This window comes from Thermodesulfomicrobium thermophilum DSM 16697, from assembly GCF_059568695.1.
On the sequence record NZ_JCANTW010000011.1, the window covers coordinates 223,375 to 281,045 of the forward strand.

The following is a 57,671-nucleotide window of genomic DNA, read 5'->3' on the forward strand; positions in this document are numbered from 1 at the left end:
CACCCTCTTGCCACTACGGCCAATCTTGTGTTCCGCCGCGGCCGCACCCACAGCGACGGCACCGCTCCCCAGGGCCTGGCCCTGGATGCGTGCACGCGCTGCGGCCAGTGCAGCCTGCATTGCAGTGTCGCCCCCAGTTTCCGAGTGTTGGGAAACCGCGACATCCTGCCCATGGAGAAACTCGCGGACTTGCGTGCCTGGCTGGCCCAAACGGACCGTACGACGCCTCCGGCGCTTTTGGTGGAAGGCAGCCACATCTGCACCGAATGTCTGCGCTGCACGGAAATCTGCCCTGCGGGCATCGATCTCCAGGATTTGTGGATGCGCTCCAAAGGGGCCCTGGCCGATGCTGGTCGCGCCGGCGTGGACGGCGAGATACGCAAGCGCTCCGCCGCCCAATGGGCCCAAGAACTGGCCAGGCGCCACGTGGACGCGTTCGGCCCCAGCGGATCAGGCTTGGCGGACCGGGCGGAGTCCTTTTGGGGATGCGTGCAGTGCACCACCTGCACCAGCGTATGCCCCGTGGTGGCGGTGAGTCCGGACCCCGCCCGGGACCTCGACCTCACCCCACAGCAGATCATGAATTACCTGCGCATGGGGCTCAAGGCGCAGACCCTGGGAGCGCGCATGGTGTGGAGCTGCACCACCTGCTACAAATGCCAGGAATACTGCCCCCAAGGCGTGCCCGTGGCCGACATTCTCTACGAACTGCGCAACCTGGGCGCGGAAGTCCTTCGCCGCAAGGAGGATGGGGCATGAGACGCTACGCCTACTTTCCCGGCTGCAAGATCGCCCATCACCTGCCGGAGCACGGACACAGCGTCCGCGCCGTGTGCGCGGCCCTGGATATCGAGCTGGTGAGCACAGAATTTTCCTGCTGCGGCTATCCCGTGCGTCATGAAAGCCAGGACGCCGCGGTCTTCTCCGCCCTTTTCAGCCTCGCCAAGGCCCAGGCGTTGGGTCTGGACCTCATGACCCCGTGCAAGTGCTGCTTTGGCAATTTCCAGCATGCCCGGCATCAAGCGAGCATGGATGAAAACCTCAAGCATCGCATGAAGAAACTTCTGCGGGAAACCGGACTCGACTTTCCAGACCGGGTCCGGGTCTTCCATTTGCTGCAGATCCTTGACCAGAACCGCGACGCCCTTCTTCAAGCGGTGCGCACCCCCTGGCGCGGCCTCAAAGTCGCCTGCCATTACGGCTGCCACGCCCTACGACCGAGCCAAATCACCCATTTCGACGACCCATTGGCCCCCACCATCTTCGAGCGGCTCGTGACCGCCATCGGAGCGGAACCTGTCTTGTGGGACCTGCGGCTGGAGTGCTGCGGCCATCCCTTACGAGGACGCGACGATGCCATCGCCGGTCTTCTGAGGGAGAAAAAACTCCGTGGAGCTGCGGCCTCTGGCGCCGATGTCCTGGCCACGGCCTGCACCTACTGCCAAATGCAATTCGGACACCAGGCGTCTCGGTCTGATATCCCCGCCGTGCTCTACCCGCAGCTTTTAGGGGTCGCCCTGGGCATTTCGCCGGAACACTTGAGGCTTTCCGGAATTTTCTGGTCTGCGCAAGCAGGATACACGCGCTGACCACCCATCACGTATATCGCATTTGGAGGAAAACATGGCGCGCTACATTGGAGCAGTGGATCAAGGAACCACGAGCACCCGGTTCATCATCTTCGATACCCATGGCCGTATCGTGGCCATGGATCAAAAGGAGCATCGGCAAATCTATCCCCAACCGGGTTGGGTAGAGCATGATCCCATGGAAATCTGGCAAAACACTCAAGACGTCATCCGCGGGGCGCTCGCCAAATCCGGTATCAAAGGCGCCGAGCTCTCGGCCATCGGCATCACCAATCAGCGGGAAACCACCGTGGTCTGGGACCGATTCACCGGCAAACCTTACTACAACGCCATCGTATGGCAGTGCACGCGCACCCATGAAATCTGCAAACGGCTCATGGCCGACGGCGGACAAGACCGCTTTCGCGACGCCACCGGACTTCCCATCGCCACCTACTTTTCCGGTCCCAAGATCCGCTGGATCCTCGAAAACGTCCCCGAGGCCCGCGCTGCCGCCGACAAGGGAGACGCCCTGTTCGGCACCATCGAGAGCTGGATCATCTGGTGGCTCACCGGCGGCCCCAAAGGCGGCGCCCATGTAACCGACGTGACCAACGCCAGCCGTACCATGCTCATGAATCTCAAGACACTGGCTTGGGACGAAGAAATCTTGAAGATCATGGGGATACCTGCGCAGGGGCTCCCGCGCATCGTGCCCTCTTCGGACAGTGCCACTTGGGGGCCCACCAGCGAAGACGGGCCGTTGGGCGCACGTATTCCCGTATGCGGCGCCGTGGGTGACCAGCAAGCCGCCCTGGTGGGCCAGACCTGCTTCACTCCGGGCGAGGCCAAAAATACGTACGGCACCGGCTGTTTTCTCCTCATGCACACCGGCCACGAGCCCATCCCATCGCGCCACGGCCTCATCACCACCCTGGCCTATCAATTCAGCGGGCGCAAACCCTCGTATTGTCTGGAAGGGTCCATCGCCATCGCCGGAGCCTTGGTGCAGTGGTTACGGGACAACCTGCAGATGTTTTCTTCCGCCCCGGAAGTGGAGACCTTGGCCCGCCAGGTGGAAGACACCGGAGGCATGTACATCGTGCCGGCTTTTTCCGGACTGTACGCCCCATACTGGCGGCCTGATGCGCGCGGGGTTATGGTGGGATTGACCCGGTACATCAACCGCAACCATATCGCCCGTGCCGTGCTCGAGGCCACGGCCTACCAGACCAAAGACATCGTGGAGGCCATGAACAAGGACTCCGGCGTGGAGCTGCGCGTGCTCAAGGCTGACGGCGGCATGGTCGCCAATGAACTGCTCATGCAGTTCCAAGCGGACATTCTCGATGTGCCCGTCATCCGCCCCAAGGTGGCGGAGACCACGTGCCTGGGTGCGGCCTACGCGGCCGGCATTGCCACAGGCTTCTGGTCCGGCCGCGAAGAACTCGCCAACAACTGGGAAGAAGATAAACGCTGGAATCCCAACATGGCGGAAGAAAAGCGCCGCGCCCTGTACGCCGGATGGCAAAAGGCCGTGACGCGGACCTTCGACTGGGTGGAATAGGAGGCCCCCTGCCTGCGGCCCGGAAAAAGGCTTATGGTTTCTTCGGGCCGCAGGCGCCATGCTCTCGATGCGCCATGCCATTGAGCCCTGCTTCAAGCAGGGGCGCGCAGCTGCGTCTCCAGAGCCAAGGCCCGCTGGGCGTCGCCCGTGCGCACGCGCGGGAAAGAAATCCGCCCACTGGTTGCGCAGGGCAGGGTCCCAGGTGCTGCTGAGTCCCAATTTGGCGTCCGGGCCTGGTGCGCGGGACAAGAAATCCGCATCGCGCACGGCGTGGGACCAATGGATGACGTACCAATAGTGCAAAAGAAACCGGTCAAGCAGGATGCCCCCATTGGGGCGCACGCAGCGGACCGACCTGGACTGTGCGCCGGCCAATGCCCAGCCCCATGCCCCGGATTTGCGCCGTCCGACTCTCCCTTTGGCGAAGCGCCCCTCTCCTGGCGAAAAGACGTACTTGCCTTGATTTCTGCCTTTGGCTAGCGGCACTTTTTTGCTGATGCCAAGGGGAGGTGAAGGGCATGCCGAGCGCTGTGCTCTTGTGTTTGCTGCTTCTGTGCAGCGTCGCGCCCGCCGAGGGCTACGACTATCCGTTTTCCGATCCATATGCCGCCACGGTCCTGGGCACCCCGCCTGAGGACCAGTTCGACATCGACTCCATCCGCCCGAACACGCTGTGGGACGTCATTCCGGTGCACAAACTCCACGCCCCGCACACCGAAGAGTTGCTCCTCCACGAACGGCCTATCCCTGAAATCCTCTGGTACGACGATGCGATGCAGTACTCCATTGCCTTGGTCCCGGGCAAAGCGCCGCTGCTTTTCTTCGTCGCTGGCACAGGGGCGTCCCATCAATCGTCCACCTGCCGCTTTTTCCAGGAGGTCTTCCAACGCGCCGGGTTCCACGTCGTGACCCTATCCTCGCCCACACACCCCAACTTTGTGGTGAGCGCGTCCACAACCCAAGTTCCCGGCTACATCCCCCATGACGTGAACGACCTGTATCGCAGCATGGAGGCCATTGTGGAGCGTATCGGCCGGGAGCGGATTTCCGCGTACCACCTGGCAGGCTATAGCCTCGGGGGCACTCAAGCCGCTTTCTTGGCGGAACTTGACGCCCGCATGGGGCACTTCGGCTTCCAACGTGTCCTGCTCCTCAACCCTGCGGTGAGCTTGATGACATCGGCCCTGCGCTTGGACCAACTCCTTTCCCGCAACGTCGCCAGCCGCGCCGAGGCCGCACACGTGGTGGCACAAATCATCAGCGATCTGTCTGCCGCCTACCGCGCCAGCGATCAGGTCCGCTTTGGCGACGAGCTGCTCTTCGACCTCAACCGGAAGCGGCCGCTCACTGCAAAGGAGTTCCAGGTGCTCATTGGTGTGGCCTTTCGGTTGTCCCTGGCCTCCATGGTCTTTGCCAGCGATGTGTGCACCGGCGCGGGCTACCTCGTTCCCCGGGGGCACGTGATCTCCACGAGCGAGCCCTTGGAGCCCTACCTCCAGGCCGCGGTGGGAATCCGCTTCGAGGACTACATTTCCGAGTATCTGCTGCCGTTCCTCCAATTCCAGGACCCGACGCTCACGCGGGAGCAGGCCATTGCGGCGTGCAGCCTCGAAGCCATTGCGCCGTTTTTGCGCCGCGCCACCCACGTGGCGGTCATGACCAACGCCGACGATCCCATCTTGAGTCCCGAAAATCTGGAGTTCCTCAAACAGACCTTCACCAACCGCCTGATCCTCTACCCTGTTGGCGGACATTGCGGGAACCTCCGTTACCGCGACAACGTTGCGGCCATACTCCACTTCTTCACCCGATGAGATCCCCCATGCGCCTTGCTCTGCTCCTGATGCTCCTGACTGCGATAAGCGGCTGCGCCGGAACGCCTCCCCACCAGCCTGGCCCGTTTTGCGCCCCGGTGCACCGCGGTCCGGCCCAAGACAGCGGCTTCGAACACCCATTTCTGATCAATGATCCATGGGAAGGCTTCAACCGGCGCATGTACCGCTTCAACGCCCAATTGGACCGCTACGTCTACCTACCGGTGGTCCGAGCCTATGAGACCGCGGTGCCCGAGAGCGTACAGCACGGCATCTCGAACGTTTTCAATAACTTCAAAGAAATACCCATATTTTTCAACGCAGTGCTCCAGGGTAAGGGCAAAAAGGCCTCGGTCAGCCTGGGACGCTTTCTCTTCAACACCAGCATTGGACTTGGGGGACTGGTAGATGTGCTAGGTGCCGGCGGCATCCCCCAGGAAAACGAAGACTTCGGACAAACTCTCGGCTATTGGGGCGTGCCAGCCGGGCCGTATCTCGTGCTTCCCGTGCTCGGGCCCTCCGGCCTGCGTGATGCCGGTGGCACCGCCGTAGACGCCCTGCTCACCCTCAATCCTGCGGACTTCGCCTTCGACAGCATGGGCTGGGCCGCCCGCAGTGCAGCCGCCACAGGCGTATACACCCTCAAAGCCGTAGACGCCCGCCACCAGGTCAAGTTCCGCTACTACGAAACCGGCTCTCCCTTCGAGTACCAATTGGTACGTTTCCTGTATACCAAGAAACGCGAACTCGATATCGCGTGCTAGCTCAAGCCGTTGCCACTCGTCTCCTCATGATCCCAGAGAGCGTGCCCCTGGGGGCGTCACCTCCCTCGCAACCCGGGACAAAAGCTTGCGGCCACAAGCGGGTGGGTCTAGGCATAACGTCACCTTGTTGGACATTCCCGCCTCTCAAGGAGGAGACTGCCATGACTCGAGTTGCCGAACGCGACGCCTGCGCCCTTGCCTCAAAATACGAATTGTATTTAAAATAATACACATAGCGCTCCTGTGCCATGCGCCTGCCACAATTGAACCGAACTATACAAAGACGCATATTGACACTGCCGCTTTAATAGTTTAAATTTTTTACAAATTATTACCATGTAACCGAATCAACCACGCCGAAGCTGCCTATGAAACTCTCTGCCCGATCCCGCTACGCAACCCGTATTCTTATTGATATTGCTCTCCACGATCATGAAGCCCCTGTAAACACCACAAGCATCTCTGAACGCACGGGGATCAGTGTGCAATTCATCGAGCAGATCCTCAAATCCCTCAAAGCCGCCTCTCTGGTCATCAGCAAACGAGGCGCCGCAGGGGGGTATCAATTGAATCGCCCGGCCGACACCATCACCCTGGGAGATATCATCCGTATCATGGAGGGGCCCATCGCTCTGACTGACTGCTGCTCCAATGCTCAAGTTTGCACACGATCCGACTTTTGCATGACCCGAGATGCGTGGGTCCATGTCAGCGAGGTTGTGGCCAATGCCCTTGATTCTCTGAAGCTCACGGACCTGATCCAAGGCATTCATCCCGCCTGCCCGGACGAACCGGATTCCTCTGACCCCTCTCCTTCCATATGCTCCTAACACATTAAAATTATTTTTAATTCTTCCACCCCAAATAGCCAAACATCATTTGCGGTGGTCATTGGTTTTCACCAGGATCACGCTTGAATAATTTCTGCCAGGCTTAGAGCGCAAACCACCCTCTCGCCCCCGCATACAATTGCCCTGAGGCCCCCATCCACCTGTCTTGACAAAGAAAAAGCTCTTAAGCTAATCCTTACTAAATTAATCTAAATTGCTTGTTTCTAAATAAAAGCGACTGGTTTTCATTCCCGAGGAGCATCCCATGCGTATTTCGACGACAACCCATTACGCGTCTCGCCTACTCGTAGAGCTCGCCCTCCACTCCCAAGAGAAACCGATATCAGCCTCGAAACTGGCAGCAAAAACAGGTATTCCTTTAAAATTTCTAGAAAAAATAGTCCGCAACCTCAAGTCGGCCGGCCTTGTCAAAAGCGTTCGAGGCGCATTCGGCGGGCATTATCTTGGCTGTCGGCCAGACGATATCACCCTGGGAGCCCTCGTTCGCCTCATGGAAGGTGGCATCCGTTTGGCCCAATGCGCCCCAGGAGAAGAGCGCTGCGCAACGTGCCATGGCTGTCGAGCCCAAACGGTATGGCATTCCATTACTCAAAGCCTAGAGCGGGAACTCGATTCCGTTACTTTGGCAGACATGTTGGAAGGCTATCCCCCCGAGTGTTGGCAACGTCCAGAATATGCCCACAAGCAAATACCCCACTCATAGCCCCTATTCTACGTATTGACAGGGGGCAGGGATATTCTTTAATTCTGACCCACCTTGTCTAAATTAGTTCAATCAAATATGCATAAATCGGAATAACCTGGCGCACTGCCTGCCTGCTTCCTCCGATGCGTTTTTGATTGGGACAAGCGTTTTGGCCAAATTTCATTGCGGAAAGGAGAATCGACACCATGAAGAAACTACTCATTCTCGGCTCTGGCTCCGGGGGAACCATGGTGGCCACGAAACTGCGCCACAAGCTTCCGGAAAATGAATGGGAAATCACGGTAATCGACCGTGATTGGCAGCATCACTATCAGGCTGGCTGGCTCTTTGTTCCTTTCGGGGTCTACACGCTTGATGACTGCATCAAACCCAAGGCCGATTTTATCCCCAAAGGGGTAAAACTTGTCATGGACACCATTGAGAACATCGACCCTCACCAGCGGGTGGTGACCTGTAAAAACGGCAAGCATTCCTACGACTGGCTGGTCATTGCTACCGGATGCCGCATTTGCCCAGAAGAAGTAGACGGCATGATGGATGACTGGGGCGGAGACATTCAAAACTTCTATACGCCCAATGGAGCGGCTGCTCTCTTCAAAAAGTGGAAAAATTTCAAAAAAGGGCGCATAGTACACCATATTGCAGAGATGCCCATCAAGTGTCCGGTGGCTCCTCTTGAATTTGTATATCTTGCCGATTGGTTCTTTACTATCAAAGGAGTCAGACAGGATATCGAAATTGAACTCGTGACACCGCTGACAGGGGCCTTCACCAAACCTGTGGCGGCACAAATTCTTGGCAAGGTGTGCGAAGACAAAAATATTAAAATTACCCCCAATTTTGTGATCGACAACGTCAACGTCGGTAAAAAGACTCTCGAGTCTGTCAACGGAGACGAGGTTTCCTACGACCTTCTCGTTTCCATCCCGCCGAATTTTGGCCAGCAATGCATCATCGACTCTGGCATTGGCGATGCCATGGGCTACGTGGATACGGACAAGCATACCCTCAAGGCGAAACAATTCGAGCGGGTGTACGTCATCGGAGATGCAACCAACGTCCCCACATCCAAAGCCGGCAGCGTTGCTCACTACGAGTCCGATATCGTTGTCGATAACATTATCCGCGAAATGGAGGGAGAAGCTCCGGAACCCGCTTTTGACGGACACTCTACTTGCTTTATCGTGTCAGGGTACGAAAAGGCCTATCTTATCGACTTCAATTACGAAGTGGAGCCCCTCCCAGGCAAATATCCGTTCCCTGGCCTTGGACCGTTCTCCCTGCTGGGTGAATCCCACATGAATTATTGGGGCAAAATGATGTTCAAGTGGGTGTACTTCGATCTCATGCTCAAGGGCAGCGAGCTGCCTTTGGAACCCCAGATGTTCATGGCTGGCAAAATGCGCCATTTGGCCAAGGCCTAAGGAGAGGCATCCATGAACACGTCCAAGGAAGACCTGATCTTACAGCGCCTTGAAGAAATCGAGGCAAAATTGGCACTGGTCCACGATCGGGCCGAACGCAGTCAAAATTTCTGGCACGAGATGCAGCCGGTCATCAATGACGCGTTCAAAGTCATGCTGCATGAGCTCGGCGACGTGGAGACGGGTTTCCAGCTGGAAGATCTCTTCGACCTCCTCAAGACCTTTTTGCGGAGCGTCAAGAACCTTACATACACTCTGGAAAAGCTGGAAACCATTATCAACTTCTGGAATACTGCCGAGCCCCTCATGAAAGGCACCGTACCCAAGGCCATTGCCTATCTGGATAGCCTTGAACAGCGCGGAGTGTTCCGCACGTATGAAGCCATGCTCAATGTCCGCGCCAAAGTTGCGCAGACATACGGGCCTGAAGAGATTGAGCGCATGGCCGATTCCTTCGTATTCCTCATCGGTCTGCTCAAAAAGCTGGCGGATCCCAAAGTGCAAAACATGATCGACAAGGGCGTAGAGGCCTTTGCGCATGTGGAAATGGACAAAGCTTCGCCTTGCGGCCCCATAGGCCTTATGCGCGCTCTGGGCAGCCCCGAAGCCAAACAAGGCCTCGGAGTCATGGTGGAGCTTACCAAGACCTTGGGCAAACTTCGCTAATCCCATGCCGCCTGCTCCAACAGCGCAGGCGGCTTTTGCATAAGGTGATCCTATGGCGAAAACCATCCTCATCATCGACGACGATCCGGAGGTACTCGTATACCTCCAAGAGTTCCTCCAGGATCACGGGTATGCCACCATCACGGCAGCCGACGGGGCACAAGGTCTGGAAAAGGCGCACGCCCACAAGCCGGATCTCATTACCTTAGATATCGATATGCCCCATAAAAGCGGCACGCTCTTCTACGCATCCATGCGTCAAGACTCACAACTACGGGACATCCCAGTCATCGTGATCAGCGGTGTCGGGCCTCGCCCGCCAGCACTCAAGAAAGGAGTGCCGGTCCTTACCAAACCCATCGACAACGAGGCTTTGCTCCAAGCAATCCACGACGCTTTACCCTAAACCATGCGCCTCCCCTTTCCCCAAAGGGGAGGCGTTTCCTCCTATGCGCCAGCTCCCAGAATCTCTCCCCCCTCTTTCCGTACTTATCGTTGACGACGAACCCCATATCCGAGAACTCCTGGCTCTGCTTTTAGAGGATCTGGGATTTATTGCGCGCACGGCACAAAATGGGGATCACGCCCTGCAGGTTTTTCACGAGAAACCGTCTTCTATTGTGCTGACGGACATCAAGATGCCGGGCAAAGACGGCATCGCCCTTTTGCGAGAAATCAAAGCACACTCCCCAGAGACCGAAGTGATCATGATCTCCGGCCATGGGGATATGGACCTCGCTATCCAAAGCCTCAAGTTCGAAGCTGCGGATTTCATCACCAAGCCTATCGACGAGGACTTGCTCACGATCGCCCTACGCAAAGTGACGGAACGCATTCGTTTACGCGCTCAAGTACGGGCGTATACCCAAGATTTGGAACGATTGGTCGAAGAAAAGTCCGCCGCTTTGCTTGCCATGGAACGTCGTCTCGCCGCCAGCCAAGTCATGGAAGGCATGGCTCAGGCGCTCTTCGCCTTATGTGAAGCGGGTCCAAGTCCAGGCATCCTCCCCCCGCTTCCCCTCGCGGTAACGCTTCACGACGCTTCCGGTACGGTCCTCCACGCGAGTCCGGCCGCCCAGCACATGCTCGGATCTCGCCAAGGGGATCCCAGTACGGCCATCTACGTGCATGCACAGGATGCCGACTGGGTCGATCCTTTTCAAGAAGCCCAAAAGAGCCGCCATCCTGTCCGACGCCAAGAATTGCTTCGAACGGCCGGTGGCCGGGTTTTCCCCGCGGAAGTCTGGATTTCTCCAGTCCAGGGGAGCAGCTCCTGCGAAGAGCTCTTTCTCGAATTGATTCTTGACCGTTCGGAAGTAGAACGGCTTCACGAAGCGCTTCGCGCCAGCCAGCATAAATTTCAATTGCTCTTCGACGCAGTCCCTTGCGCCATCACGGTCCAGGACCGACAGCTCCATATCGTGGAAGCCAACGCCGCCTTCCGCCGCGATTTCGGCGCCCCCCAAGGGGCACCCTGCTATACGCTTTTCAAACGCCGCAACGAACCCTGCCCGGATTGCCCAGTGCTGGCCACCTTTGCCGATGGGCAGCCGCACCAACATGAAACCGTGGTCACCACCCTCCAAGGAGAACAGCGAAACATCCTCATTTGGACTGCACCAATATCATTCGAAGACAATACAGCGACACATGTTCTTGAAGTAGCGACAGATATAACTCTCATTCGATCTTTACAAGACCATCTTACATCTCTCGGAATGATGCTCGGATCCATGTCTCATGGCCTCAAAGGATTACTCATGGCATTAGATGGAGGCGCATATCGTGTAGAGAAAGGAATCCAAACAGGCGATATGAACCGTGTGAAATCTGGATGGGAAACAGTCCGTCATCGTATCCAACAAATACGAAAAACAGCATTAGATATTCTCTATTATTCTAAAAACAGGACGCATCAATTTCAGCCTCAATCCCTTGAGAAGGTTGCTAACGATCTCAAAGAAATGATATCATCTCGTGCAGAAACACATCACATCGCATTCTCCGCAGACATCATCTCTCCTCAAGGGAGCCTTGCTCTTGACGATGCCGCCTTCACGTCCGCCATGGCGAATATCGTCGAAAACGCCGTGGACGCCTGCCGTATGGAGACGTCCAGACATGATCATCGCATCACTCTTCGCATCCACTCCGAGTCATCATGGGCTGTCATCACTATTTCGGATACAGGGATCGGCATGGATCAGGACACCCTTGATAAAATGTTTACCCTTTTTTTCTCTTCCAAAGGTGCGCTTGGCACCGGCATCGGTATGTTCGTCACCCATGAAATCATCCAGGCGCACGGCGGACGCATCGAGGTGAAATCGGCTCCGCATCAAGGAACCTCGTTCCAAGTTTTTCTCCCGCTCCTCCCATAGCCTATGCGCTCCTTCTTTTCTCCTCCCGTGCTCTTCACGCTCCAAATTTTGGGCGTGCTATGGGCATGTGTATACTTGGTTTTTGCCATACAAGACAATACCATTTATCCATTATTTCTTACGGTAACCATATCTATAATTGGAAGCATATTTATTTTTTTTATCATAGTGCGCTATTTTTTTGAAACACAAAAATATATAAATAAAATATTAAAAGAAGATAAAAATTTTTTATATTCATGGATATATTTCAACAAAAACATAAAAAATCTATGCAATAATTTTTTAGAAATTAAAAATTTAAAAAATGATCTCAAAAAGCAAATATCAATGTATCAGAGCCTCTTTGATGGAGTTCCATGTCTAGTTACTGTTCAAGACAGGGAACTCCGTCTCATTCGATACAATAAAATGTTTGATGATCAATTTGGCGCAAAACCAATAGAGCATTGCTATAAAATATATAAAGGCCGTAAAAACAAATGCTCCGTTTGTCCTGTAGAAAAAACATTTCAAGATGGAAAACCACACACAACTGAAGAAAAAGGATTTTATAAAGATGGCAGGCAAGCATACTGGATTGTTAAAACAGCACCGATATACAATGAAAACAGAGAGATAATAGCTGTAATGGAGATGTGCCTGGATATCACCCAGCGAAAAGAATTAGAAAAAAAGCTAAAAAAATCAGAAAAGAAATATTCTGCTATATTTGAAAGCATTCCCGTCGCGTTTTTTGAAATGAATCGAGATTTTATTATTCGCAACTGCAATCGCATGGCTTCAAAAATTTATGGCTACAGCAAGGGCGAAATAATCGGGATGTCTTTTTGCGACTTTTTTTCGGAAAATCTCGACAGAGAAGAAATCAAAAATATCCTTCAAAAAAAGCAGATCGAACGCGCGACGCACCGTAATAAAGATGGCATAGATTTCTTCGTATCTATAGATCTTAATACAACGATAACTCAAGATGAAGAATTTTTCATTGCCGTAGTCACGGATATTACGAATCGCATTCAGGCAGAGCAGCAACTCGTCCAAGCAAGCAAAATGACAACACTCGGAGAGATGGCTGCAGGAATTGCCCACGAACTCAACCAGCCACTGACTGTTCTCAAGATGATTGCAAGCTATTTTGTGCGCAAGATAGAGCGAGAACAAATACCAAAACCAGAAGAAATACGATCGATGACGGATAAAATGATATATAATGTGGAACGAGCATCAAAAATTATAGATCATATGCGCCAATTTGGACGCAAACCACAAGTCAAATCAGAAAAAATATTCGTCAATGATGTTATTTTGCGCGCATCAGAATTCTTTGAAGAGCAGCTTAGAATTAGAAATATCAGTCTTTTATTGGAGTTAGAGCATCAACAACAGCCAGTATTCGCTGATCCTCATCGACTTGAACAGGTTTTTATCAACCTGCTGCTTAATGCCCGCGACGCTATCGAAGACCATGCCCAAGTCCACCCGGACGCTTCAGAAGCTCGCATTACCCTGCGCACCCGGTCGAATTCCCGTTATGTGGTCACCGAAGTTGTAGACACGGGCATGGGCATCCCCTCCAATATCCTCCCACGCATCTTTGAACCCTTCTTTTCGACCAAAGCAGTAGGACGTGGCACAGGCCTTGGGCTTTCCATCTGCTACGACATCGTCACCGACTACGGTGGCACCATCCGCGCTTTTTCTCAACCAGGGTGCGGGGCCCGTTTCGTCATTACCCTGCCCATAGCGGGGACCAAACTTCAAGATAACGACCCGACGGAGAAGCCTGGGCAGCTCTTATGATGCCGCGACGATAACTTCGCGCCTGTCCGCCCTCAGGACTTGCGGCCACAAGCGGGTGGGTCTAGGCATAACGTCACCTTGTTGGACATGCCCGCCTCTCAAGGAGGAGACTGCCATGACTCGAGTTGCCGAACGCGACGCCTGCGCCCTCATCGCCTTTGTGGACAAACACGGCCGCCCCTCGCACGCCAATATCGTCAAAACCATCGACGCCCTCAAAAACATGGCGCACCGCTCCGGCGATATCTTCAGCGAAGGAGACGGTTGCGGAGTCCAGATCGATATCCCTCGTGCCATTTGGGGCGAACGGTTGCACCGCGCCGGCCTTTCCCCTCACCTCGCGGAAAGCCCACGATTTTGCGTGGGGCATTTTTTCGTGCGCACCAAAGATCCGCAAATGGTATGGGCAGAAATCCGTGACGCCTTCGCCGCCGCAGGCATCGACCTGCTCCTCCAGACCACCGACGCCATGGACCCAGCCGCCCTCGGTCCCCGGGCGCGCCAAGATCCCCCACTCTTTTGGCAGGTGGCAGGACTTTCGCCCGAGGCCGAACCAGAAACCCGTGAGGCCCAACTCTTTCGCCTGGCCTGCCGTCTGGAAGGCGCCCATATCCACGTATGTTCCCTCAGCCACACTACCTGTGTCTATAAATTGCGCGGCGCTCCGGACCTCCTCCCCCAGGTATACCCCGATCTTCGCGACCCACGGGCCAAATCCGCCATCACCCTGGGGCACGGTCGGTATTCCACCAACACCCTCCCCACCCCCGAACGCGCCCAGCCCTTTTTCTTTCTGGGGCACAACGGCGAGATCAACACCATCGACCGCCTCCGCCGCCATGCCCAAGCCATCGGGCTGCCCATAAGCCTGGCTGGCAGCGACTCGCAGGATCTCGACCGAATCCTCGCAGGACTGGTGCACGAGCGCGGCATGGACCTGGTGCTCGCCATGGCCACTGTGTTTCCGCCTGTACCCAGCCTCGCCGATGCCTTCCCCGAGCCCTTGGCCCGCGCCTACCGTCTTCTGCGCTGGTTTTTCCCGACCCCGGCCCAAGGGCCGGCCGCAGTGGTCGCCCGCTGCGGTAACCTCTGCGTAGGGAGCGTCGATGCCCTCGGTCTGCGGCCCCTGTGGTTCGGGGAAACGGACTATGAGTACTTTTTGTCCTCGGAAAAAGGCGTCGTGGACGTCCTGTCCACCATGCACGATCCACGCCCGCTCGCCCCAGGGGAAAAGATCGCCTTTGAGCTGCGTCCCGGCGGCCACACCCAGGTGCTCGACGTCTGGGCCATAGAAGAACGGGTCCACCAAAGAGTGGCCAAAAGCCCCCTGGCGGAACACGCCCGCCGTCTCCACCGAGGAAGCCTCACGGCAACGGCGCTTTCTCCCGAGGTGCTCTCGGTGCTCCTGCCCCAGGCCCGGCCCGTGCCTGCCGAGACCACCGGAATCCTCGCCGCCTTTGGATGGACGGCCTACGACCAGCGCATGCGTCGGCATGTGGCCGCCACCGGCCAGGGTCCCATCGGCTCCTTGGGGTATCAAGGCCCCCTTGCCCCAATGGACCCGCACCTGCCCAACCTCGCCGACTATCTCAAAGAAAGCGTGGCCGTGGTCACCAACCCGGCCATCGACCGGGAGCGCGAGGCAGAACACTTCTCCACCGCCGTCATCCTCGGCGCTTCTCCAGCCACCCATGCGGCCCCCATTGGACTTGAGTTGACGACCCCGATCCTGCTCGGCGGGCTTCCCGGATCCGCCATCTCGGCCGCACAGCTGGAGACCCTCTGCCACGAACACGGCACCGCTACCCTGGAACACGTGCTCCACCTGATGACCGACGGCGGCCGGGACACAAGCCGCGTGGTCGTTGTCGATGCGACCTTCCACCCGGACCACGGCATCCGGCCCTGTCTGGAGCGCATTTGGAACGACGTCGCCCACGGAGTGCGTCGCGGCGCGCACCTGGTGCTCCTGGACGACAGCCGAAGCTTCCACGACGGCCACGTGTTCATGGACCCGGCCCTCACGGTGGCTTGGATCACCCATATGGCAGAACAAAATCAGCTCTCCCTGCCGTCCATCGTGGTGCGCTCCGGGGCCATCCGCAACCTCCATGACATCATGGTGCTCCTGGGGCTTGGCGCTACGGCGGTCAATCCGTACCTCATCTGGCATCAGGCCGAGGCCCAAGCCGCAAGCGAAGAAGCGCTCGGCCGCGCCTTGGGAAACACCCTGCGCGCCCTGCAAGCCGGGGTGGAAAAGGTGCTCTCCACCATGGGCATCCACGCGGTCTCCGGCTATGGACGCATTTTCGGGGCCATCGGCCTCAAGGAAGAACTGGCGCAGATTCTCGCCTGCCCGGCCCATTGCTCCCATCCGGAAGTAGGGCTGGGCCTGGAGGAAATGGAATCCTTTGCCCGCCGCCGTCTTGAAGCGGCGAAGGCCCCGGCCCCACTGCCCGACCTTCCCAAGCGCAACGTCCGTGTCGCCCGCATCATCCACGCCGTTGCCAGCGGCCAGGCGGGGTTCCAGCACATGGCCGACGCTTTTGCCGCCCTGGACGAGGAATACCCCATCGGGCTGCGGCATTTGATGGAACTTACACGGCCTTCGGAGGCCCTCCCCGTGCCCATGAACCAAGTGGACCTGCGGGTGGGTGAACACACCATGCCGCTGCTCATTTCTGCCATGTCTTTCGGTTCCCAGGGAGAGCGGTCGTTCCGTGCCTACGCCGAGGCCGCGGCCCGCGTCGGTGTCATCTGCATGAACGGTGAAGGCGGCGAAATCGACGACATGATCGGTCGCTACGGCCCCACCCGCGGCCAACAAGTGGCCTCAGGCCGTTTCGGGGTATCCATGCGGCTGCTCAATGCCTCGGCCTTCATCGAGATCAAGGTCGGCCAGGGAGCCAAGCCCGGCGAAGGCGGGCACCTGCCTGGAGCCAAGGTCACGCCCATGGTGGCCCGGGCGCGGCATTGCCAGCCCGGCATCGCCCTCATCTCCCCGTCCAACCAGCACGACATCTACTCCATTGAAGACCTGTGCCAGATCATCACCGAACTCAAGACCGCCAACCCCACGGCCCGCATCTCGGTCAAGATCCCGGTCACTCCCGGAGTAGCGACCATTGCCGTGGGCATCGCCAAGGCCGGGGCGCACATCATCAACATCAGCGGCTCTGAGGGCGGCACCGGCGCGGCGCGGGAACACGCCAAGAAATACGTGGGACTCCCGGTGGAAATCGGGGTGCGCGAAGCCCACGCAGGGCTCGTGGAGGCCGGCTTGCGGGAACAGGTCGAGATCTGGGCCGACGGCGGGGCCCGCTCCGCCGCGGACGTGGTCAAACTCCTCTGCTTGGGCGCCAACCGCGTGGGCTTGGGCACTGCGGCCCTCATGGCTGTAGGGTGCATCGCCTGCGAGCGCTGCCACCAGGATCGCTGCCCACGGGGGATTTCCACTCAAATCCAGACCATCCAGCAGGCCAAAGAACGCGGCCTCAAGGCCTTCCGGCCGCTGGACACCGAAGAAGCCGCAGACCGTCTGGCCCGCTACCTCACCGTGCTGGGAGAAGGCATCCGCGCCATCCTCGCGGATCTCGGCGTGCCCCGGGTCCACGACCTGGTGGGAGCGACCCGGTACCTGCGCCAAGTGCGGAAAATGGACCGCATCCGACTCGACAGCCTGCTTGCCCCGGTGGAGGCACCCAACGCGCCCATGGCGTGCCCGGTGCCCAAGCTGGTGCGAAAACCCCTCAACACCCTCACCAAGGTCATCGCCGATACCGTGCGTGCAGGATTCACCGAAGAAGGCTGCCGAGTGGTCCGTTATACCGAAGAGTACGTGCGCTCCGTGGACCGCGCCGTGGGCACGGCCTTGGCTGGGGAAATCGTTCGCGGCAGCTGTCCCCAAGGCCGGGCGGAGGTTGTCCTTGCCGCCAGCATTCCGGGCAACGGCCTGGGCGCCTTTGCGGTGGACGGCATTGCGCTGCGGGTGGAAGGCGGCGGCCAGGACGGCATTGCCAAGGGGGCTTGCGGCGGAGAAACCATCATCCTCAAGGGGCGCAACATCCTGGGGCAGCGGGTGGACGGCTCCGTGGGAAAATCCCTGGCGTACGGCGCCACCGGCGGCTTCATCGCCATCCAGAACATGGCGGACTCCCGGGCCTGCGTGCGCCTTTCGGGCGCGGACGTGGTGTTTGGGGCGCGGATTACCCGTCCTGTGGAGGATGACCGCGGACACCTGGCGGCCTCGGCCCACCTCAAAGGCTTTGCCTTCGAGTACATGACCGGCGGCCGAGTGGTCTGCCTTGCGGACCCTGGGCCGTGGATCTGCTCGGGCATGACCGGCGGCACTATCTACCAATGTCTCTACCCTGAATTTGGCTTTACCGAGGCAAGTCTCCGGCGGCGGCTGGCCCGAGGCTCCCATGTGCTGCTCCTACCCGTGGAGGATGCGGACCGCGCAGTCATTGAAGAGCTCCTCGGCCGCTACCAGAGACACCTCGCCGCCTCCTTCCAAGACGACGAGGCCGGAGCCATACAAAGCCTTGTCCAAGAGGCGGCCGCGCGTTTTCTCAAAATCGTCCCTGCCCTCACCCCGGCCATCGCGCCGGAATAACCTGCCAGGAGGTATGTATGCCCAGCATTCACGTGGGAGGCATGAGCTGCCAACACTGTGTCCAGTCCGTCACCCGGGCCCTGTCGGCCATACCCGGCATCACGGACATCTCCGTATCCTTGGAGCGCGGCGAAGCCACATTCCAGGCGCCGAAGGATCTCGACTGGGATGCGGTGCGCGCGGCCATTGCCAAGGCCGGATTTGAGCCAGGCAAAGAGGAGGCCTGAAGGGGAAAAACCGGGGGCCGCTTGGGCCCCTGGAGAGGAGTCCAGAAGACGTGGGGGCGTCTTCTGGAGTATGGAGGGGAAGCTCAAGCTTGCTTGCGGCCGGCGATGAGGTCCTGGATTACCGAAGGATCGGCCAGGGTGGAGGTATCGCCGAAGTCGTCCATGGAGGTAGAGCCCGCGGTGATCTTGCGCAGCACCCGACGCATGATCTTGCCGCTGCGGGTCTTGGGCAGGCCCAAGGTGAACTGGATGACCTCTGGCGCGGCCAGTGGCCCGATCTCTTTGCGCACGTGGTTGCGCAGCTCCTTCACCAGCTCGGGAGTTTCGTCCACGTCGGCGCGCAAAATGACATACGCGTAGATGGCCTGGCCTTTGATCTCGTGCGGCACGCCCACCACCGCGGCCTCGGCCACGGCAGGATGCGACACCAAGGCGGATTCGATCTCCGCTGTGCCCAGACGATGCCCCGAAACATTGATGACGTCGTCGAGCCGCCCCATGATCCAGAAATAGCCGTCCTCGTCCACACGGGCGCCGTCACCGGACTCGTACTTGCCGGGAAAGCGCTCGAAGTACTGGCTCTTGAAGCGCTCGGGCGCGCCAAAGACCCCGCGCAGCATGCCGGGCCAGGGGCGTTCGATGACCAAGTGTCCGCCCTCGTTGACTCCGGCAGGCTGGCCCTCGGCCGTGACGATGGCGGCCTTGACTCCCGGCAAGGGCCGGCTGGCGGAACCGGGCTTGAGGGGAGTTGCAAACGGCAGGGCGGAAATGAGGATGCCGCCGGTTTCCGTCTGCCACCAGGTATCCACGATGGGGAGCTTCCCTTTGCCGACGTGCTCGAAGTACCACATCCAGGCTTCGGGATTGATGGGCTCGCCCACGCTGCCGAGCACCCGCAGGGAGGAGAGGTCGTGCTTGGTGGTCCACTCCACGCCTTCACGCATCAGGGCGCGGATGACCGTAGGCGCGGTGTAGAAGGTGGTCACCTTGAACTTTTCCACCACCTGCCAGAAACGAGCAGGGTCCGGCCACGAGGGGACGCCCTCGAACATCAGGCTGGTGGCGCCCAAGGCAAGGGGTCCGTACACGATGTAGGTATGGCCCGTAATCCAGCCTACGTCCGCGGTGCACCAATGGATGTCGTCGTCGTGCAGGTCGAAGACCCATTGGGTGGTATGGGCCGCATACGTGAGGTAGCCGCCGGTGGTGTGCACCACGCCCTTGGGTTTGCCGGTGCTGCCGCTGGTGTAGAGGATGAAAAGCAGGTCCTCGGCGTCCATGGATTCGCACGGACAATGCTCCGGCAGATCAGGGTCGTTCATGAGGTCCGCCCACCAATGATCCCTGCCGGCAGTCATGGCGATATCGATCCCCGCGCGCGGCACCACCACGGTGGCCATCACCGAAGGGCACGCGGCAAGGGCTTCGTCCACGTTGGCCTTGAGGGGGATCTTCCGGCCGCCGCGCAGCACGGCGTCGGCGGTGACCACCACCTTGGCCTCGCAGTCCTGGATGCGGGACTGCAGGCTCGCCGCCGAAAAGCCGCCAAAGACGATGGAATGGGGCGCGCCGATGCGGGCGCAGGCGAGCATGGCCACAGCAGCCTCGGGGATCATGGGCATATAGAGCACCACCCGGTCGCCGCGATGCACGCCCAGTTTTTTGAGCACGTTGGCAAAGCGCTCCACCTCGGCCAAGAGCTCGCGGTAACTGATGTGCCGCACGTCCTCATCGGGTTCGCCCTGCCAAATGAGGGCGGTCTTGTCGGCGCGGCCGTTGTGCACGTGACGGTCCAGACAATTGTAGCACACATTGAGTTTGCCCCCCCGGAACCACTCCACCCGCGGCACGCTGAAGTCATAGTCCAGAACCTTGGTCCAGGGTTCGAACCAGGTGATGAGCTCCCGCGCCCGCGCCGCCCAATATCCTTCCGGGTCAGCCTCGGCGCGGCGGTAGTGCTCTTCGTACGCGGCCAAGTCCGGAATATGGGCACGAGGATTCTGGAAGGGCGCAAACTGCCGCTGTTCGTGCATGAGGCTTTGGATGTTTTCTGTCATGAAATCAGCTCCTTGAAATTAAAGAAACGCAAAGACTGCCTTGCCGTTGCCCAAAGGCATACAAGAAAAGGTTTGGGCTTTCCTCCCTTTTCTGGTAAATGGCCAAAATCGGTCGTGAGCGGAGACGGCCCCTGCCATCATCGGTAAACGGAGATTTTTGGACGATGAGCGTCACCAACCTCGAAGCCCTATTCCGGCCCAACTCCCTTGCCATCATCGGCGCCTCACGCGAGGAGACCTCGGTGAGCGCCATGCTCATGAAAAATCTCTTGGCTAGCCGTTTCCTTGGGCCTGTCCTGCCGGTGTCCGGGGCCCAGGAAGCCATCTTTGGCATTCTCTCCTACCCTTCCATCGAATCCCTGCCCCTCACGCCGGACCTCGCCGTGGTCTGCTCTCCCATCGGACAGGCACCACAAATCCTCGATCAACTTGGACAAGCGGGAGTACGGGCTGCCATCCTCATGGATCCCGGCTACGGCACCTTGGATGCCCGAGTGCGCGCGGAACTGGACGAAGGCATCCTCGCTGCGGTGCGCCAGCACGGCATCCGGGTACTCGGTCCGGAAAGTATTGGGCTTATCATCCCCAACATCGGGGTCAATGCCAGCCTTTCCCGCGTCGGCGCCCAAGAAGGCCGCGTGGCCTTTGTCACTCAATCGGACAGCCTGTTTGAGTCCGTACTCGATTGGGCCAAGGCCAACAACGTGGGCTTTTCCCACTGCATCTCCCTGGGCCGGCAACTGGACGTGGATTTCAGCTCCGTGCTCGACTACCTGGGCTCGGACCCCGCCACCAAGTCCATTCTCCTCTATGTGGAGACCATCCAGGATGCCCGACGGTTCATGTCCGCAGCCCGGGCCAGCGCCCGCAACAAACCCATCCTCGTCATCCGTCCGCGACGGCTGCCCTGTTCCATCCGGCAGGTGGCCAGCGGCCTCTCCGAAGCCCGAGTGGACCGCATCTATGACGCCGCCTTCCGCCGTGCGGGCATGGTGCGCGTCAGCGACATCGACTCGCTCTTCGAAGGGGCCCGCACCCTGGCCAACTATAAACCCTTGCGCGGCAGCCACCTGGCCATTGTCACCAACGGCCAAAGCATCGGTCTTTTGGCCTCGGACATCCTGGAAGACGGCGGCGGCACCCTGGCGGCCATCGACGAAGACATTCAAGCCCGACTGGAAGAGGTCTTGGGACCGGAGCGCTGCTCCGACAACCCGGTGACCCTGCCGGCTACCGCGGGCGCGGACATCTATGAACAAACCCTGGGGACCCTGCTCAAAAGCAAAGACGTCGGCTGTGTGCTCGTCATCCACGTGCCCTTTCAAGGCGTGGACAGCACGGCGGTGGCCCAGGCAGTGACCCAAGTGGCCAAGACCACACGCTGCCTCATCCTGGCCGCCTGGCTGGGAGAAGAGACCATGCGCGCAGTCAAACCCATCTTCGACGAGGCAGGCATCCCGGTCTTCGACCGGCCGGGCAAGGCCGTATACGCCTATCTCCACATGCTCGCCTACCGCCGTACCCAGCAGATCCTCATGCAGACCCCGGACTCTCTGCCTACGGATTTCTTCCCCGACACAGAGCGGGCGGAGCGCATCATCCGGAGCGCCTTGGAGCACGGCCGAAACCGACTGACCGAGGAAGAAGCCCGGGACGTGCTCGAGGCCTACGGCGTTCCCGTGGTGCCCACCCGCATTTGTACCTCGGCGGCCGAGGCCGTGGAGGCGGCGGCGGAAATCGGCTATCCCGTAGCCCTCAAAATCCGCTCGCCCCAGATCGAGCAGCCCTACGAGGTGGGCGGACTGGCTCTGGATCTGACCACCCCGGATCTGGTGTTCGAGGCCGCGGCCAACATGGCGGCCCGGGTGCACGCCCAAGTCCCCAACGCCTATATCGAAGGCTTCACGGTCCAAAAGATGGGCCGCCGCCATGGAGCCCACGAACTCATCATCAGCGCCTTCACCGACCCCACCTTCGGCCCGGTCATCGCCTTTGGCCACGGCGGCGTGGCTGCGGCAGTCATCGACGACCAAAGCATGACCCTGCCGCCCCTCAATATGAGCCTTGCCCGCGAGCTCATACGCGGCACCCGCATCTACCGTTTGCTCCAAGGCTCTCCGCGCCATCCCGGCGCGGATCTGGACGACATCTGTCTCGCCCTCATCCAAGTGAGCCAGATGCTCATCGATCTGCCGCACATCCAGGCCCTGGAGATCAATCCCCTTTTTGCCGATAACAAAGGCGTGCTCGCCCTCGGGGCGCGCATCACCATCGCCGAGCCCACCGTCCCCGGCCCGCAGCGTCTGGCCATCCGCCCCTATCCGCGCGAGCTCGAAGAGTGTGTGCGGCTCAAAGACGGCACCAAGATGCTCCTGCGCCCCATCCGGCCCGAGGACGCCGTGGCCCATCTGGAATTCATCCACCGCCTCTCGGAAGAAGACCTGCGCCTGCGCTTCTTCGGCCTCGTGCAGCACTTCGTCCTCGACGACATGCCCAAGTTCACCCAGATCGACTACGACCGGGAAATGGCCTTCATCGCCACCCGCACCGTGGACGGCAAGCCGGAAACCTTGGGCGTGGTGCGCACCTCCACCAAGCCGGACAATTCCGTCGCCGAGTTTGCCATCATCGTACGCTCGGATATGAAGGGCACGGGTCTTGGCTCCCGCCTCTTCGAAAAGATGATCCGCTACTGCAAGAGCCGTGGCACCAAGTATCTGGAGGGCCAAACCCTCCCCCACAACAAGGCCATGATCGGCCTTGCCAAGCGCTTTGGCTTCACCATCAGCCACAACTACGACGAAGAAGTGGTACTCATGCGCCTGTGCCTGTGGGAATGGGAACCCCAGGCCTAACGCCTGGCCGCCGCCTTTGACGGCCACCACCCCTCTTTGCTAGCACCGCTTTCCTGAAAGCGGCCCCACAGCCGGGGCCGCGGTATTTTTGTTGTGCCATTCCAAAAGCCAAGGAGCACTTATGCACAATACAGCGACCTTGACCATAGACGGCCAAACTTACGAGCTCCCCATCGTACGGGGAACTGAGGGCGAGGTGGCCATCGATGTCACCGCCTTGCGCTCGCAGGCCAAGGTCATCACCTTGGATCCGGGCTACGCCAATACCGGCTCATGCACGAGCACCATCACCTTCGTGGACGGCGAAAAAGGCATCCTCCGCTACCGGGGCTATCCTATCGAACAGTTGGCGGAATACAGCTCCTTCGTGGAAACTGCCATGCTGCTCGTCTTCGGCGAATTGCCCACCAAAGAAGAACGGGCCGAATTCCGCGCCATGCTCGGAGATCAAGCCCTGCTCCATGAGGACCTGCTCCATCATTTCGATGGCTTTCCCCCCAATGGCCACCCCATGGCCATCCTGGCGGCGGTCATCAATTCCCTGGGCACCTACTACCCCGATCTCCTGGAAATCCGCTCTGATGAAGAATTCCGCCAGGCCGTGGCCAAACTCATCAGCAAGGTGCGCACCATCGCAGCCTTCAGTTATCGTAAGTCGCGGGGATTACCGATTATCTATCCTGATCCTCGCCGCTCCTACTGCGAAAACTTCCTCCACATGATGTTTTCCGTGCCCTACCGCGAATATACCCCCACTCCCGAGGCCCTGCGCGCCCTGTCGCTCTTTTTGCTGGTGCACGCGGACCACGAACAGAATTGCTCGTGTTCTACGGTGCGCATGGTGGGCTCCAGCGAGGCGAACCTTTTTGCCTCGGTGTCTGCAGGGGTTTCCGCCCTCTGGGGCCGCCTCCACGGCGGGGCCAATTCCGCGGTCTTGGCCATGCTCGAACAGATCCGCGACGGCGACCTTTCCGTGCGCGAATGTGTGGATCGGGCCAAACGCAAGGAATTCCGGCTCATGGGCTTTGGGCACCGCGTCTACAAGAACTTCGATCCCCGAGCGAAAGTCCTCAAGGCCGCAGCCAAGCGCCTGCTCACCTCACTCAACGTGCAGGACGATCTCTTGGAAATCGCCCAGGAACTGGAAGACATCGCCCTGTCCGACGACTACTTCGTGGAGCGCAAGCTCTACCCCAACGTGGACTTCTACTCCGGCATCATCCTGCGCGCCTTGGGGATCCCCACCAACATGTTCCCGGTGATGTTCGCCATGGGCCGCATGCCGGGCTGGATCGCCCATTGGCATGAGCAATTCCAAGACCCCAATGCCCGCATTCATCGGCCCCGGCAAATCTATATGGGGCCAGCCCAACGGGACTACATCCCCATGCACGCCCGCAAGCGGACCTCATAAACGGAGGCGGTGATGTCCGACCTGCACGATCCACGGGTGCTCTTCGCCGCCGAGCGGACCCTCATGGCCTGGAACCGCACCTCCATTTCGCTGATGGCCTTTGGTTTTGCCGTGGAGCGTTTTGGACTGTTTTTGAGCATCTACGCCCAGGAGACCACTTCCCCCATGCAGCGGGGCCTTTCCTTCGTGGGAGGACAGGGGTTCATCCTCCTGGGCGTGGTCGTGGCCGTGCTCTCGCTGGCGCAACATCGCAAGGTCCTGCAAAGCCTGAATCCTGCGGAAATCCCCCCAGGATACCAGCGCTCGTGGGGGCTCTTCGTCAACGCCACCGTGGCCTTCATGGGGCTGATGCTCAGCATCTACCTGATGAGCGGTTTTCTTGGCTGATGGGGGCAAGGGCGGCGCAGCGCAGGGCGTGCAACACCTCGCCGCTTTTTTTTCCAAGCCCCTGCAGATGTAGGGGCAAGCGCACGGCCTGGATGCGGCGCAAGTCTTCCTCCATCCACTCCCGCACATCCAGGCCGTGGTCTGCCTGCACGAGCCGGGCAAACGGGAAAAGGAGCCCAGAACGCGCAAGCTCCGTGACCAGCCGCACCCGGGTGGCTGCCTTGAGCTCCGCATACCGCGCTGCGGCCATGTGCCACCGCGCCGCCAGCGCCCCGGCCTGAATCCACGCCGAAGGCAAACGCAGCCTGCGCCCCCACTCACGGGCCAAGGTTTCGCCGCGGCGCTCATGCCCATGATGCCGGGGCCAGAACTCTTCCGGTGTGGCGGTCTTGCCCATATCGTGGGTGAGGGCCATCCATACGGCCAGAGGATCTCCAGCGCAGGCGTCCATGACTTGGGCCGTATGTTCGAGGAGACTTTCCTGATGGTACGGTTTTGGGCCTGCCGGGATGCTGGCTGCAGCATGCCAGATGGCGCACCACGGCTGGAGTCCCCCCCAGGCAGCGGCAAGGCGCAGAAACCGCCCCGGCGCCGGGGCCGCGCAGACTTTACGCACCTCCGCCCCAACCCGCTCCGCCGCCACCGCACCCAGGGCCGTCTCGGGCATGGCTCGGGCAATCTCTTCCCAGGAAACATCCACGCGAAAATCCGGAAACTGGGCGGCAAAGCGGGCCGCACGCACCAAACGCGCGGGATCGGCCATGATGTTGGCCGCGGCCACCGGCCGCAGCACCCGGGCGGAGAGGTCCTCCATGGCCCCAGGCAGGGCGATCACCTGCCCGTCTTCGTCCAGGGCCAGGGCATTGATGGTGAGATCGCGGGAGGCAAGATTGGCGTGAATGTCCGCCTCCGGGGCCAAGGTATATTCCTCGCCCTGCCGCACCCATACCGGCTCGCGACGGCCGACCCTGGTAAGCCCGGGGATGCGGCGGATAAGCTCTGCCTCGGAGCCGCCCACCACCACATAGTCGCGGTCCTGCACAGGGCGGCCGAGGAACATATCCCGAACCGCCCCGCCCACCAGATAGATACGCATCTAGATCTTGAACTGTCCCACCAGGCCCCGTAGCCGCTCCGCCAAGGTAGCCAGCATCTCAGCGCTTTCCTGTACCGTACTGGCGTTGCCCGCAATCTTGGCGGAATCTTCGCTCACCCCGACCACGTCGCGGGCAATCTCGCCCGTGGCGGTTTGCGCCTGGGCGACATTTTCGTTGACTTCCTGCACCCCGGCGGCCGCCTGACCCACGTTGTCGGCGATGTCCCGGGTGGTGACGCTCTGCTCTTCCACCGCCGCGGCAATGGTGCCGACGATGTTGTCCACGTCGTGGATGACTTGGGTCACGGCCTGGATGTCATGCACCGTCAGCCCGGTGGCGTTTTGGATGCCATCGATGCGCTGGCGGATCTCTTCGGTGGCCTTGGCGGTCTGCTGGGCGAGTTCCTTGATTTCATTGGCCACCACCGCAAATCCTCGGCCTGCCTCGCCCGCCCGGGCCGCCTCGATGGTGGCGTTGAGGGCAAGGAGATTGGTCTGGGACGAGATGGCCATGATGGTTTCCGTGACCTTGCCGATCTCCTCGGCAGCTACGCCCAGATCCCCCACCCGCGACGACGCCTGCGCGGCCTTGGCCACGGCATCGCCGGCGATGCCCTTGGCTTTGGTGGCGCTGGCGGCAATTTCGCCGATGGTGGCGCTCATCTCCTCTGCGGCCGTGGCCACGGTGGTGATATTCACCGAGAACTCCTCCATGGCCGAGGCCACGGAACGCATATTGGCGCTCATCTCTTCCGTGGCCGCAGCCACCAGATCGGTCTTGGTGTTCATGGCCCCAGAATTATCCCGAAGTCCACGGGAAAGTTGCAGCAGATTCTCCGCTGCGCTGGCCAAGGCACGGGCATTTTCGGCGGCGTCGCGCACGATATCGTGCACCCGGGAGACGAAATGGTTGAAGTATTCCGCCAACACCTGGGTTTCGGTACCTGAAGTGTCGGTCAGCCGACGCGTCAAGTCGCCTTCGCCCTCGGCGATGTCCTTGAGCATGAGCGTCATGCGCGCGATGGGCTGGGTGATGGAGCGCGTCAACCACAGTGTCAGCGGCAAGATGATGAACGCAAGCCCAGCGGCAACGATGCCAAGCACCGTCATGAGGGCCCGGCGGGAGCCCGCTCGCAGCTCTTCAGCCATGGCAGCCTGGGCATCGGCGACATTGTCGATGTACACCCCAGTGCCCACCCACAGGTCGGTGCCCGGGATCTGCTCCGCGTAGCCGAGTTTAGGTTGGTCTCCCTTGCCGGGCTTGGCGAAGACGTACTCCACAAAACCACCGCCAGCCAGGGCCATCTTCTGGAGTTCGCGAACAAAAAATTTGCCGTGCACGTCCTTGGTCTCACCCAGGTCCTTGCCCGTAAGCTCCGGCTTGGGCGATCCCGCACCACGGTGGTATTGCGGCACACAAAATAATAGCCGGACTGATCGGCCTCAAAGCGGATGGGGTCCACCAGGGCGTTGATACGCTCCTGCTGAGCCGCCGGATCAGTGACGCCCTTCAAGGTAGCGGCCAAGGCCATGGCCATGGAATGCGTGGCCACCTTGATCTTGTCCTTGGCGTCCTCCGTCATGATGCGGCCCACTTGGACAATGGTTTCCTCCCGAGTGGCCGTGGCATGGTACACGAAGATCCCCACCACAGTGGCGACAAAAAGCAAGAGCACTCCCACCAGGGCAAAAATACGGTTCCGAATGCCAAAAACCATAACCACCTCCGAGAAAAGACTTTGCACCTTCGATCCGCCAACTTCCTATATCTCCAAAGGACGGACATCAGCAAGGCAATTCTCACGCAAGGGAGATTCTTTTTTTTCAGACCCCTATCTTCTTTTTCAGACTTTTTTCCCAATAGGACAAACCTCTATTACCGACCGCCTCTTGCTCTCCACGGGCCCTTCAGGATATGAGGAGAGAAATATTCGCGACCGCACTTTTCTCAAAGAGCATTGGAAGGAGAATCGTATGGATTTTTCTGTAGCCAAGATATGGCACCATTTACCCGTCGAGGAGGTGCTCGACCTCCTGCAAGTGGACCCCGCCAAAGGCCTCGGCCCGCTCCAAGCCGAACGCCGCCGGGCGCAATTCGGCCCCAACCGCCTCACCACCCGCAAGGGGAAGAGCGCATTGACGCGTTTCCTCCTCCAATTCCACCAACCTCTGGTGTACATCCTCCTCGTCGCTGCGGTGGTGACCATCGGGCTTGGGGAATGGGTGGATGCCTCGGTCATCCTGGGTGTGGTGCTCGTCAACGCCGTGGTGGGGTATATTCAGGAGGCCAAGGCCGTGAGCGCCTTGGAAGCCCTTGCCACCTCCATGGTGACCGAGGCCGTGGTGCGGCGCGACGGCGAGGTGGTACGGTTGCCTGCTGAAGACCTGGTGCCGGGAGACGTGGTCATCCTGCGCTCCGGCGACAAGGTTCCGGCGGATCTGCGCCTTGTGGAAGTGAAAGACCTGCGGGTGGACGAGTCCGCCCTCACCGGTGAATCCGTAGCCGTGGAAAAGCATGCCGACGCGCTGCCCCGGGACGTGGTTTTGGCGGACCGTCGCAACATGGCCTATGCCTCCACGCTGGTGACCTACGGCCAGGCCACGGGAGTGGTGGTCTCTACTGGTGATGCCACGGAGATCGGACGTATTTCCACCATGGTGGCCGAAGCCGACGAGCTGGCCACCCCCCTTACCCGCAAGATCGCCCGCTTCAGCCACATGCTCCTGTGGGCGATCGTAGGCCTGGCGGCCATCACCTTCGTGGCCGGTCTCCTGCGCGGCCAGTCCGTCGCCGATACCTTCCTCGCCGCCGTGGCCCTGGCCGTGGCCGCCATCCCTGAAGGCCTACCCGCGGCGGTGACCGTCATCCTGGCCATGGGGGTCTCCCGCATGGCCGCCCGTGGAGCCATCATCCGCAAGCTTCCCGCAGTGGAGACCCTAGGCGGGGCTTCGGTCATCTGCTCAGACAAGACCGGTACCCTGACCCAAAACCAGATGACCGTCACCCGCATCCATACTGCGGGAAAAACCCACGCCGTCAGCGGCGTGGGCTACCAGCCTCAAGGAGATATCGAGGACTTCTCCGCCGAAAACCAAGCGCTGATGCGCACCCTGGAAGCAGGGATACTCTGCAACGACACCCGCATCGCCTTTACCGAAACCGGCGAGCGCGTCACGGGAGATCCCACGGAGGCTGCGCTCATCGTCGCCGGACTCAAGGCCCACCTGGATCCCGAGGCGCTCAACCAGAAACTCCCCCGCCTCGACGCCCTCCCCTTCGAGTCCGAGCACCAGTACATGGCCACGCTCCACGACCAAGGAGCAGGCCGGCCGCGTCTCGCCGTCTTCAAGGGATCCGTGGAAGCAGTCCTTTCCCGGGCCGAACACGCCTTGGCCGCAGATGGATCCCTCGCCCCTCTGGATGAAACCGCCATACGCCAAGCCGTCGAAACCATGGGCCTGGACGGGCTGCGCGTGCTCGCCCTTGCCTCCAAAGAACTTCCCGAAGGCGCCACCGCCATCAGACATGAGGACGTCGCCGGCGGCCTGGTGCTCCTCGGACTTGCCGCCATGATGGATCCGCCCCGGCCCGAGGCCATCGCCGCCGTGGCCGACTGCCAACACGCCGGCATACGGGTGAAGATGATCACCGGCGACCACGCAGTCACCGCCGCCGCCATCGGTGTGGAGTTGGGATTGGGCATCAAAACGTGCCCGGGCAAGCCGACATGTCAGGTACTCTCCGGGACCGACATCGCGGCCATGTCCGACGCCGAACTCATGGAGCGGGTCCATGATACCGCAGTATTCGCCCGGGTGGCCCCGGAGCAGAAGCTCCGCCTGGTCATGGCCCTACAGCGCCGCGGCGAAGTGGTGGCCATGACCGGAGACGGCGTGAATGACGCCCCGGCCCTCAAGCAGGCGGACATCGGGATCGCCATGGGCAAAGGCGGCACCGAAGCGGCCAAGGAAGCCGCAGACATGGTCCTCACCGACGACAACTTTGCCACCATCAAGGCCGCCGTGGAAGAAGGCCGCGGCGTGTACGACAACCTCCTCAAGTTCATCGTCTGGACTTTACCCACCAACGTGGGCGAAGGACTCGTGATCCTCTTGGCCATGATTTTGGGGACCGCGCTTCCCATCTTGCCGGTGCAAATCCTGTGGATCAACATGACCACCGCCGTATGCCTAGGGCTCATGCTCGCCTTTGAACCCAAGGAGCCCGGCATCATGGACCGCCCTCCCCACCGTCCCGACCGCCCCATCCTGGATACGGGACTCATCATCCGCATCTGCATAGTGGGTGGTATTTTGCTGGTGGCGGCCTTCGGGCTCTTTCAGTGGGAACTTGCCAGCACCGGCAACGAGGCCCAAGCCCGCACCGTGGCCGTCAATGTCTTCGTTTTGGTGGAGACCTGTTATCTGTTCAACAGCCGCTCCTTTTCCCGCTCGCCCTTCGCCTTGGGCTTCTTCTCCAACCCCTGGGTCCTTGGGGGCGCTGCGGTCATGCTGCTCCTCCAACTCGCCTTCACCTATGCCCCGTTCATGAACCATACCTTTTCCACTGCCCCTGTGGGCTTGCTGCCGTGGATCAAAACCGTGGCCGCCGGCATTGCGGCATATTTGATCGTGGAATGGGAAAAACGCCTGCGCGCTGCAGCCTCGGGCTCGTAAGCCTCTCCTTGTGGATGATCACGCAACGAGCGGGGCTGCCTGTGCTTGAGAGGCAGCCCCGCTCTACTTCACCACGGTATGTTTCTTCGGAAAAAATTGAAAACTACGTAGCACCATCGCCATGCGCACACGCCTTGGCCACCGCCTCCACGGCGGAGGCGGCGGTGGCGATGGCCACGCCCGCCCCACACTTCATACGGATCCAATCCTGATTTGCGAGAAGTGAACCGGCCACATGCAGGCGGGGATGGATCAGCTCGCCCGCCGGCCCGACTGGGCGCAGCTGCGCATCCACGCAAATACCCGCCTTGTGGATCTCATGCCCCCGAGGATCCAAGTAGTCGGCACGGTGCCATTGGGCACGCGTCTCAGGCTGCACCACAGGAAGGCCGAATACTGTTTCCACGACTCCCTCCAGGTCGCCGCGAAGTCCACCTCCCAAAAAGCGGCCTGTGGCCAAAAGCACGTGGTCGGCAAGCACGTCGACTTCTGTGGGCTGTCCGCTGATATGCAGGCGAAACGGCTCTCCCGGAGGAGGCAGTTGACCGTCCATACGTTGCTGGCAATACAAGGCTACGCCCATTTCCGGCAGCTTGTCTTCAAAGGCCTCCTTGAGGCGGATCCCGGGCACACCTGGCGGCATGGTGGGGATCTCAAAAACCGTGACCCCCAATTGGCGCGAAAGATCCGCCGCCACGTCGCCGGGGCGGTGCACTCCCAAAATGGCCGGCAGCCCCAGATACTGGACACCGTCCACCAGGGGGCGCAGGGCTTCGGCAAAGGCCCTGCAAAGTTGCGGCACCTCGAGCATGCGGGCCGCCTGCTCGGTATAGACTTCGCCGCCGGGGTGCTCCGGGAGCGCCACCTGGGCGGCGCGCAACTGCGGCCACACCCCGCGCAAATTGGCCACCACCTGGGCGGCGGAGAACCCCTTGAGGCGCTCCACGCCGACAATGACACACGGTGCCTTGGCGGCAAAGGCCGTACACCCGCCCATAATGGTTTCGGGCACACACCAGGAGTGCTTGATGGTCCCTGCAGGACCAATCACGGCAAAATTGCGCTGGTCGCCGGTGTGATACACGATGCCCGCGCCGCGCAGGAAATCGAGGACCTCGTGGAAGGCAGCGCGGATACCCTCCGGCGTCACCACGGCATAGGGATGGCCGGGATAGGCGGCCAACAGCCGAGGAAGTGCAGCAAAAGGCGCATCCACCACCGCGATATCGCCGTCTTCGGTAGGGGGAATGGCTCCCAATACATCGAAGACCCCGCTGGTATAGGCTATGGCCCCGGTATTTCCGGCCTGCACCACGGATAGCCCCCGATTCACCGCACACACGGCCGCAGCGAGTCCGGCAAGCCCGGTGCCGATGATCGCCAAATCGTAATGAGGAAAGGAAGAACTGGTCATGACGGAAGCACCTTGTCCGGATTTTTGGGGTCCACCAGCTCAAGCCCCAGGAGCCCGCAATGCAGCGCCTCCGCCAACTCCGCTTGAACCAATTGCGCGTTCCAGAGTACCGGCCGCTGCCCCTTGAAGCGCTCCTGAAAGAATTCCCGCATCTTCACCAGCCCGTCGCGGGAACGCATCTGCCCGGTGTCATATAAATGCGCGGCGACGCGCACCCCGCAAAACGCCCCCTGGCACGCGCCCTTGCCAATACGGCTGCGCTTACCCAAGGCCTGGAGTCCTGGATCCGGGAAGACATCGCGGCAGGAGTCCACGATTTCCTGCACCGCGCTGGCGGAGATCATTTCACACTCACACAAGAGCGGATCCTGGGCATCGTGCTGCATGGCCCAGATCTTGGGACCTCGACCCGGCTCGGTCCACTCGCACGCCGCCACTGCGGGGAGCGGCTCCTGGCGGGTACGACAAGGGTTCGTGTTGCCCAAGCGCCGGGCGACCACGTCGCCCACGCGCTCCGCCATGAGGCGAAAGGTGGTCAGCTTGCCCCCGGAGACGGTCAGAAAATTGGAAAGCCCCACGTCGGTGTGCTCGAAAAGGGCAAATCCTCGTGACGCACTGCGGCCGTCGCCGCCTTCGCTGCCAGCGCGGATGAGCGGCCGCACACCACAGTAGGCCCGCACGTACCGGATATCCCGAAGCGAAGGAATCATGGGCGCAGCCTCGCGCAGGTTTTCATCCACTTCCGCCACCGTGGGACGCGCCTTCTCCGGCGCATCGATGGTCACACTCGTGGTCCCGAGGATGGAGACCGTACCGCCGGGCACGAGGATATCCCCATTACCTGGCTTACGCAGACGGTTGATGACGCGGGTGGCGATGCGCTCGTGGGTCACGAGCAGCGTGCCCTGAGAGCACAAAAGCGGAATATCGGCCCCTGCAAGCGCCGCCACCCTGCCGGCCCAAGCGCCGGTGGCGTTGACGACCTGCTCGGCCTCCACCCAGATTTCTTCACCGGAGACCGTGTTGACCAGCCGAGTACGCGCAATACGCCCCTGGGCGATGACGAACTCCTGCACGCGAAAACGGCGCAAAAGCCGCGCGCCGGCCAACTCTTTGGCGTGGGCCAGGTTTTCCAAAGCAAGCTTGAAGGGATCGATGGAGGCATCGGGTACTGCATAGGCCGCAATGACATCAGGGGAAAGGCATGGTTCCAAAGCGCGGGCCTGTGATGCAGACAATGCATGTGCAGCGATGCCTGCCTTGGCGCACCAATCCGGAAAATGAGCGATATAGTCCTCGTCGTCGCCCTTCACTGCAACGAAAAGTCCACCACAATCTTCGATACATTGAGGCGCAAGCCGTTTGAGGATTTCACCTTCCTCTCGGCATTCCTGGGCTGCTTCGCGGTCGGATGCAACGTAGCGCGCCCCGCTATGCAGCAACCCATGATTTCCCCCTGAAGCTCCAGAATTGATATCGCCTTGTTCAGCAACAATACAGGAGATTCCACGAAGCGCGAGATCCCGAGCAATCCCAGCGCCTGTCACTCCAGCACCAATAACAAGAACTTCTGTTTGCATGTATTTATCTCGATTGTAGAGAGTTCAGCGCAGTTCTGCGTCAAATGGATATCCTTGTTTTATAGAAAACAGTCGGTCAGGTTGCGTGCTTTTCTTTACCAACAAGCAGAATTTTTTAAAAAAACATATTTCTTGCTGCGCAAGGCCCCCGACAGTGCTTGACGGTGGAAAATCTAGTCCACTACGCAAGAAACCGCAACCGCGCCCCTGCTCTTCCCGATCCCGGGATGAATATACGGCACACCCACGACAGGGAAACGGCCCAGGGGACCGCGCCCAAATCACGACACTGCGCCTAGTTGCGGCGCCCGGAGAATGACCATGACACCACCGATCACGCCTTCCCGATTGCAGGGCAAAGCCATGGCCCTTTTGCCAGAAGGAGGCAACTATACCATGTGCCTGACCTGCGGCCTGTGCTCGTCGGGCTGCCCTGCTTCTGGGCTCGAAGGCATGGACCCCCGTAAATTCGTCCGCATGGCGGCACTCGGCATGGGCGAGACGCTCCTCCAGACACCTTGGGTGTGGATGTGCACCATGTGCAAACGCTGCCAGCACGTCTGCCCCATGCACATCGACATTCCAGCCCTTGTCTATGAGGCTCGGCAGCATTGGCCTCGGGAAAAGCGACCACGGGGCATCGTCGCCTCGTGTGATGCATCCCTCAAGACGGAGACCTCCTCCGCCATGGGAGTGAGTCCCACAGACTTCGAGTTCGTGGTGCGCGATATGCTCGACGAAGTCCGGACAACCCAGAAGGGATTCGAAAACATCGTGGCCCCGCTGAACAAAAAAGGCGCAATGTTTTTCCTCAACCAAAATTCCCGCGAACCCGTAACCGAGCCCGACGAGATGGTACCGCTATGGAAGATCCTCAATTACGTGGGCGCGGACTGGACTTACGGCACCTTGGGCTGGGCAGCGGAAAACTACTGCATGTTCGCCGCCGATGACGAGGCCTGGGAGCGCATCGTCCGCACCAAAGTCCAGGCAGTGGAGGATCTTGGGGCCAAGATCTGGCTCAATACCGAGTGAGGACACGAGTTCTACGCAGTCCGGGCTGGACTGCAGAAATTCGGCATCACGGCGTCGTTCCGCTTGGAAAGCATCATTACTTGGTATGCGCGGTGGATCCGCGAAGGCAAATTACCGGTGACCAGCGATTGGAATGCAGAGCTGCGATTGAAGTTCACCGTCCAAGACCCGTGCCAGTTGGTGCGCAAATCCTTGGGGGACTCCATTGCCAACGACCTCCGCTTCGTGGTCAAAAAACTCGTTGGAGAAGAAAACTTCGTGGATATGCACCCCAACAAATCCAACAATTATTGCTGCGGTGGCGGCGGAGGAGCCCTCCAAGCAGGATTCCCCGAGCAACGTCGCGCCTATGGTCTGCGGAAGCGCAATCAAATTCTGGCTACCGGCGCCCATTACTGCATCGCCCCCTGCCACAATTGCCACTCCCAAATCCACGACCTTGCCGAATACTACGGGGAAAAATGGCATACTATCCATCTTTGGACGCTGATTTGCCTCTCCCTGGGCATTCTTGGCGAAAACGAGCGTGCCTATCTGGGAGACGAATTGGCAGCCTTGGGGCTCTAGCGGGATACGCACGATTGGACGCTGCCTTCAAGAGGGCGGGCCTTGAGGCCGCTACGGTTCAAGGCCCGCCGTGCATTGCCGCACCCTGATCCTGCCCGCAGCGGGGCAATCGCCCTCCTCGCCCTGTCTGCTGTGCGAAGCTCTGTTTTCGCACATGCCCACGTCAACATGCCCACGTCTGTCTTGCCATCCCGGAATTCCGTGCGTAAAAGAGTCTAACTTTCGCTGCAACCGGGAAGGCAGGCATGCACGACATCTCCTCCAATCTCGAAGACTATTTGGAGACCATTTTCACCTTGGAGGCCGCCCACTCCGCAGCCCGAGCCAAGGATATCGCCGACCAAATGGGGGTACAGCGGGCTTCGGTGACCAACGCCCTGCAAAAGCTCGCCAAACAAGGGCTCATCAACTACGAGCCCTATAGTTCGGTCACCCTGACTCCCGAAGGCTTTCGCGTGGCCACGCGCATCGCCCATCGCCACAAGGTGCTTTCCGATTTTTTGCAGCGAGTTCTCAACATCCGCCAGGAACTGGCGGAAGAGACCGCCTGCCGCCTGGAGCACGGCATCGACGATGAAAGTTTGGAGGCCCTCATTCGATTCGTGCGCTTTCTCACCCGCTGCCCCCGCACTGGAGTCGATTGGATCGCGTCCTTCCAAAACAGCTGCGCCGAGCCAGGCTCATGCCCGGATTGCACGGCGTGCATCGAAACCTGTCTGGCCCGGCAAAAAAGCCGCTGTCCTGAGGACAGCACCCAACAGGCAACCCTGGAATAAGGAGTCTCTGTGAAGACCATTGCCTTGCGCCATATGCAGGTCAACCAACGCGGTATCATCCGGCATATCACTGCCCAGGGAGAACTGGGACGGCGCATCCGGGACATGGGGCTCGTTCCGGGCACCCCCTTCACCGTCGTGGGCCGGGCCCCCCTGGAAGATCCGGTGGCGCTGCGGCTGCGGGGATTCACCCTCACGCTGCGCAACAACGAAGCGGACTTCATCACCGTGGATGTCGAGGAGTGATATGTTCTTCGGCAAACTCCATCCATGTCGGTGCCGCGCTACGGCCGAAGGCCTCGCGCCGCTGCACCGCCTGCAGGTGGGACAAACCGGCGTGATCCGCCGCGTCGATGCTTGCGGGGCGGAACGGAGTCGGCTCTTGGCCATGGGATTCGTGTCCGGCAGATCTGTCCAGGTCGTGCAGAACGCCCAAGGCCCCATGGTGGTGCTCCTGGGGGCCAGCCGGGTCTGCCTGTGCCGCCACCAAGCCCGACACATCCTGGTCGAACTGCAAGAGACCACCACGCAAAACGGGGAGGACAAGCCTCCCCGCGGATGTCTTGTTTGAAAACCTGGAGTCTTGATCAGCGCAAGGCCGCGCTCCCCAAGAAGCGGATGGAGCGGATCTCGTAATTCACCGTACCCTTGGGCACCTGGATGGAAACCTCGTCACCTTCCTGCTTACCCAAGAGGGCCCGCCCCACGGGGGATTCGATGGAAATCGAGCCCTTGCTGCTATCGGCTTCGTCCGGACCCAGCAGCGTATAGGTCTTGATCTCGCCGGTATCCAGATCTTCCAATTCCACCGTGGCGCCAAAGATCACTCGGTCGCTGCGCAATTGGTCGATGTCGATGACCTCGAAACGCACCATGCGCGACTCCAATTGGGCGATCTTGGCTTCCAAAAGACCCTGGCGCTCCCGAGCGGCGTCATAGCCTGCATTTTCCCGCAGATCCCCTTCTTCCCGGGCCTCTTTGATGGCCTGAATCACTGCAGGCCGTTCCTTCTTCAGGGCTTCCAATTCTTTTTCCAAACGCTTGTATCCTTCCACAGAAATGGGAATGCGACTCATGAGCTCTATCCTCTCTTCGTTGTGCGCAGGGAACAAAAAAAGATGCTTTGTTCACGAATGTATGAACAAAGCGCTCCGTTGAGCTATCGCTGTCAAGGTAACAATTTTTTACCGCAAAGGCGGGCACTGGTCAAGGGTCCCCCAGACGCGCCCGCCCGCGGGTTTTCCATACACGCTCACCCAAAGGCTACTTCGCCGCTGCGGCAATGCCTTTGGCCGCCAAAAGTCCGGTGGCCGCCGCAGAGACGATGTTGCCTGCCACCCCTGGCCCGTCACCGGCCACGTACAGCCCGGAAATGGCGGTCTGCAAATCCGGCCCGCACTCCACCTGGGTGGCAAAGAACTTGATCTCCGGCGCATAGAGCAGGGTTTCGTCATTGGCCACGCCCGGCACGACGAAATTGAGCTTCTCCAAGCCCTCCACGAGGTTGGTGAGAATGCGCTCCGGCAAGGCCATGGCGATGTCGCCGCAGGTGACCTTCGTGAGGGTGGGCTCAATGGAACTGTTTTTGATACGGTTCCAGGTGGAGCGCCGGCCACGCTTGAGATCGCCAAAGCGCTGTAGAATGGGCTTGCCTCCACCGATAAGGGTCGCCAATCGACCGATGGACTCCCCATAGGCCTGATTATCCGTCACGGGGTCATTGAGCACTACTTTGGAGAGGAACGCAAAATTGGTATTATCGGACTTTTTCTCCATGTACGCATGGCCATTGACGCACACGAAATCGTGGTAGTTTTCTTGGGCGATGTAGCCGCCATAGTTGGTGCAGAAGGTACGCGTCTGGTCGTCGTACTTGGACGTGCGGATAAAGAACGTGGGGTCATAGATCACGGAACAGATGTCTTGCATGATTTCGTTGTGCACTTCCACCCGCACCCCAACCTCGATACCCCGCTGGGTCACCCGCAGGCCGTGACGCTGGGCCAAAGACCCCACCCATTCCGCACCGACCCGGCCCGGGGCCAACAGGACGTACGGCGCATGGAACTCGCCCTTATTGGTGCGTACCCCCACCACCCGGCCGTCTTCCACCAGGACATCCTCCACACTCTCGCCGGTGCGGATCGTGACGCCACGCGCCTCGATGGCCGCCACCATGCCGGCGATATGCCCGGGCAAATTGTCGCTTCCCAGGTGCTTCTGCTTGATGACCAGGAGATCCACCCCCACCTTACGGGCTTCCTTGCGGATGGTCAGCGCCCGCTCCATATCGGTGGGGTACACCTGTCCATCCATGCCGAAACGGTTGAAGATGGCCTCGGTCTCGTCAATGAGGCGCATGGCCTCAGACGTGGTGAGGAACTGGGTGAGATCAGTTTTTCCGAGCTTGTGGATGAAGTTGAGCTTACCGTCGGAAAAAAGCCCTGCGCCGCCCAGGCCCGAAAGGATGTTACAGGGCCGGCATCCCACGCACTCCTGGTCGCCGCTCATGGGGCAATGGCGCGACAGTGAAGTGCGTCCCTTATCCACGAGCAAAACCCGCAGCGACGTGGCCTCAGCCAAATGATGCGCGGCAAAGAGCCCAGCCGGGCCGCCGCCCACGATAATGACATCAAAATGCATGGTCACTCCTTCTTGGCCCGCACCCGCATGGTGTGGCGTTTTTGCGCGGAAAGCTCCGCCTTGCGCAGCCGGATGGAAAGCGGGGTCACTTCCACCATTTCGTCCTCACGGATCCAGTGCAGCGCCCGCTCCAGAGTCATGGGAAGAATGGGCGTCAAGATGACGTTCTCGTCCTTGCCCGCAGCGCGCAAGTTGGTGAGCTTTTTCTCTTTGCATGGATTCACATCGAGATCACTCTCCCGATTGTGCTCCCCGATAATCATGCCTTCGTACACCGCGTCTCCCGGCTCCACGAAGAGCCGGCCCCGAGGCTCCAGGTTGAAGAGCGCGTACGCTACAGCCTGGCCCTGGCGGTCCGCCACCAGGGATCCCGTAAAGCGCGAAGGAAAATCGCCGCGGTAGGGGCCGTAGCCATCGAAGATGGAGTGCAGGATGCCGGTGCCTTTGGTATCGGTGAGGAACTCGTCCCGGTAGCCGATAAGGGCCCGGGAAGGAGCGGAGAACTCCATGCGCACCCGCCCGGTGCCATTGTTGACGAGGTGCTCCAATTTGCCCCGGCGCAGGGAGAGCTTCTCCGTGACCACTCCCAAAAAGGCCTCACCGCAGTCTACGTGCACCCGCTCCATGGGCTCGAGGACCTCGCCGGCCTCGTGCTTGAGGATGACCTCCGGCCGGCTCACCGTAAGCTCGAAGCCTTCGCGCCGCATGGTTTCGATGAGGATGGCCAGTTGAAATTCGCCGCGACCTTTGACCAGCATGGCGTCGCGGTCCTCCGTCTCCTCCACCTGGATGGCCACATTGGCGCGGGCTTCGCGCACAAGGCGGTCCTTGATCTGCCGCGATTGCACGATCTTGCCTTCCCGGCCGGCCAACGGCGAGGTGTTGATGGCAAAGCGCATGGCCACGGTGGGCTCGTCCACCCGCAGCCGGGGCAAGCGCACCGGGGTATGACGATGGCAAATGGTGTCCCCAATGGCCACCTGCTCCAGCCCTGCCACCACGGTGATATCCCCAGGCTCCACCCGCGGCTGATCCACCAGGCGCAAGCCCTCGTAAGTCTGGATGCGGGTGGGACGAAACGGACGCTCCTCGGTTTCTCCGAGGCAGACGAGATCGGCTTTTTCCTCTAAGATGCCCCCTTGAAGCTTTCCGATGGCCAAACGGCCCAAGTAGTCACTATACCCCAAATCCGACACCAAGAGGGCAAGAGGAGCGTCTGAGGCATAGGCCGGAGCCGGGATGTGGGTGAGGATGGCGTCAAAGAGCGGGGCCAGGTCCGTTCCCGGCATTTCCAGGGTCGTCGAGGCGATGCCATCACGGCCCACGGCGTAGAGTATCGGAAATTCGAGCTGGTCCTCGTCCGCCCCCAGATCGATGAAGAGATCGTAGACCTCACTGAGGACCTCCTGGGGACGGGCGTCCGGGCGGTCGATCTTGTTGAGCACCACGATGAGCGGCAACCCCAAGGCCAAGGCCTTGCCCAGGACAAAGCGGGTCTGGGGCAACGGACCTTCGGAAGCGTCCACTAGAAGCACTGCGCCATCCACCATGGAGAGGGCGCGCTCCACTTCGCCGCCGAAGTCTGCGTGGCCCGGGGTATCCACGATGTTGATCTTCACGTCCTTCCAGCGCACCGAGCAGTTCTTGGCCGCGATGGTGATCCCACGCTCCCGCTCCAGGTCCATGCTGTCCAGGACGCGCTCGTCCACGTTTTGGCCTTCCCGGAACACCCCGGATTGCCGAAATAAAGCGTCCACCAAAGTGGTCTTGCCATGGTCGACGTGGGCGATGATGGCGATATTGCGCAATGCCTCGTTTCGTTGCATGAATACATCTCCTTCAGACATAAAAAAGGGCTCCCTGCGAAGCCCACTGGCCGCACGACGCGGTTTCCAACCGTTAGCGAGCAACTCCAAGGGACGTCAAGCCATGCGTGCTCTCCTTTTCCTCCTCGGAATCACCGTACTTCTCCCATCCACGCTCAGGGCCGTCGATCTCCGCTGCCAAGGGGACCTCATGACCCCAGGCACCATCATGGCCAAGGTGGTGGCCAAATGCGGCCCGCCCCTGACCGAACGCGACGTGGGGGAGGTCTCCTACCTCAATGAACGCCGCCGCGAGCTGCGCAAATTTACAGTAACCGAACTCACCTATGCCGTGCCCGGCGGATTTTACGTCCTGACCTTCGAAGGCGGAATCCTCAAAAAGAGCGAATATGTGTCCCAGTGACGCCCTCCTCATCCGCGTCTGCGGCCTCTGACGCGGCCTTTTGGAGCGAGCCGGGAAGCTCGCCTCCGAGCTCAGCGCCATCCTTGATCCGCTAGCGGTGCAGTTGGTGCCCGCGCCGGAACTGCGCGGGGATATGGAAGTTTGGTTTCGCGATCAGTGCTTGTGGCGTCTGCGCTCAACGCGGCGTTTTCCCAACGCCGAAATCATCATCACCCGCATGGCTGCCGCACAAACGCCCTGACCCCGCCGAAGCGGGGCCAGGAAGATGTTTGGCGGAAGAAGCTTCGTGCTGGCTAGAAGGTGTACCCCACGGAGACGCCAAGCATATGGGCGTGCCCATCGTCGATTTCCCCTTCCAGCACACCGTCTTTGAGGCGGGCATCGATATCGCGGTCCATGATCATCAGATAGGTGTAGTTGAGATCCACAGTCCAGTTGTCCCAGTGGAATCCCAAGCCACCATTGAAGAGGTGGCGGTCATTGGCCGGGACCATGTAGTCGATGCTGTCGTCCGGCACCGGGGACTCGTCGTACACGTAGCCCAAACGCACATCCATCCAGGGGAGCAGGGCATATTCCAGCCCCACGTTGAAGCGCCACGTGTCGTTCCAGTCCTTGATGGAGGAAGTCTGCGTCTTGCCTCCCGGGATGACGGCGTCCGCATAGTTTACGGTCAACGCGTCGTATTTGCTCCACCACGTGTACACGAATCCGGCTTCGATGCTGAGCTTTTCCCACGGGTAGATGGCAAGGCCAAAAGCCAAGGAATCGGGCAAGGTAATCGTTCCCCAAGCGCTCGAATCCCGAAGCCAGGCGTCGAGAGTGGGACTGACGCTCGCCGCGGCGGCATACCCGGCGGAACGGGTAAAATCCGCATCGCCGCGAACCTTCATGGTCACCGGGCTGCGGTAGGTCAGTCCCAGGCGGGCGTAGGGGCAAGGCCGGTAATGGATGCCGGCATTGAAGCCGTAACCCATGCCGTCGGCATCGAGCTTCAAATTGTTGTCTCCTGCCGGGATCGACGACGAGATGGCCCCATTGGCGATCTTCTGTTGCTTGGTGAATGCGAGGTAGGTGGCGTCCAGACCAAAGGCCGCGGACCATTTTTCCGAGATCTGATAGGCCAGCACCGGGGTCACGGACACCGATTTGATGATGGCCTCGTAGGAGTTGTAGCGGCCAGGCCAGTCTTCATCCAACACCGAGCCCAGGCCGAAGCGGGAGAAGGCCCCTACGCCGAGGCTCAGGCGGTCATTGAGCTTGGCTGTGGCGTAGAAATGCGGCGGAATCCACAAGGCGTTTTCGTCCGACGTGGTCCACTGGTTATTCGTGCGCACGTCCATCACCGGATGGATGAAGGTGACACCACCCAGCATTCGAATGCCGTCCAGCTGGGTGATGCCCGCAGGATTGCTGGCAACGGCCGAAGGATCATCGGCCCGGCCCACGGTGGCCCCGCCCAAGGCATTGCCCCGGGCACTCCATTCATAGATCCCAAACCCCGCCGCTGCACCGCTTTGCGCGGCCAGCAGCACCAAGGCGCACGCCAAGAGCACCGCCCGCAATCGCTGCATACTGTCCTCCTCTCCAAAAAATATTGAGCCTTCACTCAAAAAGTAGCGCGGGCGTATAGATGAAGTCTTGCTTTGTCAATGAAAATATATCGAAAGATCCTGAATTGACAACCGGCTTCCCGCCGCGACAACATTGAGCACACACGCAATATGATGCCTCGACGGCCGCAGTGAAAAGCGCTATGTGTTTGGCATGGACAACAAAGAACGCATTCTCCACGCTGCCCGCGAACTTTTTGGCACCCTCGGCTTTGCCGACACCACCTACAAGCGCATCGCCCAGCATCTGGGCATTGCCGAAGGGCTCATCGCCCATTACTTCGGCAACAAAGACAACCTGTTCGTCGCGGTGCAGACCCGCATTCTCCAAGACTTGAGCGAGCGCATGGCCGAAGGCGAGTTCTACGCCCACCACGGCCTCTCCATGCTCCTCAACCAGGCCAAGGCCCTCTTGCGCGCCTCACAAGACCCGCAAAGCGGCTGCCGTGCACTCCTGCGCTGTTCTCCGCTTTTTTCCCTCGAGCACCAAAGCCCGGACGAACGCCTCCTTGCCTGCTGCCAAGCCATGATCCAGCGCGTGCTCACCGCCATCGCCCGCGGCCAAGAAGACGGCAGCATCCGCCGCACCCTGGAGCCCACACTGGCCGCCAGCGTATTTTTCGCCACGGTATTCGGAGCGATCCGCGCCCGGTTGCTCACCCCTGCCCACGGCATCCTCGGCATCGAACCCGGAGATGGCTTCTACGCCGAGATCCTCACCATCCTTGAGCGCTATTTTTCCGCGTCATCTTCGTCCGAACGCGACGGGGCCATGAGATAGGCCACAGCGCATCCCAAGGCAAAACCCGCAAGAGTCAACCACCAAACCACTACCCCCTCCACAAACGCCGGGCCGCGGCTGCAACCAGGACCAACGCCGCCACCAAGGCATTGGCCGCCCAGGCCCCCACCAGGGGTGGCACCAGGCCTTGCTGACCGGCAGAAGAAAAGATCACGAACAGTCCATAGTAGCCAAAAGACGCCACCAAGCCCAAAGCCACCACCGCATAGGGAGAACGCACCGCCCCAGCCACCGCCAGAGCCACCATGGCCATGACCGGGATCGCCACGGATTGGGCGAGTTTCATATGCCACGCGGTCTCCAGGCGTTCCACACCGGCCCCACTTTGGCGCAGCCGCTCGATCTCCTCGCCCAAACGCCACAAGGACACGGACTCCAAACTAGCCTTGGGATCCATGGTCACAAAGCTCTGTGGGTCCATGGCAAGGGGAAGCGTCATGGTCTCCCGGTGGGTTTCAGTCAAGCGGCTCACGTCCACTTCCCGAACCCCGGAGAGCCGCCACGCCCCAGGCTGCGCATCCGCAGCAGCGGCATCCACGATGCGTTGGGGGTGCCCGGCTGCATCCATCAGGTAGACCCGCACACCTTCGCCCCTGCGGGTGACCGGGAAAAGCCGTTGCACCCACACCACGGACTGGTTTTCCCGAAACCAGACGTCCGCAAGAGAACGCTGCTCGAGATTGCGCCCCCGCACCTCCTCGTTCCAAATGCGTTCCGCCAAACCATGCCCCACCACGCCAATTCCTTGGGAAAGCAGGAAGTGCCCGACGGCCAAGCACATGGCATAGACGAGAAATACCCGCTCCCAGCTCCACGGAGAAACCGCTGCAGCGCGCAAGGCAATGAGCTCCCGCGCCCGGCCCATGAGGGCCATCTGCACCCCCACGGCCACGACAACAGCGCCGGGAAAGATCTGGGCCAGGATGAACGGCGAGCGGTACAGCACGTAGAGCCCCAAAAATCGCAAGGGGACCCCGGCCTCCAAGAAATTGTCCAGGCGGTCGAAGACCTCCACAAAGAGGTAGACCCCCAGGCCGATACCCAACACCAAGGCCAGCAAGAAGAGGTTGCGGCGCACGAGAAGCTGCGCCAGCACAGTCATGCCGCCCTCCCAGCGCGACGCCACGTCACAGTGATCCAACGCTCCGTGGCCGCAGCCCGAAGCAGCAACGCGGCAACCACGGCAAAAAGGACACTGGGGGACCACACGCCAACGCCCGGAGCAAGGACCCCGCCTTCGGCCAAAGACATGCCAGCAGAAAGCAGGACATAGTAGAGGAAAAAGACACCCATGCCCACCACCAATCCCCACTGACGGCTGATGCCCGAAAAGACCAGGGCTACAGCCAGCATGGTGAGGCCCAAAAGGAGGCACGCTCCGGCCAAGGCGGGACGCTTGTGCACCTCGATGGCCACCCGACGCGCCAAGTTGGCATCCTCGAGGCTATGGCGCTGGCGGTACAGCTGCCATAACTCCATCCATCCCATCTCCTTGGGCGACACTTCCCCCAGCCGAACTCCGGAAAGCACCCCCGAAAGGTCCAACGACACCACGTAATGGGCAAAACGCACCCGGGAAATACCAGACGCCCCTTCCCGCACCATGGCCCCACGTTCCAGGGCCACCACCAGGCGGCCGGCGGACCGATCCACGGCGAGGCGACCTTGCGGGGCGGTGATGGTGAGCGCCTCGGCCTTGGAGGCGTCGTGCACGAAGACATCGGCCAGCTGGCCTCCAGAGGGACTCACTTCCCGGGCATACATCGTGATCCCCGGCCCCACTTGAGTAAAGACCCCAGGCTGAATGCGGACCATGGTCTGCTGCCGCGCCAGCTCCATGATGGTGTTTCGAAACCGCTCCATCCCCCAGGCCACGCCCCAAAATCCCGCCCATACGGTGATCGCCGCACCCACCAAGCAGACCACGAGGCTTGGAGTCACCAGCGGGCCGATGCCCACGCCTGCAGCCCGCAACGCGACGATCTCCCGGTCCGTGCCCATGCGGGTCACGGTCAAATACACGGCGAGCATGGAGGCAGCAGGAACGAGCACGGTGAGAAAAAACGGCGTCAAATAGAAAAAAAGGCGCAGCATGTGCATGGCGCCCACGCCCTGCACCAAAAAGAGCTCCCGCAATTGGAGCATGCGACCAAGGGTGATAAGCCCCAGGAGCGCCGCAGCAGTCAGGCCGGCTGCCACGAGCATTTCCTGGATCATGACCCGGGTGAGGATCCGCACTACTGCACTTCCCGCCGGCAAGCGATCTGATCCTGATAAATATCAGCGAGCTTCTGCTCTTCCATAGGAGAAAGGTTGAAGCGCATCCCTGCCTCAGTCACCAAGGTGGCCAGGTCCTTGCCGTCTTTGCGGCATTCTTCGATCCAGGCCACGGCCTGGCGCAAATTTTGATCCGTGGGCATGATAGTGCTCATGATATCCTCCCAAAACGAGTACGGACGCCGTGCCCAGCGGACTTGCGGGGCAGAGTCCGGTGTTTTCCACGTGAAGCGGACCGCCCCGTGCTGGGCCGTGGTCCAAAGTGCCACATTGTGGCTGGCAAGCCAATGGCGAACTTCCCGGTGGGGATGACCAAAACGGTTCCACGGCCCGCAAGCGGCCACGGCATGCATGGGGCGCACCTGGGCCCACACGTCAGGGTTCAAGGCGTCCCGAGACCCATGGTGCGGCAGCACGAGTACCTGGGCGGCCAAGGATTTTTCTTGTTCTGCCAGCTGTTCCCAGGCGGTCGCCGGGATATCCCCCGGAAGAATGGCCAGGCCCTGTCCCGCCCAGGTCACACGCAAGACTACACTCTGGGCATTATCCCATGGGCCGAAGGTACTGCCTGGCGGATGCAGCACTTCCAGCACCACTCCGGGCTCCACCTCCAGCCGCTGACCTGCGGCGAGCCTGTGCCTGGGGCCACCCCAACCGTCAAGGGCAAAGCGCAGTCGTCTGCCAGCAGCGCCGTCTCCCAGCGGCCCAGCCTCCCCCCACAACCCCACCCGCATGAGGGAAAGCACCGCCGGCATGCCGCCCAGATGGTCCGTATCGGCATGGGAAACCAGCGCTCCCCAGAGCACCGGCGGCCGCTGCTGCGTAAGCGCCGGCACCACTACCAGCCGCCCCACGTCGTACTTCGAGGTAAAAGCCCCGCCCGCATCCACGAGCACCCGTTTTCCCAAGGGGGTTTCCAACACCACCGCCTGGCTGGATCCGGTATCGAGCACCGTAAGGGACATCCCTTGGGGAACAAAAGCACGTACCTCTGCCCACCCCAAGCTCAGGGCCATAAGCATCATGACGATACGACGGGCGTCGCGCGCCCATGGAAGCAGGAAGACGACGCCCAAGGCCAACCATCCCATCCACGAAGGACGCGGCAGGGCGAACTCTTGCAGCCAGCCCCACGAATCCGCCCACGCCAAAGCATGCTCCAGACCGAGGACGCCCCAGCCGGAAAACTCCAGGGCCAGACGCCCCGCAGTCTCCATCCCGGGGACCAGAGCGAATCCCAACCCCACCATCGCCCACGGCATCACCCACAAGGAAAGCACCGGCAGCCACAGGAGGTTCCACACCACCCCGACGCTGACGCCCCCAAACCAAAAAAGCTGAAGCGGCGCGGTCCCTATGGCCGCAGCAAGGCTTACCCCCGCCAGCCCCAAGAGCCAGCGCAGCAAGCGGGGAACCCGGCGTTTCTTCAAGTGTTGGTTGAAATGTCTTCCCAGCGGCACCAACATCACAATGGCGCTGACCGCGGCAAAGGAAAGCTGCGCGCTCGGCTCCAAGACCCATGCGGGAAAAAGGAGCTCAATGACGGCCACAGCGGCGAATACGGCGTCTTGGGGCCAAAAGCGGCGATAGCGCCACAACATGACGCCTGCCACGCACGCCATGATCCACGCCCGCACCAAGGATGGGCCTGCGCCGCCCAGCCATAGATAGGCCGCACTCCACGGAAGCCCGAAGGCCACGGCCAGCTGCGGCCGAGGCAAATACACCGCCAACCTTGGCCATAGGCGGATGGCCAAACTGGCAAGCCCCAAGCCCATACCCAAAACCACGCCCACATGCAGCCCCGAAAGGGCAAGACTATGGGCCAACCCGGCCCGGCGCACCCGGTCCATGAGTAAAGGCGGCACGAAAAAACGCTCTCCACCCACCACGGCAAGCAACATGCCGCGGGCCTTCTCAGGGCAAAGGGCGGAAAAACGCTCCAAGACCCGAAGGCGCAGGCTTCCCGGACCCCGCACCCAATGTACCGGAACCGCGCCTTGGCTGTAGGCCCGAAACCCCACGCCGCGCCGCAACCACCGCTCCTCCGCCCGGGGAAGGCCAAAATTGGCCCGGCCCCAAAGCGGCCGCAGGCGCAACCGGGCTGCAAACACCGACCCCGGGGCCACTAAATGCGGCGGATTGTCCCAGCTCCAGACCAGATTCGCCCCCAGAGGTCGAGGGCTTCCGTCTGCCCCCAGGGTCTCCACGTCGCCCACTACCAGCAGCATGCGCTCTCCGGGATAGCTTTGCGCGGAAAGGACGGTCCCCCGCACCGACATCGTGCGCGGCCACGAGGGGTCATGGGCATCCACGCAGGCGGGCGCAATGGGAAGCGTCCTCAGGGAAAGGAGAATGCCCAGGACGAGCCCCGCCGCCACATGAACGCGCCGTGGGGTGAGCACGAAGAGCACGACGGCGCAGGCCAGACTCGGCGCCGCCGCGTGCGGGACAAAAACCCCCACCACCCCGGCGAGCACCACCCATTGCCAGGGGAGAAGCGGGAGTAAAAAGGAAGCAAAATCCGGCTTTTTCCACTGTACCATCCATTGCCTCCCGGCCGCTGCTCGGTTAGGAGTTGGCCTATCTTTGCCCCAAGGAGGTCCCATGGATTCCTACTCCGTACTCTTGGTGGACGACGAGCCGGATTTTTTGCGCACCATCGTCAAGCGCCTCACCAAACGCGGTATCCAGGCCACGAGCGCCACCAATGGTGAAGAGGCCCTCGCCATGCTTGCCCAAGAGCCCCGGGACGTGGTGGTCTTGGACGTGAAGATGCCGGGCATGGATGGGCTGAACGTCCTTCGCCGCATCAAAGCTGCCTGGCCGGATACGGAAGTCATCATACTCACCGGGCATGCCAGCATCGAAACCGCTATGGAAGGCATGTCGTGCGGCGCTATGGACTATCTCATGAAACCCGCAGACCTGGAAGACCTCATCTACAAGCTCGAAGACGCGGTACGAAAAAAGCGTTTGCGCACCTGCCGACCATGAACCCCTTTTTCGACCCCCAAGACCACGCCCTCCTGGAACTGGTGGAGGACGTCCTCTCCCGAGCGAGCCGACCACGGAGCCTCTCCTCCCTCATGGCGCCGGCCCTGCATCCCCACGGCATCAAAGAGCTGGCCGCGCCTCGAGGACTGCGCATCGCCTACGCCGTGGCCAGCCTCTTGGGGTCCCTTGCCGGAGACAAGGCGCCGGAGCGTCTGGCGGCCCTCACCATGCTCCGTGATGAAGTGCTCCTCACCGCGGACGTGCGCCTGCCCCGCAATACCGCCCGGGTGCTCATGCAGATCATGAAAGATCTCATCCGCCACCGGGGCGATACCGCCACCCAATTGCGTCTTGCCCATGCCTTCCGGGCCGTGTCCACCGGTCGTCCTCGGGAAGTGCAGCGGGCCCTTGCCCGCTACCATCTCCTCGAGATGCCCGAAGACTGGAATCAAGTCGCCTTCGACGACCACGTGCACGACGCCAACACCAAAGGCCGCAAAACGCCGACGCACCTGGTCATGGACGCGTGGATCAAGGGAATCCGCCACCTCACGGTAGTGTATTACAATTTCGTGGCCCCAGAAGTGGCTGAAGAGCTCCTGCAGGCCGCCGCCATTTTGGGCATGACGGTACGCATCGGCATCGAGGTCCGCGCCCGCTTCCGCGATCTCTACGCCCGCTTCACCTGGGAGCCCTTCCAATCGCCGGATCCCGAATCCTTCCGTCGTTTTCTCGCCGCCCCCGCCGTGCAGTCCTTCATGGAAGCCGGCCGCCAGGTCTCCCTCTACCACCAGCGCTACGTGTTTGGCGCCCTCGATGCGTACAACACCACGCATCGCAAAGCCATCGGCGAAGTCATCGGCCTGACCCCTCCCGCCATATCCCAGGAGCACTTTCTCCAATTCGTCGGCGAAGGGCAGCCGTCGCTGCTGCACCTGGCCCGCTGCATCGAAATCAGCCTGTATGAAGCTGCGGCCGCGCAGCCGTCTGCCCAGAGACATGCCCGTGTCCCCTTGGAAGAGGTAGATCCCGAATATCTCATCCATCATTATCTCCAGCCCTGCCGCAATCCGCACCTCCACGATCCCACGCAACCGTCCGACGACCCGGAAGTACCGGAGCTCTTGCAGCGCTCCCCCAAAGAACTCTTGGAGAACCTCGCCGAGCTCCAACCTGCATCGCGCTTTGTCCTCAACCCAAGCAACCTGTCGGTCGCCGACGTGCTGGAGATCATCGCCCAATGCGAAGGGCTGGTCACGGACATGGAAATCTACAGCCTCAAGACTCTGGCCGGCGGACGGCCGGTGGACGAGTCCTGCGCCGAGGCCGTGGACATCACCAGTCCGCAGCGCGTCTCTCAGCGCTTGGCGGAACTCCAGCAGGCCCTGGGGGACGAACACATCATCGCGCTCAAGCGGGTGGTGCGCGGCATCGTCTGGGACTATCATCAGGAGCGTGAAGCCGCTTCCCGACGCGTTTCCCAGGCAGATACCGACGCCGAGCGCAAAACGCTCGAGGCCGAGCTCGCGGCCATGACCAGGCGCTGTGAGGACTTGCTTGCGATTTTGGAGCATCTGCCCGCCCTCCATCAGGCATACGCCGGCCGCCCCATGGGCGTGCGCATAGGCAGCAGTTCCACCGGACAATCACGACGCTTCTACGGCATGGGGTTGGCGGTGGCCGAAACCTTGCCCGCGCGCGCCCAAGCCGCCATCCATGACCCCCGAAATCCCCAGCGGCTCCGGCTTCCTTTGCGGGCCCACCTGGTGCGCCACCTGCGCCAGCCCGTGGGATACGGCAAGCTTTCCTGGGCAGCGCGTCTTTTGGGACTGCTTCCGCCGCCGTCCCTTTCGTGGGAGGTGGAACGCTTGGCGTGGAGCGACACCCCCGGCAACGTGGTGACCTTGGGCGGCCTGGGGGGCGGCAGAGAGCCCGAAGTCCCCATGCAGGGGCGTTGGGATTCCTTGAATTCCCACCTGAAAAACATCCTCAAGGTATGCATCGGCTTTATCCCCGCTTTCTTCACCTTTGCCCTTACCAAGGACTGGTGGGTGCTCGCCTACGGCGGCGCATTCATCTGGTTTGCCATCACCGGGGTGCGCAACGTGGTACAGACCGTACTCGGCGGCGGCGGACTCAAGCGCCCAAGCGAACTGCCCTGGCGATCGCTCATCAGCGCCAACCGCATTGCAGACTCCCTGCTCTTTACCGGTTTTTCCGTGCCGCTCCTCGATTACCTCGTCAAAACCCTGCTGCTCCACCATGGTCTGGGCATCACGGTGGCCAGCCACCCCATACTCCTCTATGCCATCATGGCCGCGGCCAACGGGCTGTATATCTTTTCCCACAATCTGTGGCGGGGCCTGCCCCGATCTGCAGCCATAGGCAACCTCTTCCGTTCCATTCTCTCCATCCCTGTGGCGCTCCTGTACAATAGTATCGCGGAAGGCGTCCTCCTCGCTACAGGCACCGCCGACCCCGACACCATCCTCCAGGCCGCAGCCGCCATCCTCTCCAAGCTCGCCTCCGACACCGTCGCCGGTGGCATCGAGGGGCTGGCCGACCGCAACGCCAACATCGCCATGCGCCTGCGGGACTACCGCACCAAGTTCACCATGCTCTTCAATACCTTCGCCCGACTGGACGCCCTCTTTCCCGAAGAAGACGTGCTCGAGATGCTCCAAACGCCCAAGGCAGTCCTCGACACGCTCAATCTCGAGGCGCAGGAACTCGAGCAGGCGCTCATCGTCAACGCCTTGGACCTCATGTACTTCTGGTACTACCAGCCCCGGGCGAGAAGCGCCTTGCGGCAGATGGCGCGCACCATGACGCAGGAAGAGTGGCTGATCTTCTTCCGTTCCCAATTGGTACTCAAACGGTTTCGGGAAATCAGCCGTATGCTCGTGGACGGCCTGGTGGGGAAGAATTTTTCCAAAGCCCTGGCCTTTTATCTGGACCGGTATGAATCTTACCTGCGGGACATGGAACGACTCGGCGCGTGGCGCCGCCTGCATGCTCCGGCACGGGACAGCGCATAGGAGCTGCCATGGGCATTATACGCGCCATCCAAAGCCTTCTTAGCCGGACCCCACCGCCTTTGCCTGCGGCCGACGCCGAGGATCAGGAAGCCATCTTCCGGGCTCGCTACGAAAACTTCCAGCGCCTGCTTGCCGCCAACAACGCCAGTCTCGACCTCATGGCCGCCCTGGAGGCCGCCCTGCACGGCGAGCGCCATTTCGGCATGTATTTTCTGCGCTCCACGGTGACGGCCCTACTCACCAAGGTCTACAGCATGGTGGAGCGCCTGCGCGCCCTGGCCCCAGAACGCTACCCCGACCTCCCACCCGCCTTCCACGCCGTTGCCGAAGAGATCCGCACCCGCTTGGCCCCCCGGAAGGTGGTGGGCACTTCGGCCTTGGTCCTTGATCTCCACGAACTTTCCGCCGCCATGGCCGACGACGTAGGCGCCAAGATGGCCCACTTGGGAGAACTTCGGCGTCTCAGCATCCCGGTGCCCGACGGCTTTGCCATTACCGCTGCGGCCTGCCAGACGTTTTTCCGGCATAACGGCCTGGGCGAAGAAATCGCCTGCATGGTCCAGTCCCACGCCATGGGTGGCGCCCTCTTTGACGTGGAAGCCACCAGCAAGACACCGGCATTCTCCATTTTGGACATCTGCACGCGCATCCAGGCCAAAATCCTCGACGCGCCGGTTCCGGAAGAAGTCCAGCAGGCCATCTTCGATGGATACGCCCGCCTCAAGGCGCGGCTGGGATACGCCCCACGCGTGGCCCTGCGTTCCAGCGCTGTGGGCGAAGACGCCGCCGGAGCCAGCTTCGCAGGTCAGCACCGCTCGCTCTTGAACTTGACGGAAGAAAGCCTCCTGGACGCCTACAAAGAAATCCTCGCCAGCAAGTATTCACCCCATGCCACGGTATACCGACATCGTAAGGGGATCCGCGAAGACGAGGTCTTCATGGCCGTGGGCTGTCTCGTCATGGTGGACGCTGCGGCCGGCGGCGTGGCCTATTCTCGCAGCCCGGTGGATCCCCACAACACCCACGTGCACATCACCGCGGCCCTGGGTGCCGCCAAGGGCGTCGTGGACGGCAGTGCGCCCACGGATCAGTACCAGGTGACGCGGGAAGACCCGCCTCGTCTTGCGGTCAGGGACATCGCGGAAAAATCCTGGCGCATCGTCCAAGCAGCCACCGAAGGCGTGCGCAGAGAGGCGGTGGAGGAAAGCGCCCGCACCCGCCCCTGCCTTACCGACTCGCAAGCCATAGAACTCGCCCGCATGGTGCTTTTCCTGGAGGACCATTACGGCACGGCCCAAGATGTGGAATGGGTGCTCACCCCCACCAACGAACTTGTCGTCCTCCAGGCCCGTCCCTTGGAAATCCGGGCCGAGGCGACGCAACCCGATACCGTGGCGCCAGCAGCCATCACGACTCCTGCGCGCATCTGCGGCGGCCAGACCGTAAGTCCCGGAGCGGGATGCGGTCCGGTGCACATCCTCCGCAACAACGTGGACATGCTCACCGTCCCCCAGGGCGCCGTACTGGTGTGTGCGGACGCGCTGCCCAAATGGGCGGCCGTACTCCCCCAGGCCAGCGCCGTGGTGAGCGAGCGCGGCAGCACCGCCGGGCACCTGGGCACCGTGGCACGGGAGTTCCGCATCCCGGCCCTCTTTGGCGTCCCGGAAGCGACGGCCTTACTCGCCCCAGGGGAAATCGTGACGGTCGATGCCTCCACCACCTGCATCTACCCAGGCCGTGTGGAAGCCCTGCTTGCCCAAAAACCCGCCCCGCCGCCTCTGGCAGGCTCTCCCGTGTACCAAACCCTAGAGCGACTGGCCGAGGTCATTTTGCCCCTCACCCTCACCGACCCGGACAGCCCGCGGTTTCGGGCCAAGAACTGCACCACCCTCCACGATATCACCCGTTTTTGTCACGAAAAGGCCGTTACCGAGATGTTCGCCTTTGGTCGGGATCATCCCTTTTCGCCGCGGGCAAGCAAACAGCTCAAAACCGTGGTCCCCATGCAGTGGTGGGTGCTCAACCTCGATGACGGCTTTACCCGAGAGGTCACAGGACGTTATGTGGATCTGGCCTCCATCGCCAGCATCCCCATGCTTGCCCTATGGCGGGGAATCGTGGCCTTTCCCTGGGAAGGGCCACCGAGCCTCGATGGCCGCGGCTTCATGTCCGTCCTTTTCCAAAGCGCCACCAACCCCAACCTGGAGCCCGGGGCCGCCTCCCAATACGCCACCAAGAACTATTTCGTCATCGCCCGGCATTTTTGCTCCATGCAATGCCGCTTCGGCTACCACTTCACGTCCGTGGAGACCATGGCCGGCCCCCGGCCGCGGGAAAACTACATCCGCTTCCAATTCAAAGGCGGGGCTGCCGACGAAACCCGCCGCGCCCGCCGCGCCCGGCTGGTGGCAGAACTCCTCGACGCCTTCCACTTCCAAACCCAGGTGCGCGGCGACAATCTCGCGGCGCGCATGGACGACTGCGAGGCGGCGTTCATCGAAAAGCATTTGGAACTGCTCGGACATCTCATCATGCACACCCGACAGTTGGACATGATCATGGCCCAAGAAGACCTGGTCGCGGCCTACCGCGAGCGACTTCTTGCGCAAATGCGCTGGCTCTACGAACAGCCTTTGCCCACCCCTGTTTCCAGCGCCTAACCCGAAAAACCACCGCACCACACTTGGAGAACCACCATGCACGACGAACACCGTGACGCCCCCCGACAAATCCTGTTGCGCGGGGTCCTCGTAGGCGGCGCCCTGGGGATGATCGCCCGCTGGTTCGGCTATGAGCCGGCCAAGGCCTTTTTCCTGGCCGTCATCTGCGGACTTCTCGCCGCAGGGACCCGCATTGCGCTTTTGCGACGCCGGAAAAAATAACCTTCCTTCCCCTCGGATTCACAAAAGACTTGTTTTTTCCGCCGGGTTGCGGCAACAGTGCGGGCATTCCGTACGCATCAGGAGGCGCCTATGTTTCGAAAGTTCTCCTTTCAGATCAAACTCCAAAGCGTCGTAGGCGTGCTCATGCTGGCCGCCGTAGTCGTATCGTCCTCCATTATCTTCGTACATGTGCGCGACGGGGCCGTGCGCCTCGGCAAGGCCATGTCGCAAAACATGGTAGACCAACTCGCAGGCGCCATCCGCCTCTATACCGAAAGCACCCGCGTCCGCCTCAAGGCCACTTCCGATGCAGCCCAGCTCCTGATTGAACCCAGCGAAGTTGGTCCGGGCTACGATTCCGCTTTTCTCGTGGCAGACCGCATCCGTCTCCAATACGATACGCTCGCCAGTATCTACGCCCGCACCCCATCAGGATTTGTTCTGGTCTCCACCAATCGTGAAGTGCAGGGGAAACGACCTGTGGGGGAAGCCCTTGCCAATGCCTACGCCGCGCAGGCCCTTGCCGATGGGCGTCCAGTGGAGGGCGAAGAAGTCATCGATGGAGAGATGCGCCTCGTGGAATATCGCCCCATCTTCTGGGAAGGTCGGGTGGCGGGGGCGCTTCTTACCGCCAAGCGGATACTCACTCCCGCGCTCCTCCAGCTTTTGGGACACACGGCTATCGAGGGCAAAGGATATCCTTTCATCCTCGATGCCCAAGGCATCCTCGTGTACCATCCCCGCAAGGACCTTGTCGGTCATCCTGCGGCAGAATTCCTCCCTATGGCTTCCCAACTGCTTGCTGCGCAAGACGGCATCGTCGAATACTCCTGGAACGGAGTGGACAAGATCGCGGCCAAACACTCCGTGCCCGCCATTGGCTGGAATGTTTTCTTCATCATGACTGCGGCGGAGACATTGCATGGGCTCGATCAAGCAATCCTGAGGTCTGCGGGCATGGGCATGGCGGCGGCGGCGCTTCTCGCCTTCATCACGCTACTCGTCCTCATCCCCCTGCTCCTTGCCCCCATCCGGCGCATGGCGGCGGCGGCCAAAGATATCGCCAGCGGCCACTATGACGTGCACATCGATTACAGCGCCCGGGATGCCATCGGCGCCACCGCTGAGGCCATCCACCATATGGCGGCCACTATCAAGGAGCGCATGGGCTTTACCCAAGGAGTGATCGAGTCCATCAAAATACCGAACGTCATCTGTGGTCCCGATGCCACGGTCGTACGCTGCAACCAAGCCATGCTCGACGTTTTAGAAATCCCAGGCGCCCCTGAAGACTGGGAGGGCAAAGACGTCAATCGCCTCATCTTCGGCGATGCGCCCGGAGAGAGCGTTGCCGCGCAGGTGGCCAGGGATCGCCAGGCGCGCTTGGGTGTAGAGCGGACGTTTACCACTCGCACCGGGAAAACCATCCACGTGCGCATCGACTGCACTCCCCTGTTCGATCTCGACGGCAATTTTTTGGGCTCCTCCTCCATCTGGATGGACCTCACGGACATCGTTCGGGCCAAGGAAGCCATTGAGGCGAGCCAAAAGCGGCTGCTGGCCGTGGCAGGACAAGTGGATTCCCTGACCCAGCACATCGCCACCGCCACCGACGAGCTGGCCGCCCAGGTGGAACAAGTCTCACGCGGAACCGATGTGCAGCGCGACCGTACCGCGGCGACAGCCACGGCCATGGAAGAGATGAACGCCACGGTGCTCGAAGTGGCCAAACACGCAGCCGAAGCCGTGCGCGGCTCGCAAGAGGTGCAGGAGAAAAGCCACGAGGGCAACCAGGCCGTGGAACGGGTTATCGAGGCCATGGCGGCAGTCCGCGAAAGAGCATCGGTCCTCGCCCAAGAGATCAACGCCCTCGGCTCCAAGGCTGCGGACATCCGCTCCATTGTGGACGTCATCGCCGACATCGCCGATCAAACCAATTTGCTTGCCCTCAACGCCGCCATCGAGGCGGCCCGGGCCGGAGACGCGGGCCGAGGCTTTGCCGTGGTGGCCGACGAAGTCCGCAAGCTCGCCGAGCGCACTATGGCGGCCACCGGTCAGGTCACCCAATCCATCGAGGCCATCACCAGCGGAGTTGGCCACAACGTCCACAGCATGGCCCAGGTGTCCCAGGCGGTCGATACCGCCAACCAGCTCGCAGCACAGGCGGGAGAAACCCTCATGGCCATTGCCCGCATCGCCGAATTGGCCATGAGCCAAATCACCTCCATCGCCACGGCTGCCGAAGAACAGTCCGCCACCTCGGAAGAGGTCAACCGCTCGGTGGCGGAGATTTCCACCATCGCCAGCGAAGCAGCCCAGGCCATGACCCAATCCGCGCAGGCCGTGAGCGACCTTGCGCAGCAGGTGGGGGCATTGCGCGAGCTCGTGGCATCCCTCAAGGCATAACCTCAACCCGTGTTCCAAGGAGTTGTCATGAACAAGAGCGATCTCATCCAAGCCCTGGCGGAGCGCGTGGGCATTACCCACGACGAGGCCACCATGACCGTGGAGACCTTTTTCGAGGCCGTCCGCGACGCCATGCTCCGCGGTGACCGTGTGGAACTCCGGGGATTTGGCAGCTTCAAGATCAAACACTACGACGGATACACGGGCCGCAACCCCAAAACCGGCGAACCCGTGGAAGTACGCCCCAAACGCCTGCCCTTCTTCAAGGCGGGCAAAGGGCTGGTGGACGCGGTGAACGACCGATGATGCCTCCGGTCCCCACAGCAGTGCGTCGGGTGGCCGCCATCCATGACCTCTCCGGGTTTGGCGGCGGCTCTTTGGCAGCCGCCATTCCTATTTTATCGTCCATGGGATTCCAGGTTTGTGCCCTCCCCACGGCCCTGCTCTCCACCCATACCGGGGGGTTCACCGGCTTTCATTTTCGGGACCTCACCGATGACATGGCAGCCATCCTCGCCCATTGGCAGGAGTTGAAGCTCC

The 57,671-nt window shown here is 60.9% G+C and carries 44 protein-coding genes (2 of these 44 only partly in view); 32 read left to right on the plus strand and 12 right to left on the minus strand.

The genetic code is table 11. The features are described 5' to 3' along the window. The 14 genes from BR00_RS02375 to BR00_RS02440 all read left to right on the plus strand — a co-directional run. Positions 1-759, plus strand: partial view of a 4Fe-4S dicluster domain-containing protein gene (locus tag BR00_RS02375; RefSeq protein ID WP_496476019.1) — the final stretch only. The gene continues 822 nt to the left of window position 1, outside the view; 759 of the gene's 1,581 nt are visible here — the last part of the coding sequence; its start codon lies off the left edge, out of view; its stop codon occupies positions 757-759. Beyond that, positions 756-1,589 (plus strand): CoB--CoM heterodisulfide reductase iron-sulfur subunit B family protein, encoded by an 834-nt coding sequence (locus BR00_RS02380; protein ID WP_496476020.1) that lies wholly within the window; start codon positions 756-758, stop codon positions 1,587-1,589. Before BR00_RS02375 ends, BR00_RS02380 begins: the two co-directional genes overlap by 4 nt. A gap of 34 nt (positions 1,590-1,623) precedes the next feature. Next, entirely contained in the window at positions 1,624-3,135 is a 1,512-nt protein-coding gene (gene glpK / locus BR00_RS02385) for a glycerol kinase GlpK (protein ID WP_496476021.1), read from the plus strand. 518 nt (positions 3,136-3,653) lie between these two features. Then, a complete protein-coding gene (locus BR00_RS02390) occupies positions 3,654-4,949 on the plus strand; it encodes an alpha/beta fold hydrolase (RefSeq protein WP_496476022.1) in 1,296 nt (431 codons plus the stop codon). 8 nt (positions 4,950-4,957) lie between these two features. Continuing rightward, on the plus strand, positions 4,958-5,713 hold the full coding sequence (locus tag BR00_RS02395; RefSeq protein ID WP_496476023.1) for an MlaA family lipoprotein: 756 nt from the start codon (positions 4,958-4,960) through the stop codon (positions 5,711-5,713). A gap of 368 nt (positions 5,714-6,081) precedes the next feature. Then, positions 6,082-6,543 carry an RrF2 family transcriptional regulator gene (locus BR00_RS02400; RefSeq protein WP_496476024.1) on the plus strand — a complete coding sequence of 154 codons (462 nt, stop codon included), beginning with the start codon at positions 6,082-6,084 and terminating at the stop codon, positions 6,541-6,543. 265 nt (positions 6,544-6,808) lie between these two features. After that, positions 6,809-7,267 (plus strand): RrF2 family transcriptional regulator, encoded by a 459-nt coding sequence (locus BR00_RS02405; protein WP_496476025.1) that lies wholly within the window; start codon positions 6,809-6,811, stop codon positions 7,265-7,267. A 188-nt stretch (positions 7,268-7,455) separates the two neighbouring features. After that, positions 7,456-8,694: a type III sulfide quinone reductase, selenoprotein subtype gene (gene sqr, locus BR00_RS02410; protein ID WP_496476026.1), complete on the plus strand. Its 1,239-nt coding sequence runs from the start codon at positions 7,456-7,458 to the stop codon at positions 8,692-8,694. A gap of 12 nt (positions 8,695-8,706) precedes the next feature. Then, complete coding sequence (locus BR00_RS02415) at positions 8,707-9,360, plus strand: DUF1641 domain-containing protein (RefSeq protein WP_496476027.1); 654 nt, start codon at positions 8,707-8,709, stop codon at positions 9,358-9,360. A gap of 52 nt (positions 9,361-9,412) precedes the next feature. Continuing rightward, positions 9,413-9,766 carry a response regulator gene (locus tag BR00_RS02420; RefSeq protein ID WP_496476028.1) on the plus strand — a complete coding sequence of 118 codons (354 nt, stop codon included), beginning with the start codon at positions 9,413-9,415 and terminating at the stop codon, positions 9,764-9,766. Positions 9,767-9,809: 43 nt separating this feature from the next. After that, a complete protein-coding gene (locus BR00_RS02425; RefSeq protein WP_496476029.1) occupies positions 9,810-11,741 on the plus strand; it encodes a response regulator in 1,932 nt (643 codons plus the stop codon). A 75-nt stretch (positions 11,742-11,816) separates the two neighbouring features. Beyond that, on the plus strand, positions 11,817-13,544 hold the full coding sequence (locus BR00_RS02430) for a PAS domain-containing sensor histidine kinase (RefSeq protein WP_496476030.1): 1,728 nt from the start codon (positions 11,817-11,819) through the stop codon (positions 13,542-13,544). A 115-nt stretch (positions 13,545-13,659) separates the two neighbouring features. Beyond that, complete coding sequence (locus BR00_RS02435; protein WP_496476031.1) at positions 13,660-18,159, plus strand: glutamate synthase-related protein; 4,500 nt, start codon at positions 13,660-13,662, stop codon at positions 18,157-18,159. Positions 18,160-18,176: 17 nt separating this feature from the next. Then, the gene (locus BR00_RS02440; RefSeq protein ID WP_496476032.1) at positions 18,177-18,386 is read left to right on the plus strand and encodes a heavy-metal-associated domain-containing protein; all 210 of its coding nucleotides are present in this window, start codon (positions 18,177-18,179) and stop codon (positions 18,384-18,386) included. Between the two features lie 83 nt (positions 18,387-18,469). On the opposite strand, the gene acs is transcribed toward BR00_RS02440, so the two are convergent. Beyond that, complete coding sequence (gene acs, locus BR00_RS02445; protein WP_496476033.1) at positions 18,470-20,443, minus strand: acetate--CoA ligase; 1,974 nt, start codon at positions 20,441-20,443, stop codon at positions 18,470-18,472. A 164-nt stretch (positions 20,444-20,607) separates the two neighbouring features. On the opposite strand from acs, the gene BR00_RS02450 reads away from it, so the two are divergent. The 3 genes from BR00_RS02450 to BR00_RS02460 all read left to right on the plus strand — a co-directional run bounded on the left by BR00_RS02450 (position 20,608) and on the right by BR00_RS02460 (position 25,099). Beyond that, positions 20,608-23,298, plus strand: a complete 2,691-nt coding sequence (locus BR00_RS02450; protein ID WP_496476034.1) for a bifunctional acetate--CoA ligase family protein/GNAT family N-acetyltransferase — start codon at positions 20,608-20,610, stop codon at positions 23,296-23,298. 121 nt (positions 23,299-23,419) lie between these two features. After that, positions 23,420-24,712, plus strand: a complete 1,293-nt coding sequence (locus tag BR00_RS02455; RefSeq protein WP_496476035.1) for a citrate synthase — start codon at positions 23,420-23,422, stop codon at positions 24,710-24,712. Positions 24,713-24,724: 12 nt separating this feature from the next. Then, complete coding sequence (locus BR00_RS02460) at positions 24,725-25,099, plus strand: YidH family protein (protein ID WP_496476036.1); 375 nt, start codon at positions 24,725-24,727, stop codon at positions 25,097-25,099. Here the strand turns inward: BR00_RS02460 and BR00_RS02465 are convergent. Together BR00_RS02465 and BR00_RS02470 are read right to left on the minus strand one after the other, a co-directional pair. Further along, positions 25,065-26,195 (minus strand): HD domain-containing protein, encoded by a 1,131-nt coding sequence (locus BR00_RS02465; protein WP_496476037.1) that lies wholly within the window; start codon positions 26,193-26,195, stop codon positions 25,065-25,067. The two genes, BR00_RS02460 and BR00_RS02465, sit on opposite strands and share 35 nt — an antisense overlap. Further along, complete coding sequence (locus BR00_RS02470) at positions 26,196-27,611, minus strand: methyl-accepting chemotaxis protein (RefSeq protein WP_496476038.1); 1,416 nt, start codon at positions 27,609-27,611, stop codon at positions 26,196-26,198. A 558-nt stretch (positions 27,612-28,169) separates the two neighbouring features. Between BR00_RS02470 and BR00_RS02475 the strand changes: the two genes are divergently transcribed. Further along, the gene (locus tag BR00_RS02475; RefSeq protein ID WP_496476039.1) at positions 28,170-30,872 is read left to right on the plus strand and encodes a cation-transporting P-type ATPase; all 2,703 of its coding nucleotides are present in this window, start codon (positions 28,170-28,172) and stop codon (positions 30,870-30,872) included. Between the two features lie 103 nt (positions 30,873-30,975). Here the strand turns inward: BR00_RS02475 and glpB are convergent, their stop codons facing one another. Together glpB and BR00_RS02485 are read right to left on the minus strand one after the other, a co-directional pair. Then, positions 30,976-32,286 (minus strand): glycerol-3-phosphate dehydrogenase subunit GlpB, encoded by a 1,311-nt coding sequence (glpB, locus tag BR00_RS02480; protein WP_496476040.1) that lies wholly within the window; start codon positions 32,284-32,286, stop codon positions 30,976-30,978. Further along, positions 32,283-33,866, minus strand: a complete 1,584-nt coding sequence (locus tag BR00_RS02485; protein WP_496476041.1) for an FAD-dependent oxidoreductase — start codon at positions 33,864-33,866, stop codon at positions 32,283-32,285. Before BR00_RS02485 ends, glpB begins: the two co-directional genes overlap by 4 nt. Positions 33,867-34,181: 315 nt before the next feature. On the opposite strand from BR00_RS02485, the gene BR00_RS02490 reads away from it, so the two are divergent. The 4 genes from BR00_RS02490 to BR00_RS02505 all read left to right on the plus strand — a co-directional run bounded on the left by BR00_RS02490 (position 34,182) and on the right by BR00_RS02505 (position 36,815). Continuing rightward, complete coding sequence (locus BR00_RS02490; RefSeq protein ID WP_496476042.1) at positions 34,182-35,468, plus strand: (Fe-S)-binding protein; 1,287 nt, start codon at positions 34,182-34,184, stop codon at positions 35,466-35,468. Positions 35,469-35,713: 245 nt separating this feature from the next. Further along, positions 35,714-36,244: a metal-dependent transcriptional regulator gene (locus BR00_RS02495; RefSeq protein ID WP_496476043.1), complete on the plus strand. Its 531-nt coding sequence runs from the start codon at positions 35,714-35,716 to the stop codon at positions 36,242-36,244. A 33-nt stretch (positions 36,245-36,277) separates the two neighbouring features. Continuing rightward, positions 36,278-36,490: a FeoA family protein gene (locus BR00_RS02500; protein ID WP_496476235.1), complete on the plus strand. Its 213-nt coding sequence runs from the start codon at positions 36,278-36,280 to the stop codon at positions 36,488-36,490. 1 nt (position 36,491) lies between these two features. Further along, positions 36,492-36,815, plus strand: a complete 324-nt coding sequence (locus BR00_RS02505; protein WP_496476044.1) for a FeoA family protein — start codon at positions 36,492-36,494, stop codon at positions 36,813-36,815. Between the two features lie 16 nt (positions 36,816-36,831). On the opposite strand, the gene greA is transcribed toward BR00_RS02505, so the two are convergent. From greA to typA, 3 genes are all read right to left on the minus strand, one after another. After that, entirely contained in the window at positions 36,832-37,320 is a 489-nt protein-coding gene (gene greA, locus BR00_RS02510) for a transcription elongation factor GreA (RefSeq protein ID WP_496476045.1), read from the minus strand. A gap of 187 nt (positions 37,321-37,507) precedes the next feature. After that, positions 37,508-38,887 carry an NAD(P)/FAD-dependent oxidoreductase gene (locus BR00_RS02515; RefSeq protein ID WP_496476046.1) on the minus strand — a complete coding sequence of 460 codons (1,380 nt, stop codon included), beginning with the start codon at positions 38,885-38,887 and terminating at the stop codon, positions 37,508-37,510. 2 nt (positions 38,888-38,889) lie between these two features. Beyond that, on the minus strand, positions 38,890-40,713 hold the full coding sequence (gene typA, locus BR00_RS02520; RefSeq protein ID WP_496476047.1) for a translational GTPase TypA: 1,824 nt from the start codon (positions 40,711-40,713) through the stop codon (positions 38,890-38,892). 103 nt (positions 40,714-40,816) lie between these two features. Between typA and BR00_RS02525 the strand changes: the two genes are divergently transcribed. Together BR00_RS02525 and BR00_RS02530 are read left to right on the plus strand one after the other, a co-directional pair. Next, the gene (locus BR00_RS02525; RefSeq protein ID WP_496476048.1) at positions 40,817-41,116 is read left to right on the plus strand and encodes a DUF2845 domain-containing protein; all 300 of its coding nucleotides are present in this window, start codon (positions 40,817-40,819) and stop codon (positions 41,114-41,116) included. Between the two features lie 40 nt (positions 41,117-41,156). Beyond that, entirely contained in the window at positions 41,157-41,357 is a 201-nt protein-coding gene (locus tag BR00_RS02530; RefSeq protein ID WP_496476049.1) for an Rdx family protein, read from the plus strand. Positions 41,358-41,409: 52 nt separating this feature from the next. On the opposite strand, the gene BR00_RS02535 is transcribed toward BR00_RS02530, so the two are convergent. Continuing rightward, the gene (locus BR00_RS02535; protein ID WP_496476050.1) at positions 41,410-42,690 is read right to left on the minus strand and encodes an OmpP1/FadL family transporter; all 1,281 of its coding nucleotides are present in this window, start codon (positions 42,688-42,690) and stop codon (positions 41,410-41,412) included. A 193-nt stretch (positions 42,691-42,883) separates the two neighbouring features. Between BR00_RS02535 and BR00_RS02540 the strand changes: the two genes are divergently transcribed. Continuing rightward, entirely contained in the window at positions 42,884-43,510 is a 627-nt protein-coding gene (locus BR00_RS02540) for a TetR/AcrR family transcriptional regulator (protein WP_496476051.1), read from the plus strand. 49 nt (positions 43,511-43,559) lie between these two features. On the opposite strand, the gene BR00_RS02545 is transcribed toward BR00_RS02540, so the two are convergent. From BR00_RS02545 to BR00_RS02555, 3 genes are read right to left on the minus strand one after another with little or no spacing between them, the layout of a single operon-like run. Further along, a complete protein-coding gene (locus BR00_RS02545; RefSeq protein WP_496476052.1) occupies positions 43,560-44,633 on the minus strand; it encodes an LptF/LptG family permease in 1,074 nt (357 codons plus the stop codon). Continuing rightward, complete coding sequence (locus tag BR00_RS02550) at positions 44,630-45,769, minus strand: LptF/LptG family permease (RefSeq protein ID WP_496476053.1); 1,140 nt, start codon at positions 45,767-45,769, stop codon at positions 44,630-44,632. Before BR00_RS02550 ends, BR00_RS02545 begins: the two co-directional genes overlap by 4 nt. Beyond that, complete coding sequence (locus BR00_RS02555; protein ID WP_496476054.1) at positions 45,769-48,354, minus strand: DNA internalization-related competence protein ComEC/Rec2; 2,586 nt, start codon at positions 48,352-48,354, stop codon at positions 45,769-45,771. Before BR00_RS02555 ends, BR00_RS02550 begins: the two co-directional genes overlap by 1 nt. Before the next feature lie 61 nt (positions 48,355-48,415). Between BR00_RS02555 and BR00_RS02560 the strand changes: the two genes are divergently transcribed. The 7 genes from BR00_RS02560 to BR00_RS02590 form a co-directional block, all read left to right on the plus strand. Further along, positions 48,416-48,805 (plus strand): sigma-54-dependent transcriptional regulator, encoded by a 390-nt coding sequence (locus BR00_RS02560; protein ID WP_496476055.1) that lies wholly within the window; start codon positions 48,416-48,418, stop codon positions 48,803-48,805. Then, positions 48,802-51,843 (plus strand): hypothetical protein, encoded by a 3,042-nt coding sequence (locus tag BR00_RS02565; protein ID WP_496476056.1) that lies wholly within the window; start codon positions 48,802-48,804, stop codon positions 51,841-51,843. Before BR00_RS02560 ends, BR00_RS02565 begins: the two co-directional genes overlap by 4 nt. A gap of 8 nt (positions 51,844-51,851) precedes the next feature. After that, positions 51,852-54,503 carry a PEP/pyruvate-binding domain-containing protein gene (locus BR00_RS02570; protein WP_496476057.1) on the plus strand — a complete coding sequence of 884 codons (2,652 nt, stop codon included), beginning with the start codon at positions 51,852-51,854 and terminating at the stop codon, positions 54,501-54,503. A gap of 36 nt (positions 54,504-54,539) precedes the next feature. After that, a complete protein-coding gene (locus BR00_RS02575; RefSeq protein WP_496476058.1) occupies positions 54,540-54,725 on the plus strand; it encodes a hypothetical protein in 186 nt (61 codons plus the stop codon). A 90-nt stretch (positions 54,726-54,815) separates the two neighbouring features. After that, a complete protein-coding gene (locus BR00_RS02580) occupies positions 54,816-57,131 on the plus strand; it encodes a methyl-accepting chemotaxis protein (RefSeq protein ID WP_496476059.1) in 2,316 nt (771 codons plus the stop codon). A gap of 27 nt (positions 57,132-57,158) precedes the next feature. Further along, positions 57,159-57,437 carry an HU family DNA-binding protein gene (locus tag BR00_RS02585; protein WP_496476060.1) on the plus strand — a complete coding sequence of 93 codons (279 nt, stop codon included), beginning with the start codon at positions 57,159-57,161 and terminating at the stop codon, positions 57,435-57,437. Continuing rightward, positions 57,434-57,671, plus strand: partial view of a pyridoxamine kinase gene (locus BR00_RS02590; RefSeq protein ID WP_496476061.1) — the 5' portion only. It continues 647 nt past the right edge of the window; only the first 238 of its 885 coding nucleotides appear in the window; its start codon is at positions 57,434-57,436; the stop codon falls past the right edge of the window. The genes BR00_RS02585 and BR00_RS02590 overlap by 4 nt, the downstream gene beginning before the upstream one ends.

Coding starts and splice junctions, on each gene's coding strand:
- BR00_RS02380 (WP_496476020.1), top strand. CDS start 756: ATGAGACGCTACGCCTACTTTCCCGGCTGCAAGATCGCCCATCACCTG.
- glpK (WP_496476021.1), top strand. CDS start 1,624: ATGGCGCGCTACATTGGAGCAGTGGATCAAGGAACCACGAGCACCCGG.
- BR00_RS02390 (WP_496476022.1), top strand. CDS start 3,654: ATGCCGAGCGCTGTGCTCTTGTGTTTGCTGCTTCTGTGCAGCGTCGCG.
- BR00_RS02395 (WP_496476023.1), top strand. CDS start 4,958: ATGCGCCTTGCTCTGCTCCTGATGCTCCTGACTGCGATAAGCGGCTGC.
- BR00_RS02400 (WP_496476024.1), top strand. CDS start 6,082: ATGAAACTCTCTGCCCGATCCCGCTACGCAACCCGTATTCTTATTGAT.
- BR00_RS02405 (WP_496476025.1), top strand. CDS start 6,809: ATGCGTATTTCGACGACAACCCATTACGCGTCTCGCCTACTCGTAGAG.
- sqr (WP_496476026.1), top strand. CDS start 7,456: ATGAAGAAACTACTCATTCTCGGCTCTGGCTCCGGGGGAACCATGGTG.
- BR00_RS02415 (WP_496476027.1), top strand. CDS start 8,707: ATGAACACGTCCAAGGAAGACCTGATCTTACAGCGCCTTGAAGAAATC.
- BR00_RS02420 (WP_496476028.1), top strand. CDS start 9,413: ATGGCGAAAACCATCCTCATCATCGACGACGATCCGGAGGTACTCGTA.
- BR00_RS02425 (WP_496476029.1), top strand. CDS start 9,810: ATGCGCCAGCTCCCAGAATCTCTCCCCCCTCTTTCCGTACTTATCGTT.
- BR00_RS02435 (WP_496476031.1), top strand. CDS start 13,660: ATGACTCGAGTTGCCGAACGCGACGCCTGCGCCCTCATCGCCTTTGTG.
- BR00_RS02440 (WP_496476032.1), top strand. CDS start 18,177: ATGCCCAGCATTCACGTGGGAGGCATGAGCTGCCAACACTGTGTCCAG.
- acs (WP_496476033.1), bottom strand. CDS start 20,443: ATGACAGAAAACATCCAAAGCCTCATGCACGAACAGCGGCAGTTTGCG.
- BR00_RS02450 (WP_496476034.1), top strand. CDS start 20,608: ATGAGCGTCACCAACCTCGAAGCCCTATTCCGGCCCAACTCCCTTGCC.
- BR00_RS02455 (WP_496476035.1), top strand. CDS start 23,420: ATGCACAATACAGCGACCTTGACCATAGACGGCCAAACTTACGAGCTC.
- BR00_RS02460 (WP_496476036.1), top strand. CDS start 24,725: ATGTCCGACCTGCACGATCCACGGGTGCTCTTCGCCGCCGAGCGGACC.
- BR00_RS02465 (WP_496476037.1), bottom strand. CDS start 26,195: ATGCGTATCTATCTGGTGGGCGGGGCGGTTCGGGATATGTTCCTCGGC.
- BR00_RS02475 (WP_496476039.1), top strand. CDS start 28,170: ATGGATTTTTCTGTAGCCAAGATATGGCACCATTTACCCGTCGAGGAG.
- glpB (WP_496476040.1), bottom strand. CDS start 32,286: ATGACCAGTTCTTCCTTTCCTCATTACGATTTGGCGATCATCGGCACC.
- BR00_RS02485 (WP_496476041.1), bottom strand. CDS start 33,866: ATGCAAACAGAAGTTCTTGTTATTGGTGCTGGAGTGACAGGCGCTGGG.
- BR00_RS02495 (WP_496476043.1), top strand. CDS start 35,714: ATGCACGACATCTCCTCCAATCTCGAAGACTATTTGGAGACCATTTTC.
- BR00_RS02500 (WP_496476235.1), top strand. CDS start 36,278: ATGCAGGTCAACCAACGCGGTATCATCCGGCATATCACTGCCCAGGGA.
- BR00_RS02505 (WP_496476044.1), top strand. CDS start 36,492: ATGTTCTTCGGCAAACTCCATCCATGTCGGTGCCGCGCTACGGCCGAA.
- greA (WP_496476045.1), bottom strand. CDS start 37,320: ATGAGTCGCATTCCCATTTCTGTGGAAGGATACAAGCGTTTGGAAAAA.
- BR00_RS02515 (WP_496476046.1), bottom strand. CDS start 38,887: ATGCATTTTGATGTCATTATCGTGGGCGGCGGCCCGGCTGGGCTCTTT.
- typA (WP_496476047.1), bottom strand. CDS start 40,713: ATGCAACGAAACGAGGCATTGCGCAATATCGCCATCATCGCCCACGTC.
- BR00_RS02525 (WP_496476048.1), top strand. CDS start 40,817: ATGCGTGCTCTCCTTTTCCTCCTCGGAATCACCGTACTTCTCCCATCC.
- BR00_RS02535 (WP_496476050.1), bottom strand. CDS start 42,690: ATGCAGCGATTGCGGGCGGTGCTCTTGGCGTGCGCCTTGGTGCTGCTG.
- BR00_RS02540 (WP_496476051.1), top strand. CDS start 42,884: ATGGACAACAAAGAACGCATTCTCCACGCTGCCCGCGAACTTTTTGGC.
- BR00_RS02545 (WP_496476052.1), bottom strand. CDS start 44,633: ATGACTGTGCTGGCGCAGCTTCTCGTGCGCCGCAACCTCTTCTTGCTG.
- BR00_RS02555 (WP_496476054.1), bottom strand. CDS start 48,354: ATGGTACAGTGGAAAAAGCCGGATTTTGCTTCCTTTTTACTCCCGCTT.
- BR00_RS02560 (WP_496476055.1), top strand. CDS start 48,416: ATGGATTCCTACTCCGTACTCTTGGTGGACGACGAGCCGGATTTTTTG.
- BR00_RS02565 (WP_496476056.1), top strand. CDS start 48,802: ATGAACCCCTTTTTCGACCCCCAAGACCACGCCCTCCTGGAACTGGTG.
- BR00_RS02570 (WP_496476057.1), top strand. CDS start 51,852: ATGGGCATTATACGCGCCATCCAAAGCCTTCTTAGCCGGACCCCACCG.
- BR00_RS02575 (WP_496476058.1), top strand. CDS start 54,540: ATGCACGACGAACACCGTGACGCCCCCCGACAAATCCTGTTGCGCGGG.
- BR00_RS02580 (WP_496476059.1), top strand. CDS start 54,816: ATGTTTCGAAAGTTCTCCTTTCAGATCAAACTCCAAAGCGTCGTAGGC.
- BR00_RS02585 (WP_496476060.1), top strand. CDS start 57,159: ATGAACAAGAGCGATCTCATCCAAGCCCTGGCGGAGCGCGTGGGCATT.